Annotated in this window: 61 protein-coding genes (2 of these 61 only partly in view); 25 read left to right on the plus strand and 36 right to left on the minus strand. The window is 61.6% G+C overall.

Features of this window, described 5'->3' with window-relative positions; genetic code table 11:
* Both AC56QP_RS05045 and AC56QP_RS05050 read right to left on the minus strand, forming a co-directional pair.
* A protein-coding gene (locus tag AC56QP_RS05045) for a molybdopterin-containing oxidoreductase family protein (RefSeq protein ID WP_489860675.1) crosses the window boundary here: on the minus strand, positions 1 to 501 show its 5' end (the start). Its footprint begins 1,608 nt before the window's first position; the window shows 501 of its 2,109 coding nt (coding positions 1-501); the start codon lies at positions 499 to 501; the stop codon falls past the left edge of the window.
* 185 nt (positions 502 to 686) lie between these two features.
* On the minus strand, positions 687 to 1,589 hold the full coding sequence (locus AC56QP_RS05050) for a LysR family transcriptional regulator (RefSeq protein ID WP_489860674.1): 903 nt from the start codon (positions 1,587 to 1,589) through the stop codon (positions 687 to 689).
* Between the two features lie 178 nt (positions 1,590 to 1,767).
* On the opposite strand from AC56QP_RS05050, the gene AC56QP_RS05055 reads away from it, so the two are divergent.
* Genes AC56QP_RS05055 through AC56QP_RS05070 form a run of 4 tightly spaced genes read left to right on the plus strand, consistent with a single transcriptional unit; the run spans position 1,768 to position 4,814 of the window.
* Positions 1,768 to 2,832: a serine hydrolase domain-containing protein gene (locus AC56QP_RS05055; protein WP_497109023.1), complete on the plus strand. Its 1,065-nt coding sequence runs from the start codon at positions 1,768 to 1,770 to the stop codon at positions 2,830 to 2,832.
* Positions 2,729 to 3,049: a hypothetical protein gene (locus tag AC56QP_RS05060; RefSeq protein WP_497109024.1), complete on the plus strand. Its 321-nt coding sequence runs from the start codon at positions 2,729 to 2,731 to the stop codon at positions 3,047 to 3,049. The genes AC56QP_RS05055 and AC56QP_RS05060 overlap by 104 nt, the downstream gene beginning before the upstream one ends.
* A gap of 37 nt (positions 3,050 to 3,086) precedes the next feature.
* Positions 3,087 to 3,962: an NmrA family NAD(P)-binding protein gene (locus AC56QP_RS05065; RefSeq protein ID WP_489860672.1), complete on the plus strand. Its 876-nt coding sequence runs from the start codon at positions 3,087 to 3,089 to the stop codon at positions 3,960 to 3,962.
* A gap of 24 nt (positions 3,963 to 3,986) precedes the next feature.
* A complete protein-coding gene (locus AC56QP_RS05070; protein ID WP_489860671.1) occupies positions 3,987 to 4,814 on the plus strand; it encodes an aldo/keto reductase in 828 nt (275 codons plus the stop codon).
* Between the two features lie 63 nt (positions 4,815 to 4,877).
* On the opposite strand, the gene AC56QP_RS05075 is transcribed toward AC56QP_RS05070, so the two are convergent.
* The 5 genes from AC56QP_RS05075 to AC56QP_RS05095 all read right to left on the minus strand — a co-directional run bounded on the left by AC56QP_RS05075 (position 4,878) and on the right by AC56QP_RS05095 (position 9,527).
* Positions 4,878 to 6,755: an ABC-F family ATP-binding cassette domain-containing protein gene (locus AC56QP_RS05075; protein WP_489860670.1), complete on the minus strand. Its 1,878-nt coding sequence runs from the start codon at positions 6,753 to 6,755 to the stop codon at positions 4,878 to 4,880.
* Between the two features lie 141 nt (positions 6,756 to 6,896).
* The gene (locus AC56QP_RS05080; RefSeq protein WP_489863680.1) at positions 6,897 to 7,340 is read right to left on the minus strand and encodes a Ros/MucR family transcriptional regulator; all 444 of its coding nucleotides are present in this window, start codon (positions 7,338 to 7,340) and stop codon (positions 6,897 to 6,899) included.
* A gap of 161 nt (positions 7,341 to 7,501) precedes the next feature.
* On the minus strand, positions 7,502 to 7,705 hold the full coding sequence (locus AC56QP_RS05085) for a hypothetical protein (RefSeq protein ID WP_256749676.1): 204 nt from the start codon (positions 7,703 to 7,705) through the stop codon (positions 7,502 to 7,504).
* Complete coding sequence (locus AC56QP_RS05090; protein ID WP_489863679.1) at positions 7,698 to 8,648, minus strand: DMT family transporter; 951 nt, start codon at positions 8,646 to 8,648, stop codon at positions 7,698 to 7,700. The genes AC56QP_RS05085 and AC56QP_RS05090 overlap by 8 nt, the downstream gene beginning before the upstream one ends.
* Before the next feature lie 45 nt (positions 8,649 to 8,693).
* Positions 8,694 to 9,527, minus strand: coding sequence for a hypothetical protein (locus AC56QP_RS05095; protein ID WP_489860669.1), 834 nt, complete (start codon positions 9,525 to 9,527; stop codon positions 8,694 to 8,696).
* Positions 9,528 to 9,638: 111 nt separating this feature from the next.
* Here AC56QP_RS05095 and AC56QP_RS05100 point away from each other — a divergent pair, with 111 nt between their 5' ends.
* Positions 9,639 to 10,580 carry a LysR substrate-binding domain-containing protein gene (locus AC56QP_RS05100; RefSeq protein WP_489860668.1) on the plus strand — a complete coding sequence of 314 codons (942 nt, stop codon included), beginning with the start codon at positions 9,639 to 9,641 and terminating at the stop codon, positions 10,578 to 10,580.
* Positions 10,581 to 10,608: 28 nt separating this feature from the next.
* Here the strand turns inward: AC56QP_RS05100 and AC56QP_RS05105 are convergent, their stop codons facing one another.
* Positions 10,609 to 11,121: a DinB family protein gene (locus tag AC56QP_RS05105; RefSeq protein ID WP_489860667.1), complete on the minus strand. Its 513-nt coding sequence runs from the start codon at positions 11,119 to 11,121 to the stop codon at positions 10,609 to 10,611.
* A gap of 59 nt (positions 11,122 to 11,180) precedes the next feature.
* On the opposite strand from AC56QP_RS05105, the gene AC56QP_RS05110 reads away from it, so the two are divergent.
* Positions 11,181 to 11,873, plus strand: coding sequence for a glutathione S-transferase family protein (locus tag AC56QP_RS05110; RefSeq protein WP_489860666.1), 693 nt, complete (start codon positions 11,181 to 11,183; stop codon positions 11,871 to 11,873).
* Between the two features lie 84 nt (positions 11,874 to 11,957).
* Here the strand turns inward: AC56QP_RS05110 and AC56QP_RS05115 are convergent, their stop codons facing one another.
* Positions 11,958 to 12,218, minus strand: a complete 261-nt coding sequence (locus AC56QP_RS05115) for a DUF2934 domain-containing protein (protein WP_489860665.1) — start codon at positions 12,216 to 12,218, stop codon at positions 11,958 to 11,960.
* Between the two features lie 368 nt (positions 12,219 to 12,586).
* Here AC56QP_RS05115 and ndk point away from each other — a divergent pair, with 368 nt between their 5' ends.
* Both ndk and AC56QP_RS05125 read left to right on the plus strand, forming a co-directional pair.
* Positions 12,587 to 13,009, plus strand: coding sequence for a nucleoside-diphosphate kinase (gene ndk, locus AC56QP_RS05120; protein WP_489860664.1), 423 nt, complete (start codon positions 12,587 to 12,589; stop codon positions 13,007 to 13,009).
* Positions 13,010 to 13,245: 236 nt separating this feature from the next.
* Positions 13,246 to 13,851 (plus strand): class I SAM-dependent methyltransferase, encoded by a 606-nt coding sequence (locus tag AC56QP_RS05125; RefSeq protein WP_489860663.1) that lies wholly within the window; start codon positions 13,246 to 13,248, stop codon positions 13,849 to 13,851.
* Between the two features lie 73 nt (positions 13,852 to 13,924).
* Here AC56QP_RS05125 and AC56QP_RS05130 read toward each other — a convergent pair whose 3' ends face one another.
* The 6 genes from AC56QP_RS05130 to AC56QP_RS05155 all read right to left on the minus strand — a co-directional run bounded on the left by AC56QP_RS05130 (position 13,925) and on the right by AC56QP_RS05155 (position 18,230).
* The gene (locus AC56QP_RS05130) at positions 13,925 to 14,689 is read right to left on the minus strand and encodes a YbaY family lipoprotein (RefSeq protein ID WP_489860662.1); all 765 of its coding nucleotides are present in this window, start codon (positions 14,687 to 14,689) and stop codon (positions 13,925 to 13,927) included.
* Between the two features lie 111 nt (positions 14,690 to 14,800).
* The gene (locus AC56QP_RS05135) at positions 14,801 to 15,277 is read right to left on the minus strand and encodes a molybdenum cofactor biosynthesis protein MoaE (RefSeq protein ID WP_489860661.1); all 477 of its coding nucleotides are present in this window, start codon (positions 15,275 to 15,277) and stop codon (positions 14,801 to 14,803) included.
* 2 nt (positions 15,278 to 15,279) lie between these two features.
* Entirely contained in the window at positions 15,280 to 15,537 is a 258-nt protein-coding gene (moaD, locus tag AC56QP_RS05140; protein ID WP_489860660.1) for a molybdopterin converting factor subunit 1, read from the minus strand.
* A gap of 1 nt (position 15,538) precedes the next feature.
* Positions 15,539 to 16,135, minus strand: coding sequence for a CDP-diacylglycerol--glycerol-3-phosphate 3-phosphatidyltransferase (gene pgsA, locus AC56QP_RS05145; RefSeq protein WP_091577231.1), 597 nt, complete (start codon positions 16,133 to 16,135; stop codon positions 15,539 to 15,541).
* 309 nt (positions 16,136 to 16,444) lie between these two features.
* Positions 16,445 to 17,779: a DNA-packaging protein gene (locus tag AC56QP_RS05150; protein WP_489860659.1), complete on the minus strand. Its 1,335-nt coding sequence runs from the start codon at positions 17,777 to 17,779 to the stop codon at positions 16,445 to 16,447.
* Positions 17,721 to 18,230, minus strand: a complete 510-nt coding sequence (locus AC56QP_RS05155) for a terminase small subunit-like protein (protein WP_489860658.1) — start codon at positions 18,228 to 18,230, stop codon at positions 17,721 to 17,723. Before AC56QP_RS05155 ends, AC56QP_RS05150 begins: the two co-directional genes overlap by 59 nt.
* Positions 18,231 to 18,663: 433 nt before the next feature.
* Here AC56QP_RS05155 and AC56QP_RS05160 point away from each other — a divergent pair, with 433 nt between their 5' ends.
* The 6 genes from AC56QP_RS05160 to AC56QP_RS05185 all read left to right on the plus strand — a co-directional run bounded on the left by AC56QP_RS05160 (position 18,664) and on the right by AC56QP_RS05185 (position 23,470).
* A complete protein-coding gene (locus AC56QP_RS05160; protein WP_489860657.1) occupies positions 18,664 to 19,401 on the plus strand; it encodes an HK97 family phage prohead protease in 738 nt (245 codons plus the stop codon).
* A gap of 291 nt (positions 19,402 to 19,692) precedes the next feature.
* On the plus strand, positions 19,693 to 20,151 hold the full coding sequence (locus tag AC56QP_RS05165; RefSeq protein WP_489860656.1) for a hypothetical protein: 459 nt from the start codon (positions 19,693 to 19,695) through the stop codon (positions 20,149 to 20,151).
* Positions 20,148 to 20,420: a hypothetical protein gene (locus AC56QP_RS05170; protein ID WP_489860655.1), complete on the plus strand. Its 273-nt coding sequence runs from the start codon at positions 20,148 to 20,150 to the stop codon at positions 20,418 to 20,420. Before AC56QP_RS05165 ends, AC56QP_RS05170 begins: the two co-directional genes overlap by 4 nt.
* Positions 20,417 to 20,596: a hypothetical protein gene (locus AC56QP_RS05175; protein WP_489860654.1), complete on the plus strand. Its 180-nt coding sequence runs from the start codon at positions 20,417 to 20,419 to the stop codon at positions 20,594 to 20,596. Before AC56QP_RS05170 ends, AC56QP_RS05175 begins: the two co-directional genes overlap by 4 nt.
* Positions 20,593 to 20,772, plus strand: a complete 180-nt coding sequence (locus AC56QP_RS05180; protein WP_489860653.1) for a hypothetical protein — start codon at positions 20,593 to 20,595, stop codon at positions 20,770 to 20,772. Before AC56QP_RS05175 ends, AC56QP_RS05180 begins: the two co-directional genes overlap by 4 nt.
* A 166-nt stretch (positions 20,773 to 20,938) precedes the next feature.
* Positions 20,939 to 23,470 (plus strand): hypothetical protein, encoded by a 2,532-nt coding sequence (locus tag AC56QP_RS05185; RefSeq protein ID WP_489860652.1) that lies wholly within the window; start codon positions 20,939 to 20,941, stop codon positions 23,468 to 23,470.
* A gap of 523 nt (positions 23,471 to 23,993) precedes the next feature.
* On the opposite strand, the gene AC56QP_RS05190 is transcribed toward AC56QP_RS05185, so the two are convergent.
* The 4 genes from AC56QP_RS05190 to AC56QP_RS05205 all read right to left on the minus strand — a co-directional run bounded on the left by AC56QP_RS05190 (position 23,994) and on the right by AC56QP_RS05205 (position 27,079).
* The gene (locus tag AC56QP_RS05190) at positions 23,994 to 25,244 is read right to left on the minus strand and encodes a phage portal protein (protein WP_489860651.1); all 1,251 of its coding nucleotides are present in this window, start codon (positions 25,242 to 25,244) and stop codon (positions 23,994 to 23,996) included.
* On the minus strand, positions 25,241 to 25,426 hold the full coding sequence (locus AC56QP_RS05195) for a hypothetical protein (RefSeq protein ID WP_489860650.1): 186 nt from the start codon (positions 25,424 to 25,426) through the stop codon (positions 25,241 to 25,243). The genes AC56QP_RS05190 and AC56QP_RS05195 overlap by 4 nt, the downstream gene beginning before the upstream one ends.
* A gap of 62 nt (positions 25,427 to 25,488) precedes the next feature.
* On the minus strand, positions 25,489 to 26,559 hold the full coding sequence (locus AC56QP_RS05200; protein WP_489860649.1) for a hypothetical protein: 1,071 nt from the start codon (positions 26,557 to 26,559) through the stop codon (positions 25,489 to 25,491).
* 58 nt (positions 26,560 to 26,617) lie between these two features.
* Positions 26,618 to 27,079, minus strand: a complete 462-nt coding sequence (locus tag AC56QP_RS05205) for a hypothetical protein (protein WP_489860648.1) — start codon at positions 27,077 to 27,079, stop codon at positions 26,618 to 26,620.
* 135 nt (positions 27,080 to 27,214) lie between these two features.
* Here AC56QP_RS05205 and AC56QP_RS05210 point away from each other — a divergent pair, with 135 nt between their 5' ends.
* Both AC56QP_RS05210 and AC56QP_RS05215 read left to right on the plus strand, forming a co-directional pair.
* Positions 27,215 to 27,625, plus strand: a complete 411-nt coding sequence (locus AC56QP_RS05210) for a helix-turn-helix domain-containing protein (RefSeq protein WP_489860647.1) — start codon at positions 27,215 to 27,217, stop codon at positions 27,623 to 27,625.
* A 186-nt stretch (positions 27,626 to 27,811) separates the two neighbouring features.
* The gene (locus AC56QP_RS05215; protein WP_489860646.1) at positions 27,812 to 29,290 is read left to right on the plus strand and encodes a hypothetical protein; all 1,479 of its coding nucleotides are present in this window, start codon (positions 27,812 to 27,814) and stop codon (positions 29,288 to 29,290) included.
* A gap of 988 nt (positions 29,291 to 30,278) precedes the next feature.
* Here AC56QP_RS05215 and AC56QP_RS05220 read toward each other — a convergent pair.
* The 3 genes from AC56QP_RS05220 to AC56QP_RS05230 all read right to left on the minus strand — a co-directional run bounded on the left by AC56QP_RS05220 (position 30,279) and on the right by AC56QP_RS05230 (position 34,500).
* Positions 30,279 to 31,484: a tyrosine-type recombinase/integrase gene (locus tag AC56QP_RS05220; RefSeq protein ID WP_489860645.1), complete on the minus strand. Its 1,206-nt coding sequence runs from the start codon at positions 31,482 to 31,484 to the stop codon at positions 30,279 to 30,281.
* A gap of 188 nt (positions 31,485 to 31,672) precedes the next feature.
* Positions 31,673 to 33,739, minus strand: coding sequence for an excinuclease ABC subunit UvrC (gene uvrC / locus AC56QP_RS05225; protein WP_489860644.1), 2,067 nt, complete (start codon positions 33,737 to 33,739; stop codon positions 31,673 to 31,675).
* Positions 33,736 to 34,500, minus strand: a complete 765-nt coding sequence (locus AC56QP_RS05230; protein ID WP_489860643.1) for an SDR family oxidoreductase — start codon at positions 34,498 to 34,500, stop codon at positions 33,736 to 33,738. Before AC56QP_RS05230 ends, uvrC begins: the two co-directional genes overlap by 4 nt.
* A gap of 411 nt (positions 34,501 to 34,911) precedes the next feature.
* Between AC56QP_RS05230 and AC56QP_RS05235 the strand changes: the two genes are divergently transcribed.
* Positions 34,912 to 35,568: an outer membrane protein gene (locus AC56QP_RS05235; protein WP_489860642.1), complete on the plus strand. Its 657-nt coding sequence runs from the start codon at positions 34,912 to 34,914 to the stop codon at positions 35,566 to 35,568.
* 79 nt (positions 35,569 to 35,647) lie between these two features.
* On the opposite strand, the gene AC56QP_RS05240 is transcribed toward AC56QP_RS05235, so the two are convergent.
* Complete coding sequence (locus tag AC56QP_RS05240; protein ID WP_489860641.1) at positions 35,648 to 36,244, minus strand: glutathione S-transferase family protein; 597 nt, start codon at positions 36,242 to 36,244, stop codon at positions 35,648 to 35,650.
* Positions 36,245 to 36,690: 446 nt separating this feature from the next.
* On the minus strand, positions 36,691 to 37,077 hold the full coding sequence (locus AC56QP_RS05245) for a hypothetical protein (protein ID WP_256749660.1): 387 nt from the start codon (positions 37,075 to 37,077) through the stop codon (positions 36,691 to 36,693).
* Between the two features lie 640 nt (positions 37,078 to 37,717).
* Between AC56QP_RS05245 and AC56QP_RS05250 the strand changes: the two genes are divergently transcribed.
* Entirely contained in the window at positions 37,718 to 38,029 is a 312-nt protein-coding gene (locus AC56QP_RS05250; protein ID WP_489860640.1) for a transcriptional regulator, read from the plus strand.
* A gap of 21 nt (positions 38,030 to 38,050) precedes the next feature.
* On the opposite strand, the gene AC56QP_RS05255 is transcribed toward AC56QP_RS05250, so the two are convergent.
* The 9 genes from AC56QP_RS05255 to AC56QP_RS05295 form a co-directional block, all read right to left on the minus strand.
* Entirely contained in the window at positions 38,051 to 38,665 is a 615-nt protein-coding gene (locus tag AC56QP_RS05255; protein ID WP_489860639.1) for a LysE family translocator, read from the minus strand.
* Positions 38,666 to 38,706: 41 nt separating this feature from the next.
* Positions 38,707 to 38,895, minus strand: a complete 189-nt coding sequence (locus AC56QP_RS05260) for a hypothetical protein (protein ID WP_489860638.1) — start codon at positions 38,893 to 38,895, stop codon at positions 38,707 to 38,709.
* A 5-nt stretch (positions 38,896 to 38,900) separates the two neighbouring features.
* Positions 38,901 to 39,737, minus strand: coding sequence for an EamA family transporter (locus AC56QP_RS05265; protein WP_489860637.1), 837 nt, complete (start codon positions 39,735 to 39,737; stop codon positions 38,901 to 38,903).
* Entirely contained in the window at positions 39,734 to 40,315 is a 582-nt protein-coding gene (locus AC56QP_RS05270; RefSeq protein ID WP_489860636.1) for a TetR/AcrR family transcriptional regulator, read from the minus strand. Before AC56QP_RS05270 ends, AC56QP_RS05265 begins: the two co-directional genes overlap by 4 nt.
* Before the next feature lie 136 nt (positions 40,316 to 40,451).
* Positions 40,452 to 40,904 carry a hypothetical protein gene (locus AC56QP_RS05275; protein WP_489860635.1) on the minus strand — a complete coding sequence of 151 codons (453 nt, stop codon included), beginning with the start codon at positions 40,902 to 40,904 and terminating at the stop codon, positions 40,452 to 40,454.
* Positions 40,905 to 41,169: 265 nt separating this feature from the next.
* Positions 41,170 to 42,018 (minus strand): 23S rRNA (adenine(2030)-N(6))-methyltransferase RlmJ, encoded by an 849-nt coding sequence (locus AC56QP_RS05280; RefSeq protein ID WP_489860634.1) that lies wholly within the window; start codon positions 42,016 to 42,018, stop codon positions 41,170 to 41,172.
* Positions 42,015 to 42,632, minus strand: coding sequence for a hypothetical protein (locus AC56QP_RS05285; RefSeq protein ID WP_489860633.1), 618 nt, complete (start codon positions 42,630 to 42,632; stop codon positions 42,015 to 42,017). The genes AC56QP_RS05280 and AC56QP_RS05285 overlap by 4 nt, the downstream gene beginning before the upstream one ends.
* 165 nt (positions 42,633 to 42,797) lie before the next feature.
* Positions 42,798 to 43,247, minus strand: coding sequence for a DNA polymerase III subunit chi (locus tag AC56QP_RS05290; RefSeq protein ID WP_256749652.1), 450 nt, complete (start codon positions 43,245 to 43,247; stop codon positions 42,798 to 42,800).
* Positions 43,248 to 43,275: 28 nt separating this feature from the next.
* Positions 43,276 to 44,772: a leucyl aminopeptidase gene (locus AC56QP_RS05295; RefSeq protein ID WP_489863678.1), complete on the minus strand. Its 1,497-nt coding sequence runs from the start codon at positions 44,770 to 44,772 to the stop codon at positions 43,276 to 43,278.
* 69 nt (positions 44,773 to 44,841) lie between these two features.
* Here AC56QP_RS05295 and AC56QP_RS05300 point away from each other — a divergent pair, with 69 nt between their 5' ends.
* The 7 genes from AC56QP_RS05300 to rsmA all read left to right on the plus strand — a co-directional run bounded on the left by AC56QP_RS05300 (position 44,842) and on the right by rsmA (position 52,756).
* Positions 44,842 to 45,156, plus strand: coding sequence for a hypothetical protein (locus AC56QP_RS05300; protein ID WP_489860632.1), 315 nt, complete (start codon positions 44,842 to 44,844; stop codon positions 45,154 to 45,156).
* Positions 45,143 to 46,345, plus strand: a complete 1,203-nt coding sequence (gene lptF / locus AC56QP_RS05305) for an LPS export ABC transporter permease LptF (RefSeq protein WP_489860631.1) — start codon at positions 45,143 to 45,145, stop codon at positions 46,343 to 46,345. Before AC56QP_RS05300 ends, lptF begins: the two co-directional genes overlap by 14 nt.
* A complete protein-coding gene (lptG, locus tag AC56QP_RS05310) occupies positions 46,342 to 47,427 on the plus strand; it encodes an LPS export ABC transporter permease LptG (RefSeq protein ID WP_489863677.1) in 1,086 nt (361 codons plus the stop codon). The genes lptF and lptG overlap by 4 nt, the downstream gene beginning before the upstream one ends.
* The gene (locus tag AC56QP_RS05315; protein ID WP_489860630.1) at positions 47,427 to 49,847 is read left to right on the plus strand and encodes an LPS-assembly protein LptD; all 2,421 of its coding nucleotides are present in this window, start codon (positions 47,427 to 47,429) and stop codon (positions 49,845 to 49,847) included. The genes lptG and AC56QP_RS05315 overlap by 1 nt, the downstream gene beginning before the upstream one ends.
* 90 nt (positions 49,848 to 49,937) lie before the next feature.
* Entirely contained in the window at positions 49,938 to 50,876 is a 939-nt protein-coding gene (locus tag AC56QP_RS05320) for a peptidylprolyl isomerase (RefSeq protein ID WP_489860629.1), read from the plus strand.
* A gap of 1 nt (position 50,877) precedes the next feature.
* The gene (gene pdxA / locus AC56QP_RS05325) at positions 50,878 to 51,906 is read left to right on the plus strand and encodes a 4-hydroxythreonine-4-phosphate dehydrogenase PdxA (protein WP_489860628.1); all 1,029 of its coding nucleotides are present in this window, start codon (positions 50,878 to 50,880) and stop codon (positions 51,904 to 51,906) included.
* A gap of 10 nt (positions 51,907 to 51,916) precedes the next feature.
* A complete protein-coding gene (gene rsmA, locus AC56QP_RS05330) occupies positions 51,917 to 52,756 on the plus strand; it encodes a 16S rRNA (adenine(1518)-N(6)/adenine(1519)-N(6))-dimethyltransferase RsmA (protein ID WP_489860627.1) in 840 nt (279 codons plus the stop codon).
* Positions 52,757 to 52,790: 34 nt separating this feature from the next.
* Here rsmA and gmk read toward each other — a convergent pair whose 3' ends face one another.
* The 3 genes from gmk to mltG all read right to left on the minus strand — a co-directional run.
* On the minus strand, positions 52,791 to 53,447 hold the full coding sequence (gene gmk, locus AC56QP_RS05335; protein WP_091577205.1) for a guanylate kinase: 657 nt from the start codon (positions 53,445 to 53,447) through the stop codon (positions 52,791 to 52,793).
* A 3-nt stretch (positions 53,448 to 53,450) separates the two neighbouring features.
* Positions 53,451 to 54,341: a YicC/YloC family endoribonuclease gene (locus AC56QP_RS05340; RefSeq protein WP_489860626.1), complete on the minus strand. Its 891-nt coding sequence runs from the start codon at positions 54,339 to 54,341 to the stop codon at positions 53,451 to 53,453.
* 156 nt (positions 54,342 to 54,497) lie between these two features.
* A protein-coding gene (gene mltG, locus AC56QP_RS05345) for an endolytic transglycosylase MltG (protein WP_489860625.1) crosses the window boundary here: on the minus strand, positions 54,498 to 54,597 show its 3' end. 1,130 nt of this gene lie beyond the right edge of the window; the window shows 100 of its 1,230 coding nt (coding positions 1,131-1,230); its start codon lies beyond the right edge, outside the window; it ends in the stop codon at positions 54,498 to 54,500.

Raw genomic sequence — 54,597 nt, forward strand, 5'->3', positions numbered from 1 at the left:
CATCTCGCGCGGGTCCGGTCCACGCAAGGCGCCGGCCCCCATCATCCAGCCGGTCCAGGCCAAATTGGTGCAGATCGAGCCGAAGAAGCCGGAATATTTCTTGGCATGGCGCAGCCGGTCTATGCCGTCGCGCTGCACCAGCCCCATCGTGCCGGCATAGTAGTAGGGCCAGACCGTCTCCGAGCCGTATTTTTCCTCGGCCGCAATGAATTTTTCGGTGACGAGGTCGAGCGCGGCTTCCCAGCTCGCTTCTTTCCAGACGCCGTCGCCCTTGGCGCCCGCCCGCACCAACGGCTTCAGCAGGCGGTCGGGATGATGGACGCGGTCGGCGTAGCGGGCAACCTTGGCGCAGATGACACCGGCCGTGTAGCTGTTGGCCTTGGCGCCATGGACGCGGCCGATGCGGTTCCCATCGAGCAGCTCGACCTCGAGGGCGCAGGTCGACGGGCAATCATGCGGGCAGGCCGAATGGCCGATCCTGAGCTTGGCGTGCTGGTTCATGGGGCGAGGTTAACCGGTTCCGAACGTGGCGTGTAGGGCCAGATTTGCCCATAGACCGCCTTTCGGGGATGCCTTTTCTACCCGATGGGTGGCGGCGCATTGCAAGCACCGCATCCCGCACAGCGTATGTGGCGCTGCTTGCTTCGATCCATAGTTCCATCGACATCGATGGCCTCCGGTGTCGATTACAACCCAACGGCAATCTCCTGGATAAAATCCAGGAATGCCCTGACCTTGGCCGGGGGCAGATGGCGTGATGGGTGGTAGGCGTAGAGTGGGTAAAGCTCTTCCGACCACTCCGGCAGGATCGGCACGAGGTCTCCCCGTGCCAGAAACGGCGCCAGGCCGATGGCGAGGCTTTGGAAAATGCCTTGGCCCGCGACGCAGGCCGTTACCGCGACGGAAGGATCATCCAGCACCAGACGGCTTGGGATCTTGACCTCGACGATCTCCCCGCCTCGGTGAAACTCCCATGGAAAAGGGAGGCCGGTCTGAGGATCGCGGAAGAGAAGCGCCTCGTGGTGGACGAGGTCGTGCGGCGATCGCGGCTCGCCGTGCCGTTCGAGATAGGCCGGCGCCGCAACCGTCAGAATCTGGGCTTCCAGGAGCTTGCGCACGATAAGGGACGATGCGTCGGGCGGCCCGAAGCGTATCGCCACGTCCACGCCACTCATCATCTCCTCGCGATAGTTGCTGGTCAATAAATCCAGCACGAGCAACGGATAACGGGCGAGGAACCGCTGCAGCCCGCCTGCGAGCACCGTGCGTGCGAACCACGGGTCCACCGATACGCGCAGCCGGCCGCGCACCGCCACCGCCGCGCCCGCGGCCTCGGCCGCAGCCTCATCCAAGCCTGCGAGCAGCGGCATCACCTGCGCATGGAAGCGCCGGCCTTCCTCGGTCAGACGGATCTCGCGTGGATTGCGATCAAAGAGCCGCACGCCGACCCGGGCCTCCAGACGCGCGACGGCCCGACTCACCCCCGATGGCGTCAGGCCGAGCACCTCCGCGGCACGGGCGAAGTTCCCGGCCTCCGTGACCGCTGCCAGGACCCCGACGCCGGTGAGAAGCCGCGTGTCGAAAACCATTCGATCTCCCTTGCACTGCACCCCGATGACAAAGAGTGGTGATTTTTTATCATCATAACACTGATTTTAATGCGCGTGAATCACTGGATGGCGAGACGTACAAGCATGGCGTCACCGCAGTGCCGGCCGAGAGAGGCTGAGCAGGTCGGATTTCCTTCGATCCGGAAAGGAGTTAGCCATGAATCACCTCACACGCAGAACGATGCTTCAGCGCAGCGGAATGCTGGGGGCCATCCTGGCTCTCGACGCGGTCAGCCCCGCTCTGGCCAAGACAATACCAGCCGGTTCGTCGACGCGATTCAAAGCGATCGACGCCGCCCTGCGCGAAGGCGTTTCGAAGAACGACGTGGCCGGCGTGATCGCCGTCGCGGCGACGCCGAAAGGCATGGTCTATGAGGGTGCCTTCGGCAAGGCGAACACTGCAACGGGGGCGCCGATGACGCTCGATACGGTGTTCTGGCTGCTGTCGATGACCAAGGCTTTCACGGCTACGGCCTGCATGCAGCTGATCGAGCAGGGTCGCCTGAATCTGGACGACGACGCGGCGAAATACCTGCCTGAGCTGGCCTCGCCGCAGGTCCTCGTCGGCTTTGCCGAGGATGGAACGCCGCGACTGCGGCCGGCCAAGCGCGCGATCAAGGTGCGCCATCTGCTGACGCATACGTCCGGCTACACCTACTCGATCTGGAGCGAGGCCCTGACCCGCTACGAGAAGGTGACGGGCATGCCCGACATCGCGACCTGCAAGAACGCCGCCTTCACCGCCCCGCTCGAATTCGAACCCGGCGAACGGTGGGAATACGGCATCAGCATGGACTGGATCGGCAAGCTGGTCGAAGCGGTGTCCGATCAGTCGCTCGAAATCTACTTCCGCGAGAACATCTTCGCGCCGCTCGGCATGAAGGATTCAGGATTCCTGATCGGCACCAAGCAGAAACAGCGCGTCGCCACCTTCCACAACCGCCAGGCCGATGGCGGGCTGGAGCCGGCGCCCTTCGAGATGCCGCAACGGCCGGAGTTCTTCATGGGCGGCGGCGGTGCCTTCTCGACGCCGCGGGACTATGTGGCCTTCCTGCAGGCGCTGCTGAACGGCGGCGCGCTGCATGGCGTGCAGAATCCTGCGTCCGGAGACGGTTGCCATGATGATGCAGAATCAGATCGGCGAGTTGAGCGTCCAGGAGATGCGCTCGGCGCAGCCGTCCTATTCCCGCAGCTTCGACCAGTTCCCGCAACAGCCGCATAAATGGGGCCTGTCCTTCGACATCAACACGCAGCCGGGACCGAATGGGCGCTCCGCCGGCAGCATCTCCTGGGCAGGTCTGCTCAACTGCTACTTCTGGCTCGACCCGGTGAAGCACGTCACCGGCGCGCTCTTCACCCAGGTCCTGCCCTTCTACGACGAGCGGGTCGTCGCGCTCTACGGCGCGTTCGAGCGCGGTCTCTATGCCGGGCTCGCCTGAACCCTGGCGATCAACACCAACGTTTTGGAGAACCACCATGTATGCAATCACCGGAGTAACCGGCAAGGTCGGCGGCGCGCTCGCGCGCAGCCTTCTCGCCGAGGGATTGCCTGTCCGCGCTGTCCTGCGCGACGCGGCCAAGGCGGCGGAGTGGAGACGTCGCGGCTGTGACGTCGCCCTGGCCGAGATGGACGATGCGGCAAGCCTGGCCTCGGCCTTCAGGGAGGCCGCGGGCGTCTTCATCCTGCCGCCCTCCGAGTTCGATCCGGAACCCGGCTTTCCCGAGGCTGTGCGCGTCATCGCGGCCGTGACCGCTGCCTTGGCCGAGGCGCGTCCCGGCAAGGTGGTCTGCCTGTCGACCATCGGCGCTGACGCGCCGTACGAGAACCTGCTGACCCAGCGCACGTTGATGGAACAGGCGCTGGACGGGATCGGGCTTCCGGTCACCTTCCTGAGGCCCGGTTGGTTCTTGGAGAATGCGCTCTGGGACATTCCCTTGGCGCGCGACGAAGGCGTGCTGCGCAGCTTCCTGCAACCGGCCGACAGGCCGTTGCCGATGGTCGCGACGCAAGATGTCGGGCGCATGGCCGCCGTGCTGCTCCAGGAAAATTGGATCGGGACGCGGGTCATCGAACTGGAGGGGCCTGTCCGCGTCTCGCCCAACGATCTCGCCCGCGCCTTCGCCACGGTGCTGGAGCGCCCGGTCAAGGTCGAGACGGTGCCGCGCGAGAGCTGGGAGCAGATCTTCCGTTCCCAGGGTACGCAAAATCCGTTGCCGCGGATCCGGATGCTTGACGGCTTCAACGAGGGCTGGATCGAGTTCAGCGACCAAGGCCGGTCGGCGATTAAAGGGACAATGACGCTCGATAGCGTTATCGCCAACCTCGTCGCGGCGAGCCGGGCAGCCACCTGACACGATCACGATTGGGAGACCATGATGGAATCAATCATCACGCAGGGCGTTGCGATCCCGCGCCTTGGCTTCGGCACGTTCCGCATGCCGGGCGACGACGCCCAGCCGGTCGTAGAGAGCGCCATTGCGCTCGGCTACCGGCATATCGACAGCGCGGCGATGTACGAGAACGAGGCCGCCGTCGGCGCCGCCATAGCAGCGTCCGGCGTAAACCGGAACGAGCTCTTCGTTACGACGAAGGTATGGCACGACCAGCTTGCGCCGGATGCGTTGCGCCGGGCCTTTGACGCCAGCTTGGGCAAGCTTCGGCTCGACCATGTCGATCTTTACATGATCCACTGGCCATCCAAAGACTTGGACATCAAGGCGACGCTGGAGGCCTTGATGTCGCTGCGGGAGCAAGGCTTCACGCGTGCGATCGGCGTGTGCAACTTCAACCTGCCGATGATGCGTCGCGCCGTGGAGGAGATTGGCGCGCCGATCGCGAGCGTCCAGCTCGAATACCATCCATTCCTGTCGCAGGACCGCATGCTGTCCTACCTGCGGGGCAACGGCATCCCCTTGACAGCCTACGCGCCGCTGGCCCAGGGCCGGGCCGCGAGTGACGCAACGCTCGCTGGCCTCGGGCGCAAGCATGGCTACAGCGCCGCGCAGATGGCCATCGCCTGGCTTTTGGACCAGGAGGGCGTCATCGTGATCCCGAAAGCTGCCCGCCCCGAAAGCCAGAAGTCCAACCTCGATGCGCTCGGCATCCGGCTTGACGATGAGGATCGCGCGACGATCGCTGCTCTGCCGAAGGACCAGCGCTTCGTCCGGCCACCCTTCGCACCTGATTGGGATGCCGCCGCATGAAATTGCGGCATGGGCTGGCGCTGTGATCGGTCCCAGTCTCGGTTTCCGGCAGGGTCGGCCGCCCTACTCCGCCGTGCCTTCCTCATATTCGGCCGACATGGTCAGCCATTTTTCCTCGTGGCCGGCCAGTGTCTGGGCGAGCTGCGAGCGCTCCTTGGCCAGGCGCGTCGCGGTCGAGGGATCCTTTTCATAGATCGCCGGGTTGGCCAATTCGTCCTCGATGCCGTCGATGCGCTTGCGGATGCGGTCCATCAGCGCTTCGGTGGCGCGGATCTCCTTGGCAAGCGGCTCGAAGGCGGCACGGCGCTGGGCTGCATCGCGGCGGCGGTCGGCTTTTGATGCCTTGTCGGCCTCGCGCTTGCCGCGGCGGTCGCCGGACACGCCGGTGACCAGCGTCTTGTAGTCTTCCAGGTCGCCATCATAGGGATTGACCGCGCCGTCCTTGACCAGCCACAGGCGGTCGGCCGTCGCCTCGAGCAGATGGCGGTCGTGCGAGATCAGGATGACAGCCCCGGGGAACTCGTTCAGCGCATGAATCAGCGATTCGCGGCTGTCGATGTCGAGATGGTTGGTCGGCTCGTCGAGGATGAACAGGTTCGGACCCTCGAAGGCCGACAGGCCCATCAGCAGCCGCGCCTTCTCGCCGCCCGACAGATCCTTTGCGGCGGTGTTCATCTTCTCGGTGGTGAGACCAAACTGGGCAACGCGGCCGCGCACCTTCGATTCCGGTGCCTCCGGCATTAGCCGGCGGACATGCTCGTAGGCGTTTTCGTCAGGCCGGAGATCGTCGAGCTGGTGCTGGGCGAAGATCGCCACTTTCAGCCCCGGCGCCACTGTCATGGTGCCGCTCTCCGGCTTCAGCCGGCCGGACAGCAATTTGGCGAAGGTCGACTTGCCGTTGCCGTTGGCGCCCAGCAGCGCAATGCGGTCATCGGCGTCGATGCGGAGCGTCATCTTCTTGAGGATCGGCTGCCCCTCGGTATAGCCGACACTGACATTGTTCAGCGCGATGATCGGCGAGGCCACCGTCTTGACCGGCACGGGGAAGGAGAACGGCCGAACCGTGTCGTTGACGATGGCCGCGATCGGCTTCATCCTCTCCAGCGCCTTGATGCGCGACTGCGCCTGCCTAGCCTTTGAGGCCTTGGCACGGAAGCGCTCGACGAAGGATTCCATGTGCTTGCGAGCGGCTTCCTGCTTGACGCGGCCCTTCTCCTGCAGCTCTTTCTGCTCGGTGTACTGGCGCTCGAACTGATCGTAGCCGCCACGCCAAAAGGTCAGCTTCTTCTGGTCGAGATGAACGATCGAGTTGACGGCGCGGTTGAGCAGGTCGCGATCGTGCGAAATCAGCAGCACCGTGTGGGGATACTTCGACACATAGTTTTCCAGCCACAGCGTGCCTTCGAGATCGAGATAGTTGGTCGGCTCGTCGAGCAGCAGAAGGTCGGGCTCGGAAAACAGCACGGCGGCGAGCGCCACGCGCATGCGCCAGCCGCCGGAAAAGGACGAGGCCGGACGCCGCTGTGCCGCGTCGTCGAAGCCGAGGCCGGCCAGGATGGTTGCCGCGCGTGACTCGGCGGAATGCGCATCGATATCGGCCAGCCGCATATGGATGTCGGCGATGCGGTGCGGATCGGTGGCGGTTTTTTCCTCTTCGAGCAGCGCGGTGCGTTCGAGGTCGGCCTTGAGCACGATCTCGATCAGCGGATCCTCGGTGCCCGGCGCTTCCTGCGCCACCTGCCCGATGCGCGTACTCTTGGGCAGGCTGATCGACCCGGTCTCGGACGGGAAATCGCCGGTAATGGCCTTGAACAGCGTCGTCTTGCCGGTGCCATTGCGGCCGACAAGGCCGGCCTTGGTGCCGGCCGGCAAGGTCAGCGAGGCATGGTCGAGAAGCAGGCGTCCGGCCATGCGGAGCGAAAGGTCTGAGATAACAAGCATGGCGGCGCTTTTGCACCGGACATCAACGCTTCGCAAGGCCTTGCGGGCCAGTTGGCCGCACAAGGCCTGAAAACGAGGCCTGCAACGGCGCCGTCAGGGTAGCCGTTCAGTGACTTGCTACGGCCAAAGCCGCGCTCAGGCTCAGGCAGTAGTCTTGCGCTTTGCCTTGGTCGCGGCGGGCGGCGCGGCCGGCTTGCGGCCAAGTCCCGTCGATTTTGCCAGCGCCGACCGTGTTGCCGAGTAGCTTGGAGCAACCATCGGATAGTCCGGCGGCAGCCCCCATTTGGCCCGATAATCGTCCGGGCTCAGGCCATAGTCGGTCCTGAGGTGCCGCTTGAGCGACTTGAACTTCTTTCCATCCTCAAGGCAGACGATGTAGTCGGGAAACACCGACTTCTTCGGGTTCACGGCCGCAACCAGGCTTGGGCTTTCCGTGACGGCCGCACCGGCCAGCTTCCGAACCGAGGCGCTGACGCTGGCAATCAATTCAGGCAAGCCGGAAGCCGGAAGCGGATTGTTGCCTACATAGGCCGAGACAATATCGGCCGTCAGCTCGATAACGGTCTTATCATCGATATTTGACAAATCTTTCACCCTATCTGCGACAAAGTCATCCACCCCTGCGAAGACTTATGCCGACATATGTCTCTAACCGCGTCCCCCAACGGACCGCCAAGTCTCAACAAGGAATCAAGACTCGCAGAAGATGTTTTCATCGAAAATCGACGTCGCGCAAATTAGAAAATCTAATACTTCGCGGAAGCAGACTTGGCAGTTGGGCTGTCGGTCAATATCTCAAGAATACGCTTCCAGCGGGCGCAACGTCCGAAATCCTTTTGCTCTATCGCCTTTTCGGCCTTCATCGCGGCGTAGAGCGGCGCCTCGGCACCAAACTCCTTGATCAGCCAATGCGCTTCCTGCCTGGCGAGACGTTCATTTTCGTCAAACATGGTTTTCGGCCTCCGAACGTTCCATGCCGACCGCGACACAACTGCCGATGACGAGGACGGCTCCGACAATGGCGGTCATCGTCATCCGCTCGCCGGACAGGGTCAGCAGCAGCGTCGAAGCGATCGGGGTGAGATAGGCGACGACCGCGACCTTGCCGCTGCCTTCGAGCTTCAGGGCGCGCGACCAGAAATAGTAGCCCAACCCCATCGGACCGGCGCCCAGATAGAGCCCGAGAGCCAGATCCGTGCCAGAGGGCCAGGCGACGCCGTCGCGAGCGCTCCACAAAAACGTCAAGGCGACACCGAACAGCGACGACGGCAGCAGCAAGCGATCCGGCGAAGCGGCAACCCGTCCCACCATGACCGAATAGAAAGCCATGCACAGCGCAGACCCGAATGCCGCGAGATAGCCGACCAGATCGCCCTGGAGCCAGGACTGGTCGCGCCCTCCCGAAATCACCAATGCAACGCCGACGAACCCCAGGATCGCGGCAAGGCCCAACAATACCGGTCGCCGCGGATTTTCGAGCGCGATCACGGCCGCCGCGACCATCAACGGCCAGGTGTATGCCACCAGATTGGCCTCGATCACCGGCATCGAAGCGAAGGCCAGGTATTGCAGCACCATCGTGCCGACGAGGCCGATGATGCCGACGCCGATCGGCGCCAATCCCATCCAGGCGGCGGCGGGTGCGCCCGGTGCTGCGTTTCTTTGCGGCGCGTCTTCCCGGTTCATCAACCAGATGACAGCGAAGACAAGTGCCGCTCCCGAAAACTGCAGGAATTGCACCTGCGATACCGGGTGACTTGCCAGCAGGGATTTGCCGACCAACGCATTGGTCGACCACAAAGCCACCGCGCCGGCGGCGAAGGCCAGCGCGGATATCGATCCTGATCCATGCCGAAAGAATCGGCTTGGGGCTCTATCTTCCTGTTTGACCATGATCTTGTCCGAAAACCGGTTCCCACTTTTCGGGATCATGGGCCGTTACCATGATTCCCTGGCTCCGCCCGGAACCGACGCCTCGGGCGCCACCGGAACGGGACGTTCCGCCTCGAACTGGCGATAGGCTGGCAACTGGTTGGTCCACACATCCTCGGCCAGCTCGTTGACCCATTCGCGGTCGAGATCGTTGTCGGCGGCAAGATAGAACATCCGGTTGTCGTCGACATAGGGCTTGGCCACGGAGCGCTGGTTGAGCACCAGCGTGACGCGCTCGCCGAACCGGATCGGCGCCGTGCGATGCAGGACACCAAGGAACTGCCCGAGCGTGGCATAGTTCATCTTGTGGTCGATGCGCATGACACGGTTGCGGGGGATCTCGCGGCCGGATTCGAGGATGGCACGGCCGGTTTCCGAGTCGTCGCAGTAGATTTCGAGATGGCCGCCGACCAACGGATTGCTGATCGACAGCGGAATGAGCTCGGTGACGGGAACGCCGTCACAATGCCATTCGACCGCGCCGTCCTTCGGGTTCATGAAGGTGACGGTCGAACCGACGATCGACAGCGGATAGGGCTCCAACTTGGTGCCCATCATGTCGGACAGCCGCTCCAGGCGCAGCTTGTCGTGCAGCAATTCCTTGATTTCAGGGATGAAACGGTCGGCGCCGGTGATGAAGGTCAGATCGAGGTGCTTGTGCACCGCATGGCTGGCCTTGAGCTTCAAAGCGGCCTCCTCGATAGCGGCAAGCAGTGCCGGGTCATAGCCGTGAAGATACTGCGCGACGCCGAAGCTCGACACTTTCCAGGCGGTTTCGTGGCCGATGATGGCTTCGCGGCTCATCGCATAGCGCAGTTCGGGAATGGTATGGGCGTTCATTGTACTTCTCCAGGTGGGGGGCAAACACTTGGTAAACAGTTGATTAAATTAGCGGCCCCTGTAAAATTAGGAATGCTGGTGCTAGTGTAAGCCCAGCTTAAGGTCGAACCCGTGCGTCTGCTCAGTCAGGTCAACCTCAATTCGCTAAAGATCGTGGAGAGTGCTGCGAGGCACAGGAATTTCACGCGTGCCGGCGAAGAACAATTCATCACCGCTTCAGCGGTCAGCCAGCGCGTCAAAAGCCTGGAGGACCAGCTTCGATTCAAGATCTTCCAGCGCGGCGGCAATGCGGTGTCGCTGACGCCGGAGGGAGAGACCTATGTCTCGCGCGTGCGCGAAGCTCTGGAGCGGATCGTCGCCGCCAGCATGGAAGCGACTGGGCAGTCGCAGGAACATGTGTTGAAGATATCGGTGCTGCCGACTTTTGCCGCGCGCTGGCTGTTTCCGCGCCTGCCGCTCTTCCAGCGGCAATACCCCGACATCGAGATGCGCGTTTCCACCTCCTATGCGACGCACGAATTCGCGACATCCGAATTCGATATCGAGATCCGTTATGGCGACGGTCATTTTCCCGACCTGAAGGCCGACCTTCTGTTCAGGGAGGACCTGACGCCGGTCTGCAGCCGGAAGCTCTTCCACGAGATCCTGGGCGACAAGCCGCTATCGAAAGTGACCCCGGAAGACCTGCGCCACTTCACGCTGCTGCATTCCGATACCTGCACCCACAACTGGCAATCATGGCTCGGCTTCGCTGGCGCCGGCTCCGTGCTCAAGGAGGCCAGAAGCATCTATTTCGATTCGTGCATGATGTCCTACGAGGCTGCCAATGCCGGGATGGGATTTGCCGTGGCCAACCGGGCCTATATGGCCAGCGATATTCGCGCCGAAAGACTGATCGCCCCGTTCGCGGTCCACCATCCGAATGCCGCAGGGTGGTACTTCGTCTGCCCCGACAAGACGCCCTCCGCCCGCAAGACATCACTGTTCAAGCAGTGGATCATGGCGGAGGCCGCTTTGACGCAGAGCCAGGTGGACAGCGAGATCAGCGGCTGATCGTCCGCTGCTGAGATCCTCTGGCAGATCAGGCGAAGGCCCTGCCCTCCTCGGTGCGCTGGAAGAGCATCAAGTCCAACCCCAGGCTTGGCCGGCCGAGTATGGTCAGAATCGCATGCGCCTGGCCGCGGTGGTGGGTCTGGTGGTTGAAGAGATGGTCCAGCGCCGGCGCCAGCCTTTGCGAGACGGTGCGCATGTCCGAGACCGTCATGTAGGTGAAGCGGCCCGTCAACGCCTTGTCGCTCAGGCCGCCGACCCAATCGATGATCCTCTTGTCCTCGGCCTCACGCGCCATCCGCAGGCCGGGCAAGGCCCGGTACAGGATGGCATCCAGCGTCGTTGGCGCGTCGCCTTCGCCGGTCAAGCGCTTCATCCAGATGCGATCGGCTGTCAGCAGGTGATTGAGCGTGCCCATCATCGAGCCGAAAAAAGCCCCGACGTCGCGGTTGAATTCCTCTTCGTCGAGCTCGGCGGCGGCATCATAGATGCGGCTATTGGCCCATTGATTATAGGCCGCAAACATCATGAAATGCTGTCTCATGGCTTCCCCTCGGCGCGCGTCGATAGGGGCCTACCTACCTCGCAGGAACGCTGACGCCAATGACCATTCTGCTCTATGATCTCGTCGGACGCGACACCACGCGCCCCTTCAGCCCGCATTGCTGGAAGGTGACGATGGCGCTGGCCCACAAAGGGCTCGAAGTCAGCACCGTGCCAACGCGCTTCCTCGAAGTGCCTGGCGTCGAGGGCGGCGTCTCGAAACTCGTTCCGGTGATCCGCGACGGCGAGAAGGTCATCGCCGATTCCTTCGCCATCGCGCTCTATCTCGACGAAACCTATCCGGATCGGCCGACACTGTTTGGCGGCGAAGGCGGCAAGGCGATGGCGCGCTTCGTCGAGCGCTGGTCGCAACTGACCATCCATCCCTTTGTCACCACCGCCGCGATCATGGACCTCCATGCCATGCAGGACACGGAAAACGCCGCCTATTTCCGTCAGAACCGGGAGCAGCGGCTCGGCAAGCGACTGGAAGATGTGATGGCCGCCCGGGATGCCGGGCTCGCCAGCTTCAGAGCCTCACTGGAGCCCTTGCGGTCGATGCTCGGCTATCAGCCCTTCATCGGTGGCGCGTCGCCGCTGTTTGCCGATTACATCGTCTTCGGCGCACTGCAATGGGCACGCATAGCCTCGCCTTACCAGTTGCTCGACGCCGGCGAGGTGGTGGCGCAGTGGTTCGCCCGCTGCCTCGATCTGCATGACGGGCTGGGGCGGAAGGTTGCCGCAGCGGCGTGACGCCGTAGCGCCTGCTCCTACCGCAAGGCAGCACGAGAGCCGTCAGTCTGTTGCGAGAAAGGTCAGCGACGAGATTACCAGGCCTTACTTGGCAGCCGCCTTTTTTGGCTTGCTGGCCTTCGTGGCAGCCTTCGCCTCCTTGGGGGCGGCTTTTGCCTTGCCGGCACCAACTGCCTTCCTGGCGGGCTTCTTGGCCGCCGACGTTCCCGCGGCATCTTCCTGGTCGACATCGGCTATCGCCTGATGCCAATGGCGCTCATGCTGGCCAGCCGGTTGTCCCTCTTGCAGCCAGATCTGATGCGCGCGACTGCGAATGCGCTCCTGGCGATCGTTTGTCATGGTCATCCTGTCTCCGTTCGGGTCGGCCTCAGCATGGGCGCCCACGACCGACTATAACAAGCAAACCACTGCTTAACAGCCATCGGATCACACCTCCTGGTCCGCCTCATCGGCGCCGGCCTGGCACAGAAACGCGCACCTTACCGGCCCTTCGCTATCGCTCCCTCCCCTTCGGGCGTTCAAACCCCTTGAAAGGCCCACCGGACCTTTCAATCCGCTCGAAGGCGGACCGGGCTTTCACCGTTCGTCACTCGGAAAGCCAGGCAACTGGCTTTCCGTCCGCTTCGCGGACCGTTCCTCGCCCCTTGGCAATGGGCCGGGCGGCTTGTATAGAGCCCGCCACTCTCAATTCCATTCTCAGACAAGGACGACCCATGGCGCTCGAACGCACCTTTTCCATGATCAAGCCGGACGCAACCCGGCGCAACCTCACCGGCGCCATCACCAAGATGCTCGAAGACGCCGGCCTGCGCGTCATCGCCTCGCGTCGGGTGTGGATGAGCCGCCGCGAGGCGGAAGGCTTCTATGCCGTCCACAAGGACCGTCCGTTCTTCGGCGAGCTGGTTGAGTTCATGTCCTCGGCCCCGACCGTCGTGCAGGTGCTGGAAGGCGAGAACGCCATCGCCCGCAACCGCGAAGTGATGGGCGCCACCAACCCGGCCAATGCCGCCGAAGGCACCATCCGCAAGGTGCATGCGCTGTCGATCGGCGAGAACTCGGTGCATGGCTCCGATGCGCCGGAGACCGCGGCGGAAGAGATCAAGTACTGGTTCTCGGCCACCGAGATCGTCGGCTGAGCCGATATCATCAAGTCTGATCTGGAAAGGCCGGCGTTTGACCGGCCTTTTTCATTGGCTGAACGGTCAGGTCTCGCGCCCGAACCGCGGCATGTCGGCATGCAGCCGGTCCATATGCCTTGAGCAGCATCGGCGCCAGCAGTGCCAGCCTCGCAAAAGAGCATTACGATTTGAGCCGCGCTGCACTAGGGTCGAGACATGTCGCGGATGTATGCCGACAATGGAGCGACTCCAGCATGACCAGTGCCATTCCGGGCTTCTTCCAGGGCACTGAGATGCCGAACAGCGGCTGGTGGAAGACGCTGTGGCCCGACCCCGCCGCCGTGCTCTCGGCAACGGGGATCAAGCCTGGAATGGAAGTGATCGATCTCTGCTGCGGCGACGGCTGGTTCACGCTGCCGATGGCCAGCATGGCGCGTCATGTCCTAGCCATCGATATCGATGCCGATCTGATCGAAGCCGCACGGCACCGGCTGACCGAAAGTGGCGTGACGAATTGCGACTTTGTGGCGGGCGACGCCTACGAGCTTTCAAGGCTGGCGCCCCGACCCGCCGACTTCATCTTCATGGCCAACGCCTTTCACGGCGTTCCCGACCGGCTGCGTTTGGCGCGCGCGGTGCGGTCGACGCTCAGCCCTGGTGGTCGTCTCGCCATCCTCAACTGGCACCGGCGTCCACGCGAAACAACGATCGTCCTGGGCGAGCCTCGTGGACCGAGGACCGAATTGAGGCTGTCACCTGAACAGACCATAGCGGCCGCCGAGGCGGGGGGCCTCAGGTTTGCCGAACTGGTCGAGGTGCCGCCCTATCACTACGCGGCCGTTTTCGAACAGGCTGAGTGAGAGCGTCCGTTTCGGTCTGACATCAGAGTGTCGATGTCCATGGCCAGGCCCCGCGCCCGACCATCAAGACATCTCAGCTTGCGGCGCTGAAGCGCAGGATCTCGCGGCCATCCTTGTCGGCAATGGCGAGCTTGCCGGCATCGACACTGTATGACGCAGCCTTGGCCAAGGCATCGAACAGCGCCTTTTCCTCAGCCATCACCTCCGGCGCGCAAGCCTTGTAGGTCGAGCCGATCTCGCTGATTGTGATCGCCTGGCCATCGACCTTGGCCGTGGCGAAGTACGTGTTGCAAGGGCCGCTGCCGCCTGCCTTGCCGGCCTCGCTGACCCTGAACGTCGCTTGCGGCGCGGCGATGGCGCCAATGCCGTCGACATAGTCGACCAGCCAGAGCTGACCAAAAACGGAAGCCGTCGGCTCGGTGCTCGGCGTGACCATCTTGAGCATGATGGTCTGCGGCACATCGGTCAGCGGATCGACCTGATGGCGCACATCGGAGATGAACAGCAGCCTGTCGTCGACGGTGATCCGGGCCTGAAGCGCATAGGTCATCTGCGACTGGATGACGGAGGGGTCGAATTTGATCTCGAAGCTGATCGGCACCTGACCGGCAGGCTTGATATTCTGTTCACCGATGATTTTGACCGGAGCATCCGCCAGCGAGACATCGGCAAGCTGCACGGAGAGCACGGCACTGGGCGGCAACGCGATGCGCTCGCGATAAATCACCTCGCCTTTCACGGCCTTTTCGGCGGCAGCAGACAGTTCCGGCACGGCCAACACGCCGACCACCAGCGGCACAACACCGAAGACGAAGAATTCCGCGATCCTGTCCAGCATGACCATCTCCCTTTGCCCGGTCTGCCAATGCCCCGGCTGCCAGTGCCCAGGCTGACCAACCGCGGTCAATTGGCCAAAGGATTGCGGTCAATGCATGGCTGCGGCTGGACTTTATTCGAGTGGTTTCCAGCGCTGTGCGGCCTTGGCGTCGGCCTCCTTGGCATCGACCCAGCCGCCCTCGGAGCCGTCAGTGCGATGCTCCTTCTTCCAAAAAGGTGCGCGCGATTTCAAATAGTCCATGAGAAAATTCGCTGCCTCGAATGCCGCATGGCGATGCGCCGAGGCGGCCACCACCAGCACGATGTTCTCCCCCGGCGCGATCTTCCCGTGGCGATGGATGGCAGTGAGCCCCTGCAGCGGCCAACGCTCGATCGCCTCGGCGGCGATGCGGGTGATCTCGGCCTCCGCCATGCCGGGATAATGCTCGAGCTCAAGTGCCGAGAGGCTGCCTGCCTCGTCGCGGCAAAGGCCGGAGAAGGTGACCACAGCGCCAATATCGGCGCGGCCTTGCGTCAGTCTGGCAATCTCGGCGGCGACGTCGAAATCCTGCGCCTGGATGCGCACGACAGGTACGACCGCGCCGGTCATTTTCAGCCCCCGGTCATCGGCGGGAACAGCGCGATCTCGCGCGCTCCCGATATCTTCTCGCGGTGGTCGACATGTTCCTGGTTGATGGCGACGCGGATCACATCGGGATATTGCAGCGCTTGCTCATAGCCCTCGCCGCGCGATTTCAACCAGCGCAAGAGGTCGGCGACCGTCTCGATGCCATCAGGCAATTCAACGTCTTCCTCAGATGTGCCGATCCGTTCGCGCACCCAGGCGAAATAGATGAGCCGGGTCGCCATCTCATTCATCCATGATGTGCTTGAGGCCGGCGCGGAAATAGTCGTAGCCGGTGTAGAGCGTAACGAGCGCCGCGATCCACAGCAGCACCAGCCCGGTCTGCGTGGTCAGTGGGAAAATCTTATCACCTGCCGGACCGGCCAGCAGGAAGGCGATGGCGACCATCTGGATCGCGGTCTTCCACTTGGCAAGCTGCGTCACCGGCACCGAGACCTTGAGCGCCGCCAGATATTCGCGCAGGCCGGAGACGAGGATTTCGCGGCACAGGATGATGATGGCGGCCCACAGCGACCAGCCGGCGATGCCTGCATGGCGATCGGTGTCGGCCGCCAGAAGCAAGAGGCAGGTGGCGACCAGCAATTTGTCGGCGATCGGATCAAGCATCTTGCCGATGTTGGAGGTCTGCTGCCAGGCGCGCGCCAGATAGCCATCCAGGTAATCGGTAATCGAAGCGAGCAAGAAGATGATCAGCGCCGACCAGCGGGCGAAGTCGCTCGATTTCAGATGCCCCTCCAGAAAAAAACACAGCACGACCAAGGGCACCGCGATGATGCGGGCGTAGGTGAGCATGTTGGGCAGGTTGAACGCGCGCTTGGCCATGTCTTGGGGACTCTTTCTGCCTGCGTACTCAAATCAGATGCGAATGTGGGGGGTCAACAGGCCAAAATCGATTGGCCAGCCGAAAATAGCGATAAACCTCTTTAAAGTGTGATGCATGCCGCTGTCCCAAAACCGCTGCGCACTTTTGGGCGACATGCATCAGCTCTCGTGGAATTAATTTTTCGCGACAAATCGCGCAACTAAATCAACTCGGTACACCAAACCCACAAAATGCCCGCCCCTCAGCCCGTCCCTCAAGCAAGGTGGCACGCATGACCCCCGCCTGTACGTATTCGACGCAAGCGCCTATTAGCGGTGGCCGATCACGGCACTCCGGAAGCCATACGTTGGCGCTTTGGCTTCTTCAAGCATAAGTTCGGTGAGTGCCCAGACTTTGGCGTCAACTCGATCCGGTGATCCGTCGCCGGTGAAGCCGTTGGTGGACATGAGGCAGGCCTGATCCTCCAAGGCGTCCATCTCGCCGACGTGCGAGACGCGACCTTGTTCGTACAGGGCTGCAATCGGTTCGGCGCGGACGACCTTGCCCCTGCTCGCGTGGACCGGCTTATAGGGCACCTTTGGATCGGCAGCACGGATGGTGCTTTCGACCATGTCGCCGCCGAAGTTTTTCTCGGCAACGATGCAATCGCCTTCAAAGCGCTGATAGGCATCGATGGTGCGCCGACCCCATCCTGCGGGCGACAATGAGCAGGTGTAGTCGGCGAGGACGTAAGCGCGCCCATCGATCCCCTTGCCGGCCACAATGATCCCGATATCGTCACCGCCTCCCGAAGGATCGACGGCCACAACCACGCGCTGCATCTGAGGCGCAACCTTGACACGATGCAGATCGAACCATTCGCGTTTCCACAAAGCACCAACCACGTCTTCGAGGATTTCTCCGTCAATTTCCTGCCTACCCATGCGAGTGCCGACGCGAGGAGCGATGACTTCATTGAAATACCGTTCTTGGATATTTTCACGGTTGTCCCATGTTGAACCGCGGGTGACGTGGGTCGAAAGATTGGCGACAAGCTTTTTCAGAATGCCAAGCGGCTTCGGTGTCGTCGTGACGATGCCTCGCGGATTGCCTTCGCGCATTCCGTACATGAGGTTCTCCCAACCCGTCTCGGCGCGCTTCGATTTCGCAAGCTCATCCCACCAAAAGAAATCGCCCGATGCACCGCGAAGCGATTCCGGGTCTTCGGACGAGTACAGGACCGCCTTAGCGCCATTGCGCCAAGTGAGCGTCGATTTCGACGGCTCGTAGATCGGGCGGTACTCGACAGGGCCGACATTCAGAAAGCCGGATGGGCCTTCAATCGAGAACTCCCGCATGTCTTTCGGGTTGTCGGCGATGATGGATAGGAAACGCGGTGCGCCTTTCGGCAGGACGTGCGGCGATGGTCCGCGCAGCATGTCACTGATCACCTCGACCGCAGTACGGGTCTTGCCCCAGCCACGGCCCGACAGGATCAACCACACGAACCAGTCACCGGGCGGCATCTGCTGATCGGGCCTGCCCCAGAATGACCAATCATGCACCAGATCGGCAAGCTCGCCGTCGGTCAGCGACGCGAAGAATTCAGCTTGCTGTTGCTCGGTCAGGGTCGCTAGTTGCGACGCCCTGCTTTGCCTCGTCATTGGCAGGCTCGAGCGACCTGATGCGCGCAAGCTTTTCGGCAACGGCTTTTCTGTTTGCATCGCGGTTCTCGTTGATATTGGTGTTGGTTGACGTGACCTCGGTCTTGTCCTTGTATTCGTCCGGATCAATGTTCTTGAGCATCCACGACGCATGGGCCGTCGATTTGCCGGCATCGCCGAGAGCGATGATCTTGTCTTCCCAGTAGGCGGCGCGGGCTGTCACGGCGCGCTCGATGGCTGCTGCAAACTCGGGGTATTCCTTCGCCCATTTGGTGACGATCTTTTTCGACGTGCCGACAGAACGCGCGAAGGACAGAACGCCAACGCCTGTCATCAAATGACCGACGACCGCCAAACAATAATCTGGGTGATACACGCCGGGGATATACTTCGAAGCAGGGACTTCTGGTTCGGGCGGCGGGTCTGCATCGAAGATCAAAGGAAATGGCATGACTATTGCCCCTGTACGTAAGTATACCTGATGATTACATGCGCGCGCCATGAATAAATGTCAAGTATACTGTTGACATCGCCCCCAAATCACCGCGTAATACATGCGCAACCCTGCCTTCGGGACCGTCACGCGCTCATGCAGCAACCCTGATCCGGTAGTGACGGTCCCATGGTAGGGGCAGAAAAGGGTCGCAAATGAAATCCTCCAAAACCACACTCGCATCAGGTCATTGGCCTGATACGCCAGACACCTGGCCGAAGCCTGTCAACAATGCTGTGACGCCATCGGACCTTGAGCGTCGGCTCAACCCGCCCGACATTGGCAGGCCGACAGCCGAGATGCTGTTGACGCTCCCCAAATTCATCACCGGCGAAATCCTTTTCGGCGAGCCGATCCCGTTCTCAATCCCATCAACAAAGCAGGCCGCGAAATGACCCTAGACGCATCATTCCAACAGGGCTTCCTGCGGACTCAAACGCAAATAGCGCTTACCCGGGCAATTTGCGGCAAGCTGATTGCCATGCACCGCGATGACCAGGAGACGGTGACCAAGGCCGAGCATTACATAGCTGGCTTTCGCAATATCCTGGTCGAGATGGACGCCGTTGGTTCGCAGCGCAAATTCGCACGTGGCCAAGTCGTCACGCTCAAGGCGCCGACAGGGAATGACGGCATCATCGCGGGCTATGCGTCAACGTCCGATCTCGACGCCTATTCCCACCGCGTGGCCGGCGGCGCATTCTCGGAGGCCATCCGCAAGCGTGGGCTGACAGGCCCGGGCGCCATCAAGCTCCTACTCGACCACGATCATACCAAGCCTGCGGGCCTCATAAGGGTCTTGGAGTACCGTGGGGACAAGCTCTTCATTGAAGCTCAGATGAACTTGGATATCGAATACGTTCGCGACCGTTACAGCGCGGCGAAAATGCTGAACGGTTTCAACTTCTCAGTGGGTTTCATAATGCAGGATTATGAAATCAAGACCGACACGGTCACGAAGGACCAATTCATTCAGGTCAACAAAGGCGATCTGTTCGAGGTGAGCGTGGTTGCGTTCCCTGCAAACGAGGCAGCGGTGCTGGATGAAATCAAGGCTGCGCCCGGCGGCGAGGTTACGCCTGAAATGATCCTCGACAAGTTCGCCGAAATGAAGCGGGTGCTTCGATGAGTTCACAACAGCCAATCCCGCCCTGTCCACCGGGATACATCCGCGAGAAGAGTTCGCCGGAAGCGCCATGCGTGAAGCTATCCGCTGCCGGTAAGCCGTATGAACCGCAACAACAGTCGCAAGTGGGCGGGCGATGAAGCTGACCCCAACCGACCCGCCGCGTGATCCGGCTCGCCCTGCCGATGAGCACGTTGGTGTTGGCATGAAGCCGTGGCCGCGTGGTGCCGATTTCCAGACGGAACCCACGCAACAACCCCACGTGCCTTCCGACATAAACACCGAGGAAAAGAAATGACCCCGAATACTACACCCGATCTCACGCCAGCCGCCACCAAGCTTGGCGTTGGAACTGACCGCATTCGTGCTGCACTGCGCGTCGAGAATTTCCCAATGCAGACCCTGATCCAGGCGACCCAACTCGGCCCGCACATTATCGACAAGCTCACTGCCGGTGGCGATATCGCGGATGAGCATCTCGACAAGATCGCCGGCTTCCTCAAAGGCGAATACAGCCTGTCCGGGATCGAAGAAAAATGGGTTCGCCGCGCCCCAGTACGTGTGAGTGAGACACAGCCATTGCCGCTTGCCTGTCCTACGCTGGTCGTCGGGCCTGAGCATGCCCATCCTCTCGGCGAGGCTGCACCCGAACCTACGCCCGATACCGGCGAAAGCGGCATGACGGCGCTCAACGATGCAATGCCGACCATCCCGCCTGTCGAGGCGAAGCCCATCTTCGGGAAGCGGTCATGATTTGGCGCGGCGCAACCATGCTGCACCTCGCCATCGCCGATGCGAATTGGCCGGTCGAGGTGCTGGCGAAGGCTTGGGACGCGCCCGTCGCTGATGTGGCCGAATACCTTGCCACAGGGCGCGACCTTCCTCGCGAATGCCTAGAGCGGCGCAATGCGTGGCTGACCGCTCGCGTCGGCCAAGGTAGCGACGGCCTATTGTGGGTCGATCAATACCGCGCACCTCTCAGTATGGCAGGCATTGTTGATCACCCAGTGGTGCGAAAATGAATATCAACGACCACGACAAGAAGGTCGAAGCCGCAGCCGTCGCGCTCGTGACCGCCCTGCTAGACCGCGCCCGATTCCTCACGCCGGATTATGTGCCGACAAAGGATGAGCGCGAGGCGCTTGCGGCTGTGCTGTTGCACAATTGCTTGTCGCCGGTTCGGGGGATGGTCCAATGAAATGGGCTGATCTTGAACGGATCGAGCACGAGCTTGAAGAGCGCGAGATGCGGGCGAAGCTTGGCCCGGCATCCCGCGACAAGCCCCCGGTACGTATTCATACAGGGGCGGTGATCGCCGAAAGCAATTCACAGGGCGCAAGATTCTTCCGAACCTTTGAAAGGTTGAAGAAATGACGCTTCAGTGCGCACCCCCGAAGTGCTCAAACCCACCTATATCCCTGCCCCCGCCAGGACCAGCAACGCACCGTGATCCAGACGGCGTTATTAGGGAAGGCCCGTGCGGCCCCTGTGACACCCCGTGAGCAGTTACCGCCAACTTTTAGGACTGAGGAGATAAGTCATGGCTGCCTTCGTTGAGCGCGCGGTATTGATGGCGGTTGATCAGGCGTCGGCGCCGATCAAGAAAATTAATCGCGAGCTAAATCAACTATTCGCAACGGCAAACAAGCTACGGTCGATGAAGCTGAACCTTGCGGTCAATGCCAAGGGCCTGACCGCTGCGCAATCGCAGATCAAACGTCTGCAAGCCGACATGGCGAAACTGGCGCAGGGCAAAAGCGCCGCCGCATCGCTCGGCAACGTTCAAACGTCGGGTATCTCGCGCTACCTCGCCATTGTGAAGCAGATCGAGACGTCGGCAAAGGCCACACAGCAGGCGCTCAACAACGCTCGCGCACCGCGTCAATCTAGCGGCGGGGGCGGAGGTGGTGGTGGCGGGCAGGCGACAGGGCGCGGTGTTGCCGCTGGCCTTGCGGCGGCATTCAATCCGTATCGTGCCGGTCGCTCAATGGGCTTCGGCTTTCTCGCATCGATCGGCGGGCGGGCACTTGGATCGGCACTCAATATCGGACAGACGGCAGGCGCCGGCATTGTTACTCGGGATGACGCCGTCGCCAATGCGGTAGCACAAGGAATCAATGTTGCTGCCCTTGAGGGTGCAGCATCTCGCTCCGCCGAGAATTTCAAGGGTACGAACGTCGGCGACATCATGGCCGGTGCAACGGAACAAGTCGCTAATCTGCAATCGCAATTGGCAACTAACAAGATAACACAGGAACAATACAACACGGCACTGCAAGCTACGACTGACCGGCTTGCCCGCAACTCGCAGATCTTTACCGCAATGGGACAAGATCAAGCGCGAGCCGCCGAGAACGCACGTCAACAGGAAAAGACGCTCGCAAATAACCTCCCCGTTGGTACGTCACAGAAATCGAAGAACGCTTTCAACGAAGCACTTCTGCAAGCGCAGATAGGTGTTGGCGGTGACGTTCAAGCGGAGGAAGTTAAGCGTGCCGGACAACAACTTGGTTCAGGTATCCTTGCGAAGCTGTCGCCCGAAGGCTTAAAGAATGTTGTCCTCGCCCGAGACGAAGGTGGCGCGCGGTCGACGGCCGAGATTCGGCAGTTCATGAACGGTCTTACCCGCATCAACAAGACACGAACTGCCCTTGCCGCGCAACGTGAAGCAGGCTTCCGCAAAGCCGACGACACGACCGCATTCTCGAATTCGCAGTTGTCCGACCCTGTGGCAACCATTCTTGACCGACTTGTGCCGCCGTTGGAAAAACTCGGCGTTAACCTGGATGATGCCACCGCCGTTAACGCCGCGCTCCAAAAGAAGTTTGGATTAACGCAGACCGAAGCAAATTTCCCGACTGCTCAGATCGTCAATCGTGACCAGTTGAGGCTTGAACGAGAACGCATTGCTCGCGTATCGCCCGAGACACTTCGCCGGCAGCAGACGTTGCGTGTAGAGATGGCGGACGTTAAGGCGAAGTTTCAGGACGCCGCAGCATCGGCAACAAAGGGCGCGTTGCCTGTCGTCAAAAACACGCTTGACGGGATATCCGATGTCCTCCAGCGCGCATCAGAGGGCAAATCGACAGTAAGCGATGCTGCCAAAACTGGCGCCGCTGTGCTTGGTCTCGGTGCCGCTGCCGCGCTGCCCGCCAGTCTCAAAGGCTTTGAAGCCTTGTCGTCGTCCGATATGACCACAAGCGTACTTGGCGCAATTGCAGTCAATACAGCCAATACTGCCACAGGGGTTGCTGCGTTGAACGCAACAGGCGCGCTTGGTGGCGGGCTTGGCGGCAAATTGCTGAAAGGTTTTGGCCTCGCGGCACTTGTTACAGGCTCTTTTGCCCTGCTCAGGAAATCATTCGAAAACGATCTTTCACGTGAAGGGCCTACGCCGGCCAAGCTGGTACGAGATATCATCGTGCAGGGTAACGCCAACGTAGTCGCACGTAACAACCTCGCCAATCAACGTATCAATGAAGATCGTACTACGCGCGCCAATACGCCTGAGGCACGGGCAGAGCTTGCCACCATCGTAGCCCGTGCTGTTGCCAATCAGCGTCTTGGTACTGAAGATCGACTTACCCGCGCTCGCAACACGCCCGAGACGCAGCGGCAAATCACATCCATTACCGCTGACAATATCCTTGTCAAGAACCTAGCGGGGATCGAGCGGAGCGACCGCGAGCTTGCAGCGGCCCGGAGCTTGAACGCGACACCAGCTCTTGAGGATCGCGCGACACGCGAGCGCGGTGCGAACGAATTCGACAAAATGCTCGCTGGCATGGACACCGCAGCTTCGACCATTCAAGCCGCCTTCGGTACAGGCGGGCAACAGGCCGGTGATGCCATCGCACAAGGCGGCGCACAAGCCGGCACGTCGGTTCATGACGGCGTGACCATGGGCGGCACGTCAGCAGCTGCAGCAATGGCCGCCGCAATCACAGGCGCGGGAGCTTCGGCGGGGGCGAGCATTGCCGCCGCCATGGCGAGTGCGGTCGCAAACGTGTCGGTCAACGTTCGACAGCCAGCAACCGCCAACGTTGGATCGAGTCATCCCGGAAAAGATTGATGCGAAACCGGGGCCGCGCCGATGACGGCCTATTTCACCTGACATGCCGGCATTGCCACGTGCCTTTCACCCGCAAGGCGAAGGTGCGCGCGTACTGCTCTCGAGCCTGCAAAGTGCGCTCACGAATGGAAAGGGCGCAGGCTCGACGCGATGCGATGATCCGCGCCTCCGGCCATGTCGCGTGGCGTTTGCCAGAACCCATGTGGTAGCAGGGACCCGTCAGCAAACGTTTGTGATCGCGTGGTGTTGTGTAGGGTGAAGGGGCGGCGACCGCGCACACGCCCCCAGTACGTACGGGCGCGCACCTATTTGCGCGTGAACAGTCGCCAAAACGAAAATCGCGGTTTTGGCTTGCTCGTGTCTGGCACCCATACACTACCAAGTTCTGGGTTGTTTGGATCGCGCCATTGCCATTCACCATGGCCTCGCGGCTCGGGTGCTGACATGCCGATATAGTTGACGCGTCCCCGTCCGCGCAATTCAGCACGGACTGAGCGTTCATATTCAGTTGGGTCGTTGACCTTCACGCGCTTGCCCTCGCCAACGGTGCGACGGCTCCCGGCGTCATCAGGCGCTTGCCTGCATCGCCACCGAGCGGCGGATACCCGACAAGCTCGCGAGCCTCGTCCACGGTGAGCAGCGTCTGTTCGGAAAGCTTCTTGAGGCGATCCATGCGCACGTCGGACAGCGTGGGAATCCTGTCGTAGTCGAACATGATCCGCGCGCCATATGGGCAGATGCCCGCTGTGAGGCCTGACGCTAGGGGTTCGGCATACCCCGGGATGATCGTTTCTTCCCAAAACGCGCGACGGGAATCAGCGTAGTTCGATGCGAACTTTGCGCCGTCAGCAGCACCTAGGCCGAGCAGCGCAATCGGGATGCCGAACGCGCCCGCGATCTGCCGCGCCATGTCATCGAGTGGCATCTTCGAATGCAGGTCGGACAGGTCACGCTTGAATTCCTGCACGTCAAGCTTGGTGCGCGTCAACAGCGCGCCGCCTGCATTCTCGCCGCCGACGCCGAAGACGTTTGCCATGTCCGAAACTAGCTTGTCGAACTGCGGGTCCGTGGTCGTTTCGGGTGCGGTGATGATGCGCGAAATGACTTCTTCGCCAGACGCTATATCAAGGGCGCGCTGCATAAGGATACTCGTAAGCTGGAGCGGCTCGGCCAGCGCGTTCAACGCGGTCAGATTGCCTTGCGATACGCAAGTGCCGTCGAGGTTCGGACGTGTGATCTCGTATGCCCATGCCTGTCCGGGACGCGCCTTTGCCTTTGTCGGGATCGCCGGCTGGTCGGAATAGCCGTATTCGACGGGTCTTCCCCTGTCATCGACCTTTAGTTGCACGTGACGCGTGGTCAGCGGGTAGATGGCATTCGGGATATTCTCGATGCCGACACCGACCTTGAATGGGACGCGACCGTACACAGTGAAGTTGAGCGCGAGCCACTGGCGAAGCACGTACGCCGATTGCCCATCATTCGGTGACTGCAAGACCGAGTTGATCTTTGCGATGACCGCGGCGCTCGCAACGTCGCCTTTGGCATCCGGATCTGCTTCGCAATACCACGGGATCGATGCAACGGATTCGATGATCTTGCCGATGCAGCGGAAAGTGATCGGATGTTTGAGCGCGGCGTCAGCCGTCACAACCTCGCTAAATGTCACCGCCGACCGTTTTGATCCGGCAATGTAGGAGTATGGCGACTTCGGTGTGTCAGCTGCCGAACGAACCGGTGCGGCCTTGGTGAATAGATTTGAGATAAAACTCATTGGGGCGTGTCCTTGTTGACTACTCGATGGTGAAAGTTGCGCCCTGTAAGTTTAAGTTCAACGGCTTTCCGGCATTCATCGGTTTCAGTAACAGGAATTCCAAGATTTGCCATCGCCTCTTCGACGGTTAATCCCATCTCAACCCAAGTTGCTACCTGTGAATACTTGTCGTTGTTAGTCATTTGTTCACCTTATCATGAAATGTTCATCAAATCAACGAAGTATACATGCGCGGCGCGCACTATCATCGCGGTTTGATCTTGGTAGCATTGAACGTTGCCCCTGTACGTGCTTGCCAGACACCGTCGATGCAGACGGCATCGACACGCGCCCGGTCGTTGGTGTCGCGGGCTTTCGCAAGCATAGAGCCGATAAGCAGGTCGATCTTTTCGCGCCGATCCTGACCGCGACCATCCTTGCCGGGATTCTTGAGCCGGGGCGATGTCATGATGATGCGCCGAATCTGCTCGGGATCACCTGTGATGCGGTCTAGGTCGAGAACCACGCGATTGGTCGCGACCGACCAGCGAACACCCGGTATGGTATCGCCATTCAGCACGCCTCGCATCTTGGCGTTGAGCCGCTCAATGCATTGCTCGTCGGTGAGGTCGAGACTGCGCCCGCGTTCGTTTGTGCTAAGCGGCATGTCGGTGCTCGTCGCCGGGATCACGGGTCGAGCGAGGTCCTTCGCCAACAGAAACGAGACCAACTCGTTGAGCGCGCTTTGGGCTTGGGGGATCGTCCTCGCCGATTGCGAATGAAGGTCGCCGGTCATGTGGATATTGCCTGCGCTGTACATGTGACCGAACGGGCCGAGCGCATATTTCGACGCAACAGTGCCGAAGACGAAAATGTGAATGCCCTTGCCAGATGACGAGCGCTCGATCCACGCACCCGCGTCAACAGCCCATTGCAGGATGCGCTTGATCCATTCAGTCGCCGCATCGATCATGAATGCGCGCCGCTCGTCGGTCAGGCCTGAGAATTCGGCACGACCGTAAACCTTGGCGGGATTGTCGAGATCGATCACCGTCAAATTCGTACGGGGGGCGAGAACGAATGTCGGACCAATCGCGCCGTCAGGAATCAGTGCGGCCTGAAGCTGTTCGAAGGTGGCCCAGGTCGCTGGATTGACGTTGGAGAACGGGCGAATGGCCGTCGCTGACAAGGGCACCTTTGCCGCACCGTAAAACCCCCAGTGCGCGAACGTACGAAGCTGGTGGGGCATGCTGTCGATGCGCGCGCGCACAATGTCATCGGCGCGCCGTTGCGCGGCCACAGCGTCGAGCGCGAGGCGGTAAGGATCGTCGGTCATGCCAAGGCCCATGATAATGCGACAAGCGCCCAAATCAGCAGGAGGAGATTCAGGTCGATCATACCGGGCTCATGCTCGCATCGAAGGGAATGCCTATCAACTGCCACGGGTTCGTTGCGCCGCGCAGGCCGACCATTTCCTCGATCTCGTGCAGGCGGCGCGAAGCAATTATGTTTGAAGGGCAGCCGTCAACGCAGTGGCGCGTCACTTCTTCAACCCATGTTTTGCCGCCGATGCATGAGGGACCGAGTGCCTCAAAGACGAAGCGCCAGCCTTCCTGCCAGCCACCCCACTCATCGCGCGGCGCAACGGGGATAACCTCGACAATCCTAGCGCGGAAATTGATCACTGAGTCTACATAAGGGAACTCGGCGAGGTCGGCGCAAACGATGCGCTCGGCTTCGTGCCCGAAGGCCCAAGGGGAGTTAGGGTTGCCACGTCGCAAGGATATGTCGTCGTCCCAAAACAGGCCGATGTCAGCCCAGCGGCTGAGGTTTGGAGGTGAGGTATCAAGCATCATGCATATCCTTTCAACTATACAGCAACGGCGCGACAAATAACGCGGTTCTACTGAACAATTTAACAATAATTATTTGACAGATGTCAATAGGGCACCGTATGATCGCGTAAATAAATCGTCGGCAACGTAAAGGACATGCTAATGCTGCCATGTATAGATGAAACCCACAAGCAACGTATTGCTCGGGCGCGTGACTATGAGGTCGTAGAATTCATTCGGGATGCTGTCACCGATGTTGATGGCGACTGTTTCAAAGACCTAGCAAAGGAACTTGGGTTGTCATACGGCACCTTGTATGCGTTCAAATCTGGACGCACTGCTGCCCCAGCTTATGCAACGCTTCAAAAGCTGCTTTCGTATTTCGCGCCGGGTTACGAGATTGCCATAGCACCCATCGAGCAGGTGCCAGTCGTATGCGCGATCAGGCGGCCGCCCGCAAGCGCATGGGAATTGATGCCGGATCACCCCGGGTTCGAATGGGAGAAGCTCAACGGGAAGCCTACAGGGCAGGTTCGCCCAGTTGCCCTCGCGACAGCAGCCGAGTAGAGTGCGGCCCGTACCAGCGCCATCAGCGCGCCCGGTGAGTCGTCACCGAAAACATCCCGACAGCCCAAGCATAAAAAGAATGACCCCGCGCCGAGTTGCATTCGGTCACGGGGTCGGGGTCAGGATGTCATTACGAGGGACGATCATGTACATATATAATAAATGCGGCGCCGTCAAGGTGGCGTCATGACTAATGATGAAGCATTAGTCGCTGCACAACTTGCGGCAGGGCAACCTAATACATCAGATATACCGCCACCGCCCCCAATTGTCGGCGGGGATCATCTTGCTGAGGTCATCGAGCACCTACATTGTGGTGTTCCATTTACACCGCCGGACGGCATGCTTGAGTACCTTATCGATCTCAACACGCGAGGCATGAAGACCCCGTTTCGTAAGTTCGCCGAAATCTCGACACTCACAACCTTCGGCGGCCTGCTAGGGCGCAAGTACAAGACGGCGGACGGACTGTCATCGGCGCTCATGTCACTGCTCGCAGCCCCCACTTCATCCGGCAAAGGTGAGGCCTTTCGATTCTGGCCAAAGCAATTCGCACGCCTTACAACGAAAACCGATAGGCCGCCCAATTTCTACACCGGCACCGCCGCATCAGCGCAGGGCCTTCACGGCAAAATACAAGAGACCGGAACCACGGTTTGGGTGCGTGAAGATGCAAGCGGCGACATCGCTAATCTCGCATCACCATTCGGTCAGACACAAATCGAACTTCGGGACTACATATATGAGCTCTTTGACGCGAGCACATACGGTGCGTCGCCAATGATGCCGGTCGCGTCAGTCGAAAGTAAAAGGCGGGGCGACACACCTATTCACAACGCGACCGTCGCCCCGCTTTGGTCTATGACGCCAGAGGCGTTTAGTGGCGTGTATAACCACGAGGTCCTTGCCACAGGGTTGGGTTCGCGCATGCTCGTTACGGTGCACGATGCGCCAGCCGGCGATGCCGTACCGGACGACAAAGTGCTGCACGACCTGCACGGGGCGACTTACGAGATGATGTCGAGCATGATTAGTGAGGTTGCCGAAATAGATGCTGGGTATGAGCCGAAATCAGCGCCTCGCGCAGCCGAAATGCTTCAGCGCCTCGTGCGCGTGCCGTATCACCCCGACGCTGCTGCCCTTCTGTGGTGTATCGAGCAGGCCGTTAACAACATACGGCGCGGCGTGAACAACAAGAAATTGCCGCCCCATTATGCGGTTTTTGGGCGAACGGCGATGCAGACGAAAAAGATAGCTCTTGTAAGCGCCCTTGTTCGCAACCGGTTTAAATGCCGCATCGAGCGCCATGACGTCGCCTATGCGCTTCGATACGCGGTTAACGCGCTCGGGTCGCTGGCTGCAATGTTCGATAACGGCCAGGTCGGCGCCGCAGATGATCGTGCGAGACAGGCGGCCATCGTTGAATGGTTTCGGAACAACCTCGGCGAAAGCAATCACCCGAGAATTACGCCTGAAATGAAGACGACAATGACCGCCCCGCTTTGGTGGTTAACTTCGCGGGCGCAACGGAACAACGCATTTAAGCAACATCGGAACGGTGCGAATGCCGCACTTATTGCAACACTTGATATGATGATCAATTCAGGCGCATTAGAGCGTCAAGACAAAGGGTTTAGAGTCGTCGATTTAGGAATATTGAATTAATCGGCGGGCGAGTTGTTACACATGTTACACACGTTATCATACCCTATACATTCCCCCCTTAAGATAATGTGGATCCCCCCTGTATAATTGTGTAACATGACAGGTAACCCCCTAAAAACTAACGAGAAAATCGTTACACATCGCAGTGTGCAATTCTTGTGTAATGTGTAACAATTCGACGCCTAAATTAGCGGCGTCAAATGCGCCTCGAATAAGCAACTGCGCCAATGAACTTGTGCAGTACACGCATGGCCTGATGAATACGTACAGGGCGAATGTGCTCATGGCTGGCCGACTTCGAACGCCAGTGGCGAGACGGTTTCACGTCAAGGATCGGCTGTGTATAAGATTAGGGGGTTGTGAGGGTTGTTTGTCGACGTATTTTTGTTTTGTGAGTAGATTAAGGGTTGTCTATTGTGTCCTATGAGTGTTGGACAGGGTAAAATGAGGGGTCATGAGGGTTAGGGGTTATCCCCCACTTCATACACGAACATGATTTTCGACAAAGTCGCGTATTATAAAAAAAACAACCCTCACAACCCTCATATTTGACCGCAACGTCATACGTGCCAACGTTTCGCCGCATGAGGGTTAGTGAAAAATAACCCCCAACAACCCCCAACAACCCTCATTCGGCGCAAACGGGCGGTGCGGTGCTTCCATCACACTCGCATTCGACGCCCGCCCGTACGTATTCGATCCCTGTCAGCAACTATTTACGGGGCAATCTGGTCGCGCCCCTCAAACCGTCGACCGCGAACCCAGCCTAATCCGGGGATACAATCATTTCGACGTGAATTGATGCTCCCAATTGCAGGGCCCGACAGCGTGCCCGATTGGTACCTCGACCCCGAGTATCATCCTGATTTCCCGGGCAACCCTTATCATTGGCCAGACCCCGACGAAATTTGACCCCTCGCATTCGCGTTAGACGCACCCCCTGCTCGACGTACTGACCCCGTGGGCGCGTTCGGGCAGGGTCACTGCGTCATTGTGAAGGGTTGCCCGTCGTCGCGTTTGCTGACCCCGTCAAATGGTCCGCCCAGTCCTGCATCACCTTGCGCCGAAGCTCCAGAGCCGTCGTCCGTCGGTAGGCCTTGGCAACGTCGTCGCGCATGGCATGTGCCAAAGCATGCTCGGCTAGCGTGTGGTCGACACCATGATCCTCACACCAGCCCCGGAAAGTCGCCCTCATGCCATGCGGCGTCGCGCCCGATGAAGGTCCCATGAGCGGCACGAAGGCCGTCGAGGCGATGGACTGACCCTTGATGCGCGGCGATGGGAAGACGAAGCTGTCGGGCCGCCTATTGCTCTGGATCGCCTTCAACAGTTCGACGGCTTGCGTTGACAGCGGAACGACATGCTCCCGAGCTGCCTTCATTCGTACGGCTTCAACCGTGATCGTGGCGGCGTCAAGATCGACTTCACGCCAGCGCAGGCCGGTGACCTCGTTGCGCCTCAGCGCAGTCAGCATCAATAGTCGCAGCGCGATCTCCGGCTGACTGTGGCCTAACACCTGATAGAACGTCGGTGCGGCTTGCCAGCCGAGCGCCGCGAAGTGTTTCGTCTTGTGGCGAACGACTAGGATCTTCGACAGCACGTCCTCAGATGCTGGGTTGACACCAAGGGGACGCAGTTCGAGCGCGAATGCCGTATCGAGTACGCGACGAATGACCGAGGCAACGGATGCAACCATGGTCGGCCGTTTGATCACCCAAGGTTCGAGGACGCGCTTAACGTCAGAAACTCCAACGTCCGCCACGGGCATCGAACATAACGCCTTGCAGTAGGTGGCCAAGATTCGCCGGAAAGCCTTTTCCTGCCTATCGGCTTTCCATGTCCGAAGGCCAACGTCCTTAATGTAGGTCTCGGCTACGTCGGAGAACGTGGTTGCGACCGCAGCCTGCACCTTGGCCTGTTGACGCTTAACGGCAATGACGTCCCTGCCTTCTTTGCGGAGCTTGTCGATGCCAACAGACGCCCAGCGAGCTTCGCGCAATCGCATTTCAGCGACGCCTGGCACTCCTTGCGGGACATAGGCCCCAAGACCGTGCTCGCGACGCCGGCCATCCTTCATCCAAATTGCGGCCCAACTGAAGCCTCTAGCGTTGCGGCACAGGTACAACCCGTACTCGCAATGCAACCTGCGCCCCTTGCCCGATGCCATCCACTTCTCAACTTCAGCTTGTGTCATATGCATTCGCTCCTATCACTAGGCGCAACGCATATCATGCTCGACTCCGCCCCTCAAGACGCGTCCCCGCAATCGTCCCTCAATACCCCCGTCCCTATCCAAAGGCGTGTCAACAGCAAATAAACGAACAAAATCAACCACATGCGCAAGCAACAAAAGGCGCCACCAATGCGACGCCTACTGCAATTTCATTTCTCGTGGAAGTGATTGTAGACCAGTTTGGCAACCTGTTCGGAAATGCCGTCAACTTTCCTCAGATCCTCGATGGCGGCACGGCTGACCGCTTTGGCGGTGCCGAAATGCAAAAGCAGGGCGCGCTTGCGGCCGGGGCCGATGCCGCTGATCTCGTCGAGCGGGCTTTTGACCATTTCTTTCTTTCGGCGGGCCCGGTGCGAACCGATGGCGAAGCGGTGGACTTCGTCGCGCAGGCGCTGGACGAAATACAGCACCGGATCGCGAACCGGCAGTGAAAACGAGTCCCTGCCCCTGACGAAGAAGCGCTCGCGGCCAGCATCGCGGTCCTGGCCCTTGGCGATCCCGATCGCCACGACACGGTCCTCGATGCCGAGATCCGAGAGGATCTTGCGCACCGCCGTCATCTGGCCCTGGCCGCCGTCGATCAGGATGACATCGGGCCAGGCCGGGAAGCTGCCGGAGATGTCCTCCTCGATATCATCGGTTGCACCGGCTGCCCCCGCATCGTCGGGCGCGACATCGCCATGTTCCTTGAGCAGTCGCGAAAAACGCCGCTCCATCACCTCGCGCATCATGCCGAAATCGTCACCCGGCGTGATCTCGGTCGAGCGAATGTTGAACTTGCGGTACTGGTTCTTGACGAAGCCTTCGGGCCCGGCGACGACCATGGCGCCGACGGCGTTGGTGCCCATGATGTGCGAGTTGTCATAGACCTCGATGCGCACCGGCGGCTTGGGCAGGCCGAAGGTCTCGGCGAAGCCGGCAAGCAGCCGCCCTTGCGTGGAGGTTTCGGCCAGCCGGCGGCCGAGCGCCTCGCGTGCATTCTGCAAGGCGTTGTCGGTCAAATCCTTCTTCTCGCCGCGCTGCGGCACCAGGATCGCGACCTTGCGGCCGGCCCGGGTCGACAGCGCCTCGGCCAGCAATTCCTGGTCCTCGACGCCATGCGACAGGAGGATCGCCCGTGGCGTCGGCTTGTCGTCATAGAACTGCGCCAGGAACGAGCCCAGCACCTCGGCCGCTTCCAGCGCCGGATCGGCCTTGGGGAAATAGGCACGGTTGCCCCAGTTCTGGCCGGTGCGGAAGAAAAACACCTGGATACAGACCTGGCCGCCTTCCTGATGGATGGCGAAAACATCGGCCTCGTCGACGGTCGCCGGATTGATGCCCTGATGGCTCTGCACATGCGACAGGGCCGCGAGCCGGTCGCGATAGATGGCGGCGCGCTCGAAATCGAGGTCCTCGGAGGCCTGCTGCATGGCGGCGGAAATTTCCGTCTTCACCTTCTGGCTGCGGCCGGAGAGGAAATCCTTCGCCTCAGCGACCAGCTCGGCATAGTCCCCATGCGAGATCTCGCCGGTGCAGGGGCCAGCGCAGCGCTTGATCTGGTAGAGCAAACACGGCCGCGTGCGGTTCTCGTAGAACGAGTTGGTGCAACTCCTGAGCAGAAAGGCGCGCTGCAACGAATTGATGGTGCGGCCGACGGCGCCGGCCGAAGCGAAGGGGCCGAAATAATCGCCTTTGCGCGACCGCGCGCCGCGATGCTTGTAGATGCCCGGCGAGACATGATCGCCGGTCAGAAGGATATAGGGAAACGACTTGTCGTCGCGCATCAGAACATTGAATCGCGGCCGCAAGCGCTTGATAAGATTGGCTTCGAGCAGCAGCGCTTCGATCTCGGTGCGGGTGACGACGAACTCCATCGTCGACGTCTCGCGCACCATGCGGCCGATGCGATTGGTGTGGAATCGACCTTGCGCATAGTTGGTCACGCGCTTCTTCAGGCTGCGCGCCTTGCCGACATAGAGCACGTCACCAGCGGCGTTCATCATGCGGTAGACACCGGGCGCGTTGGGCAGCCGCTTGACCAGCGTCTGGATCACCTCGGCACCGACCATGCCTTCGGCGTCGCCGGCATGCGGCGTCCAGTCGATCGCCGTGAACGCTACGTCCGGACCTGCGGGTTCGACGATCTCCTCCACCGCCTCGTCCTCCAGATCGATATCGGGGGGCAGATCGTCGGCGCCGCCGCGCGGCTTGTTCTTGTGGTCTACAGGACTCATTCCACCATGCCTGTCACATCGGGCGTCCGCCATGCAAGGTGTTGACCGCCATCGAGCGCGATCATCTGGCCGGTGACGGAGCGGGCTTCCCAGAGATAGCGGATGGTGGCACCGAATTCCGACAATTGCGGGCCGCGCTTGAGGATCAAACCCTCGACCTGCGCGTCGAAATCGCTGTCGTCCTGGCGAGCGTTCTTCAGGGTCGGCCCGGGACCGATGCCGTTGACGCGGATGCGCGGACCGAGCGCCTGCGCCATCATCTGCGTGGCCATCCACAGCGTCGACTTCGACAGCGCATAGGAGAAATAGCGTGGCGTCGGGCGCCAGACCCGCTGGTCGATGATGTTGACGATCAACCCCTCCTGTCCCTCCGGCAACGCCCGTGCGAAGTTTTGCGCCAGCAGCGCCGGCGCCTTCACATGCACGGCAAAATGCCGGTCCCAGGCCCGCCAGTCGAAATCCAGAACCGAATCGTCCTCGAACAGCGACGCATTGTTGACCAGCAGCGAGATCGGTCCGAGCGCGGCTTCCGCCTGGCCGACGAGACCGCCGACGGCGTCCATATCGGTCAGATCGGCGCCGACAACCGCAGCACGACCGCCGGCCTGGTTGATCTGGGCGGCCAATGCATCTCCCTCGGCGCGCGAGCGATTGCAGTGGATGGCGACGGCAAAACCGTGAGCGGCGAGATCCTCGACGAGCGCCCTGCCGATCCGTTTTGCCCCGCCCGTCACAAGCGCCGTGGCAGTGGCTTTACTCATATGCTGTCAATCCTCAATTTGGGCCGGAAAAACAGCGCCGGCGAAATATGGCCCGGCATGCGTTAAATGGCGTTCGCACCTTGGGCAGCATTGTGGCGAAACCGCCGGTTCGGCGTCCCGACTCGTCTTGGACTCGGAGCCGCCGACCGCAATATAGGACGCTGGACTCCTTGCACCAAGCGGTGTGCAGCGCAGCATGAAGTGGCTCCTGCCATTTCGCTGTTGCGAAGATGCAACGTCACGGTTCCGCCTCATTCGCGCCGGGGAATGACCCAAGTTCAGGTTCGCTTCAGCCGCATTTTGACACGACATTTGGAACCGACGAACGCCAGATCCGTTTCACCCCCCGGACGGGTCGATGGCGATCGTGAGAAACAAGCCTGTGTCCTGTGGCTTAAGGAGTAAAGAACAATGCAAGCCAATCTTAAATTCGCACGGCCGTTGGCCGTAGCGCTGGGCCTCTTCGCCCTCAGTGGAACCGCTTACGCCGCGGACGTCGTTTCCGAAGAGCCGCCGGCACCCGCGCCGGTTGCCGAACTCCCTGTGGCGTCCTGGGCTGGTCCCTATGCCGGTCTGAATGTTGGCTACGGCTTCAGCGGCCGTACCAAGGAAAAGGACTTCGACGTTCAAACCGATACCAAGGGTTTCGTCGGCAGTGTCTTCGGCGGTTATCAGTGGCAGCAGGAGAACTTCGTCTACGGCGGTGAAGTCGAACTCGGCTACAACGGCGTCAAGGGTGACGATAATGGCATCCACTCCAAAGGCGGCTTCGAAGGCTCGCTGCGTGCCCGTCTTGGCTACGCCGTGACCCCGGAAATCCTGCTCTACGGCACCGGCGGTCTCGCCGGCAGAAGCCTGAAGGTGGAGGACTCCGTCATTCCCGCCAGCGACACCGCTACGATGCTCGGCTGGACCGCCGGCGTTGGCACCGACATCAAGCTGACCGACAATGTCTTCGGCCGGGTCGAGTATCGCTACACCGACTTCGGCAGCAAGAGCTTCGACGGTATCGGCAAGGTCAAGGCCACCGACAACCGCGTCACCTTCGGCGTCGGTATGAAGTTTTAAGTCGTTCAAGCCACGACACGAAAAAGCCGGGCCTCGCGCCCGGCTTTTTTTATGCCCGACCACTCACGCGGGCGATCGGTCACCCGGGAATGCAGGGCTTAAGCTCGGGGAACTTCTCGTCGAAGCGCGCTGCCCACCGCGTCAGTCGGGCGCGACCCTTTTCCCATTTCCCGGCGAAGCGCAATGAGAGATAGCCAAGGCAGGCGCGCAACGCCATCTGGCCGACGGTGATCTTCTTCGGCAGCTTCGGCGGGTTGGCGTTGACCAGGTCGAGTGCCTGCGTGATCTTCGCCCATTGGCGGTCGAGCCATGGCTGATAGACCATCTCCTCAGGCCGCGTCCGCCGTTCATAGACCATCGACAGCGCACAGTCACAGATGCCGTCGGCCAGTGCCTCCAGCACTTCCGCCTCTAGCCGCTTGTCGGGGTTGCGCGGAAACAGCGCGTTCTTCGACAAACGGTTGAGATGCTGGGTAATGGCACGGCTGTCATGGATCGAACGGCCGTCGTCCAGCACCAGCACCGGGATCTTGCCGAGCGGGTTGGCCTCGATAAGCACCGCCGGTTTGTCGTCGGTCTTGACCGGCACCGCCTCGATTGCAATGCCCGCATAGACCGCGGCCATGCGTACCTTGGAGCTGTAGGGTGAGGAAGAGGCGTAGAGAAGTCTGGGCATGATTGGATTCCTGTTTGCCGACCGGCACTGTCAACCGGGAACGGTTGCCCCGGCAATGGCCAGGCGACAGAAAACCAGCTGCCAGAAAACCGGTGGCGGTTACCTGCCATGACCATTGCGACCTGGCTAGAGACGGATGCGCGATCCACGTGGAGCGAGAAGAACCGGAGCAGAGCGGAGCATCCGACCTGCTTCTCAATCTCTCGCAGCCCCGGCCTCGCAACGGGGCATTCGTTTCACGACCAGGCGCAAAGAAACCCAAGCCGTGCGAGCAAGCGAGGCGACCTGTCCGGCGCCTCGCTTTGCTGCCCTGACTCCCTTCCCCCACGTCCCGCGCATGGCTCGAAAACCGGTCCCGGTTTCCGGAATGATCATGCGCCGCTCGCAAGTGCCGGAGCGTTCTCCGCGCGTCCAGCAGGACACGCACCGCTCCAACAAGGCCTGGTCTACTTTTTGGCCGGCGCCTTCGCCTTTGCCGGTGCTGCCTTGGCCTTGGGTGCCGCGGCTTTCTTCACGGCGGGCTTGGTTGCCGCCGCTGCCGCCTTCTTGGCCGGCGCTGCCTTGGCCGCAGGCTTTGCCGCCGCCTTCGCGGGCGCTGCCTTCTTGGCCGCGGGCTTCGCCGCTGCCTTGGCCGCAGGCTTCTTGGCCGGTGCTGCCTTGGCCGCCGGCTTCGCCGCTGCCTTCGCGGGTGCCGCCTTCTTCACCGCCGGTTTTGCCGCGGCCTTGGCTGCAGGCTTCTTAGCCGGTGCGGCCTTCGCCGCCGGCTTCGCCGCAGCCTTCGCAGGCGCTGCTTTCTTCACTGCTACGGCGACCTTCGCCGTCGCTGCTTTCACGGGTGCTTTCTTTGCCGGTGTCTTGGATGCCGGCGCCTTAGACGACTGCTTCGCCATATCATGCCCCTTGCGTTACGCCGACGGCCGTGAATGACCTCGGCGGGGAATGCATATCTGACTCGCGGCTCTCTAGCCAGCGAAGCAATACACTGATTTTTGCAGATTAAGTTTTGGTTACGAAGGGCGCACGATCATGCTGACCGTCGCAAAGATGCGTTGCTGATCTTTGATTATTGCGGGCAGTCCGTCACCGACATTCTGCGCGCCCTGTCAGACCGATCTCTCCGCGAAGCTCCGAAGATCAGCGAGCGGTCTTGCGTCTTGATCTTCGATGGTGAGGATCATGACCTGCTGTTTATCGCCATGATCGTCTTGTGCAAGCGGACGATTTACACAGATCACGAGAGCAATGCGATGGCCGATCGCGCCACCACCTTGTCAAGCGCGATCCCATCATCCGCTCGCGTGCGGATTGACAGAATACTCTACATTGCAGAGTATTCTGCACAAAATACAGGAGTGCTTCGATGTCGATCGCGCAAAAGCAAGCGCTGTCGCTGCCCGAGATCGCCGAGGCGGGGCCCCATGGATGCGGCCGCATCGGCGACGATCTCCGGCCCCGCCGCGCCGGAGCCAAATGATGGGCGCCGACGAAATCATCCACCAGAGCACGCGACTCAGGATCATGGCCGCCCTGAACACACTGGAAAGACGCGAGGCGCTGGAGTTCACCCGGCTGAAGGCTATGGTGAACGTCACCGACGGCAATCTCGGCGCACATATCGATACGCTCGCAAGGGTTGGCTATGTCGACGTCGAAAAGCTGTTCGTCGGGCGCCGGCCGCAGACGCGCGTCAAGGCGACGACGGCTGGACGGCGCGCGTTCCGCGGTCACGTTGCCTTTCTGCGCAAGCTTCTCGATCAGGCCGAGACCGCGCCGCGCGGAAAATAGAGCGGCGACCAGCGATACCTCTCAGCGCGTGACGACCACGGCAACGCCGGCGCCGATCATCACACCGCCCGCCGCACGGTTGACCCGGCGCACAATCCTGGGCGTCCGGAGTAGACTGCGGGCGCGACCGGCGAGGATGACATGGCCACCGATTACCACGACCTCGACGGCCAGGATCACCATCGTCAATACGCCAAGATGATCAACGTCAAGCGACCCACCGACCACGTTCGGCAGCAGCGCCACATAGAACAGCGGCATTTTCGGATTGCCGAGATTGAGGGCTATGCCGGTGGCGAAGATCGTCAACAAGCCGCGCCGGTCGGAGATGGGCTGCAGGTCCGGCACGACGGGTACGGCCGTCCACAGCCTGATGCCCATCCAGATCAGGTAGGCCGCTCCACCATAGCGCAGTGCTGTCATGACGATCGCCATCTTGGCGGCGATGATCGACAGGCCGAAGGCGGCGAGAATGAGAAAGACGAGGATGCCAACCACGGTGCCCGCGCCATAGGCGACGCCGGACGCAGCGCCGCCGGAGATCGTGCGAGCGACGATCGTCATGTTGTCCGGACCCGGGCTGGCGGCGAACACGAAGAAGGCGGCCGCGAAGGCAAGGATGGTTGCAAGGTCCATGAAGACTCCCGAAAGTGATGTGTTGCTCTCGGGTGTTCAGATTAGCCGGTTTGGCTGCCGGCGATAGCCGGAAAGATCATCGTTTTCGCGACAGCACTAGCGTGATCGCGGCGGATGCCGCGCCGAACACGCAGGTTGGCGACGGTCAGGCCCGCGGCGAGCGCGAGTATCGCAAGCAGGCCATTGTCGATCCTGGCGGAGCTGCTGCCCGTACCGACGGGCGCGTGCATTTTTGTCACGGCTGATAGCCGAGACAGATAGCGCCGAGCGCGACGATGGCGCAGGCGCCGACCCGCCGGGGCGTCAGCATCTCGCCGAGAAACAGGCGCCCGATGAAGGCAGCGAACACGACACTGGTCTCGCGGATCGCGGTGATGGGGCCGGCTGGCCCCAGAGCGAAGGCGGCGACCACGACACCATAGGCCAGAAGCGCGAACAGGCCGCCACCCAGCGCCTTCCAGGTTTCCGGCGCCCGCAAGTCAACAGTGAGCCTGCCACGACAGGCAACGAAGGTCGCCGGCAGCAAGGCGCCGTAGATCAGCAGGACCCAGGAGGTATAGGCCCCGGCATTGCCCGCCGCGCGAACGCCGATCGCATCGACCGTGGCATAGGCGGCGATGATCGCTCCCGTTGCCAGTGCATAGAGTATTGATGTGGTAGCGGCTCTGCCTCTTCCGAGCGAAAGACCCATGATGCCGCCGGCGACCAGAGCGACACCGACGGTCTGCGGCACGGTGAGCTGCTGGTTGGCCAGGAAAAAACCGCCGAGTGTTACAAGCAGCGGCACGCTGCCGCGAACTATCGGGTAGACCTGCCCCAGCTCGCCATATCTGTAGGCGGCCACCAGAAACACGCTGTAGCCGACCTGGAGGCAGGCCGAGAGCACGACATAGGGCCAGGCCGGCGCAGCCGGAAGGGCATGAAAGATGGCGAAGGGAATGGCGAGCGCCGTGCTGGAAAAGCTCATGACGGTGACGGTCCACAACCTGTCGGCCCCCGTTCGCAGGAAGGCGTTCCAGCTTGCGTGCAAGATTGCGGCGAAGAGCGCCAACCCGATGACCAGCGGGCTCATTGCGGCCTGCGCGAGGCGGCGATGATGCCCAGGGCGGCCTTGCGGGCGTCGCGAATGGCAGTGTCCGCCTGCCCCATCTGCGCCATCAGGGTCGCCCCTTCGATGAGCATCAACAGTGCCGCCGCCGCGCTCTCCGCCCGTCCGCGCGGCATCACATCCGCAAGGATCGACTGCATGCGTCGTCTGAGGCCGTCCTTCTGTCTGGCGGCTGCCTTGAACACCGGATGCTGGGGATCGCCGAACTCGGCCAGCGCATGCGCAAACAGGCAGCCGTGGAAATCCGGGCCGCGGAACCAGCGCTCGTGCCAGTCGAGGATTTTTGCGATCTTCTGCTCTGGTGTGGTGCCCTCCTCAGCAAGCCGGTCGAGCTGGCGATCAAAACGCCTGGCGCGATAATCGAGCACCTCGACGATCAATTCGTCCTTGCTGGGGAAGTGGCGATACATCGTCATCTTGGCCACATCGGCCTCGGCAATGATCCGGTCGATGCCTGTGGCATGGAAGCCGGCGCGCTTGAACAGCGCGTAGGCTGTTTCGACGACGTGCTGGCGTTTGCCGGAAGCATGCGACGATGTCATGGCGCTCACTGGTGATGAGACAGGTCTGTCTCATCACCATGCGACAGATCGCGTCCTCTGTCAACACGGCACAAAAAGCGCCTGCGGCCTATCGGGCCACGGGCGCGCTACAAGGGATCGGGAAGGGAAAACGCGCTCAGCGCAGGACGCGGCAGCGCCCGTTGTAGACCATCCAGCGGTCGAAGCCCGAGACGCAGAATTCGACATTGTCGCCGATCGAGGCAAAGCCCTGCCCTTCCTCGATCAGGTACCAGATGGCGCGGTCGCGGCCGTCGGAGAGGCTGACGGTGGCGCCGCAATAGCGGCGGCCGATCGGCCAGGTCTCATTGGCCGGCAGATAGCGGTGTTGATGGATGCGGTGAAAATCGGTGATCTGCACGTCAGGCAGATGCGGCACGTGATGCACCTGGTAAGAGAAGCGGCTGGTGATCTTGTTGAGCACCCAGTTCTGACCGCAGATGCCGCCATCGTCCTCGGAATAGACGGCAAGGTCGGCCGCCTGCACGGACTGGGTGACGCCGAGAGGCGCGGCAAGCGGGGTGCAGAGCGAAATCAGGGCAGCAAGGGCGGATTTGGCGAAGCGAGTCATGGCAGCCTCTCAAGGTCGGTTGCGCGCACTGTGCGGATTCGCTTGGCGGCGGTCAAGCGGTTGCATCGACGATGGTTTCCCAGCCGGAAACGGCTTTTGGCCAAGCCGGGCTTGCGTGGAACCGAAAGGGCTCCCGCACGTTGTTGGCTGGACCCACGAGAGCGCAAGCCCTGGGCCGTAAAAAAGCCCGCCTTCCCGCCCCCTCCGGAACGCGGGCTTTTTCGCGTCCGCCGGCGTTTCATTGCCTCGCATGGCCGCCGCGACCCTACTCGCCGGCCAGCCAGTCGAGAGACCAATGCGCCGGCTTTTCCACGACAAGCAATTTGTGCAGCGCCGGCAGCACAGTTCGCAGCTCGCCTTCCAGCGTGAATGGCGGGTTGACCACCACCATGCCGCTGCCGTCGAGGCTTGGTTCGGTCGAAGACGGCCTGATCTCGAATTCTATGTCGAGCAGCTTGGGGATGCCCGACTGCTTCAGCGCCTTTCTGAAGGCGATGATCGCCCGGCGGTCCTTGATCGGATACCACAGCGCATACATGCCGCCGGGCCACCGCTTGTGCGCCCTTTCGAGCCCATCGACGAGACGGTCGAATTCGCCCGCTTCCTCGAAGGGCGGATCGATCAGCACCAGGCCGCGCTTTTCCTTCGGCGGCAGATGCGCCCCGAGCGCCAGCCAGCCGTCGAGTTCCATCACCCTCGTCTGGAAATCGCCGCCGAATTCCGTCCTCAGCCTCGCGGCATCCTTGGGATGCAGCTCGATCGCCGACAGCCGGTCCTGCTTGCGCATGAGATGCCGCGCGATCAACGGCGAGCCCGGATATCTCTTCACCCCGCCATCAGGGTTGAGCGACCGAACTGCCTCGATATATGGCGCGAGCAGCGCCGCCGCCGCCGCGTCGAACGAAGCATCGATCAGCCGGCCGATGCCGCCTCGCCACTCTCCGGTCTTCTGCGCTTCGACCGACGACAGATCGTAGCGGCCGATGCCGGCATGGGTGTCGATGACGCGAAATGCCTTGTCCTTCTGCTTCAGATATTCCAGCAACCGCGTCAGCACGACATGCTTGACGACATCAGCAAAATTTCCGGCGTGGTAGGCGTGGCGATAATTCAAGCGGAACCCCTGCCCCAGCGTGGCGGTGGCGGCTGCGAGTTCGGATTTTCCGGCCGGCCGCCGCGGCCACCAAAGCGCATGGCCAGCACCAGCCCAATCAGACCGACGGCCATCAGCGAAAAGCCGACCGGCCGCGCGCGGCCGTCGATCTCGCCGACACCGGAGCGCAGGATGAGGTCGACCGCCCGCATCGGGATGTCCTCGGCGTCGCCTGGGCCGACGGTGAAAGTGTAGGGGCCGGGACTGACGGCCGGTATCAGGCCGGCCTCATCGCGAAAAATCTTGTCGGGCAGCTGCGGGCTGGCCTGGCGCGGATTGTCGGAGTGGTTGAACTGCAGCGTCGAGGCGAGCACCGTTCGGCCATTGGTGGCGGCGGTCAGCGTCAGCACCGTGCGCTGCTGCGAAACGATACGCTCGGCCCTGGCGGTCAGGTCGACCAGCACCCGCACCGGCGCGTCGCGGCCAGACAGCGGCACCGTCAGCGGCTTGAACCGACCTTGCTCGTAGACCCGCCATGTGCCGATCTCATGACCGGAGAAATTGGTCATCGCCCAGGGATAGATGACACCGATGCCAGTGCCGGCGAGCAGGATCAGGACAAACAGAAAGCGCATTCAGAACGTCACCTTGTAATCGCACCTTGCCGGACAACCAGCTTGTATTGGTCCGTTGCGCAGTTCCATTTCGTCCAGCAACGCGCCGATTCCATCTTGTCCAGCAGTATGTCGAGACCGCCCGAATGTCTTGTCGAATCCCGTGACGTCAAGAAGTGCCGCTGCCTACGCCTTGCGCTCCCAGCGGCGATCAGGCGTCTGCTGCCAGTAAGTCACCGCGTGGCCGGCGTCCTTCATCGTCTTCCAGTGTCCACGGGCCGCCTCGACCTGGGCGGCGTCGTGGCCGTCGAACAGGAACACGGCGCGCTCATAGCCGCCAAGCTCGGGCGGCATGGCGCCGTCGACAAGGAACCTTATCTTTGCTTCGTTCGGGTTGCCGTCGCCGGTGGTCAACAGGATCGGCTGTTCGCCGGGATAAGCCTCTCGATCGGTCGCGTGGGCGAGGAACGAGTCGTCACGAAAGGTCCACAGATGCTGGTCGAGCGCGTCGCGGCGCTCTTCCGTGCCGGTCTGCACCACGACACGCCAACCACGGTCGATGCTGCGCTCGAGCAGACCGGGCAGCGCATCTTCCAGTGTTGATTCGGTCAGATGGTAGAAGAGGACGTCGGCCATCGCTTCAGTCTATACCGGTTGACCCCGCTCACTGTTCATAATTGTCACGCACCAGCCGGTCGAGCAGCCTGACGCCGAAACCCGAACCCCAGGACTGGTTGATCTCGTTCGACGGCGACCCCATCGCCGTGCCGGCAATGTCGAGATGCGCCCATGGCGTATCCTTGACGAAGCGCTGCAGGAATTGCGCCGCGATGATGGCCCCGCCATAGCGACCGCCAATGTTCTTCATGTCGGCGTTCTTGGAATCGATCAGCTTGTCGTATTCGGTGCCGAGCGGCATGCGCCACAACCGCTCCTGCGTTGCCTGCCCGGCCGCCGTCAGCTTTTCCGCCAGATCGTCATTGTTGGAAAACAGGCCGGCATAGTGCTGGCCTAGCGCCACCATGATGGCGCCGGTCAACGTCGCCAGGTTGACCATGAATTTAGGCTGGAAACGGTCGTTGCAGTACCACAGCGCATCGGCCAGAACCAGGCGGCCTTCCGCGTCGGTGTTGAGCACCTCGATGGTCTGGCCCGACATCGACGTGACGATATCGCCGGGGCGCTGGGCATGGCCGTCGACCGCGTTTTCGACCAGGCCGATGATACCGACGACATTGGCTTTCGCCTTGCGAGCAGCCAACGCGTGCATCAGGCCGGTGACGGCTGCCGCGCCGCCCATGTCGCCCTTCATGTCTTCCATGCCCGAGGCCGGCTTCATCGAATTGCCGCCGGTGTCGAATGTGACGCCCTTGCCAATGAACGCGACCGGGCTGTCCTTAGGTTTGCCGCCATTCCACTGCATGATCGCCATGCGGGCGCCGCGCGGCGAGCCTTGCGCGACGCCAAGCAGCGAGCCCATGCCGAGCTTCTTCATCTCCTTCTCGGCGAGGATTTCGACCTTGACGCCGAGCGCCTCGAGTTCCTTGGCGCGGGCGGCGAACTCAACAGGCCCCAGCACGTTTGCCGGTTCGTTGACGAGGTCGCGCGCCAGAAGCACGCCGTCGATCACGGCCTCCGCATCGGTGAAGGCCTTTTTCGCAGCGGTCGGATCGGCGGTTTGGATGGTTATCTTGACCGGCTTCTTCGGCTCCGCCTTGCCGTCGTCCTTGTCCTTCCTGGTCTTGTACTTGTCGAAGGCATAGCTGCGCAGAAGAATGCCGGCGGCAAGGCTTGCCGCGTCCTTGCCGCTCGGCGAGGCGCCAACCAGATCGAGCACCACGGCCACATCGGTCGACTTGCGCAGCGATGCGGCGATGGTGCCGCCGAGCTTCAGCCAGGCATAGTCGTCGAGCCCCGACACCTTGCCGGCGCCGATGGCGACAAGCCTGTCGAGCGAGGTTGCTTCGGGTGCCAGCACTTCCACGACGCCGGCGAACTTGCCCGTGAACTCCGCCACCGGAAAGGCCCGCTCCAGCGTCCTGCCGGGATCGCAAGCCTTGGCGGCGTCGCTCAGGCCGCCCTCATCCGCCGACAGCACGAAGACGCTGCCCTTCCTGGGTGCGGAAAATCTGGCGAAGGCGATCGTCGGTCTTTGATTCATCATGTCCTGCTTTCGGGGAATGCGTAGCTTGCCGGGAAGGCTTGGCTCGAGGGGAAGCGGTGTGAAGCGATGCGCGACATTTGGTCGTTTTCCGGCATTTGGCAAGACTTTGCCAAATTCGCACCCCATATCACCAACGGAATCGATGGCGATTCGTCGCGGCACGGCCCCGCATCTTGCCGCAACTTGTTGTTAACCATCGATGTTCTCCCTTTCTTATCCATTCCCGCCGACACTCCGGCCCACCGGGGGCGTGATCTGGGACAGGAACCGGTTCGACCATCTCATGGAGCCAGTTGTGCAGGCGTCGCCGGACAGCTACCCTTGTGCGGTGGCATGATGCCGTTCGAAAAAATCGAGAAAAGCCTTCATGAAGGTCATTGAACGCTACATCATGCGCCGCGCTTTCGTGGTCTTCATGGCAGCGCTTGTGTGGACGCTGGCCATCGTGTGGACGACGCAGGTGCTGGCAAAGATCGACCTGGTCACCGACAGCGGCCAGTCGGCGCTGACCTTCTTCGAGGTCGCCGCCCTCATCCTTCCCTCGATCATCCCGATCGTCGTGCCTTTCGCGCTGGTGGTGGCGGTCGCACAGACACTCAGCGCCATGAATTCGGATTCGGAGCTCGCCGTCGTCAACGCTTCAGGCGCCTCGCGCTGGACGATCGTGCGGCCGATCATGCTGCTGGCGCTCGCGGCCAGCGTCTTTTCCTTTGCCGTCGACAACGGCATCGACCCCTACGCGCGTCAGAAAAACCGGGCCCTGGTTGCGTCATCGCGCGCGGATCTGTTGTCGCTGATCATCCAGGAAGGCACATTCCGCAAGATCGAGGACGGACTGTTCCTGCAGATCGGCGAACGGCTTCCCGACAATCGTCTGGGCGGCATCTTCGTCGCGGATTCGCGTGAGGAGGGGGTCAACCTCGTCTACTATGCCAAGACCGGCAGCATCGTCGAGCGCGGCGGCGAAAAGGTGTTGATGATGAATGACGGCGTCATCCACCGCAAAACGCTGACCGGAGACCTTTCGGTCATCCGGTTCACCTCCTATGCCTTCGACATGTCGGCCTTCATGGCGGCGGCTTCGGCGGTGACGCTGCTGCCGAAGGACCAAACGACCCAGTACCTGCTCAACCCGAGCGCCAACGACAAGAATTTTCAGCAACGCCCGAACGAATACCGGGCCGAGATCGACCAGCGGTTTTCGGAATGGACCTATTCCATGGTCTTCGCGCTCATCGCGCTCGCCGTCGCCGGAGACGCCCGCTCGCATCGCGAGGCGCGCGTCAATCCGCTGATCACGGCCATCACGATAGCGCTGTTCGTGCGCTGGCTGGGCTTCTTTGCCGCCAGCAAGGCCGATGAAATCCCGCAATACGCCTATATGGTCTATGGCGTGCCCATCGTGGCGTCCGCGGTGGCGATCTGGTTCATCGTCTCCAACCGGACCATGGAACTGCCGGTAGCCTGGGCGGACTGGATGACAAACTTCGCCACCCGCTTCGGTGATGGCTGGAATGCCATCAAACTACGCTTGTTCACGCGTGGCACTTCAGGGCAAGGGGTCAGCTGATGGGCTGGACACTGGGCCGCTATTTCTTCTTCCGCTATGTGACGATCACCATCTGGTTCTTCATCGGCCTGCTGGCGCTGGTGTTCCTGATCGATTTCACCGAGCTCTCCGGCCGCACGACTGGCCTGCCCGGCTTCACCTATGGGACCGCGGTGGCCATTTCGGCGCTCCGGATGCCGATGATCATGCTGCAGACGGTGCCGTTCGTCGGTCTCTTCTCGGCGATGGCGACGCTGGTGTCGCTCAACCGACGGTATGAGCTGGTCATCGCGCGCTCCGCCGGCGTTTCCGCCTGGCAGTTCCTGTTGCCATGCTGCATCGGAGCGTTGCTGTTCGGCGTGCTGTCGGTCGGCATCATCAATCCGCTCGCCGCGCACGCCTTTTCGTGGTCCGAGCAGATCGAGACCCAACTGCGTTCCGGCAAATCGAACACGGTTTCGGCCGATGCCGCACCGTGGATCCGGCAGAAAACCAGTTCCGGAGACACCATCATCGGGGCGCGGGCCATCCTCAACCAGGGACTGGAGATGGCCGATGCCGTCTTTTTCATTCTCGACCCGCAAGGCGACATCGTCGAGCGCAAGGACGCGGCGCGCGCCTTCCTGCGCGACGGCTATTGGGATCTGCAGGACGTCAAGACCTTCAAAAACGGCACCATCCAGCCATCGGCAAGCGATCGCGTGCCGACCAACCTGAAGCCTGAATTCGTGCAGGAACGGCTGGCGCGCCCAGAAACCATCCCGTTCTATGACCTGCCCGGAAAGATCGAGGTTGCCCGCTCCTTCGGCCTCAAGGCAAATGCCTTTGCCATGCAGTTTGATTCGCTGGTGGCGTTGCCGTTCCTTCTCGTCGCCATGACGCTGATTGCGGCAACAGTTTCAATGCGATTTGCTAGGATGGGGCAGTCAGCGACGATGATTCTGGGTGGCATCATCGCCGGGTTTCTGCTTTATGTCGTTTCGGTGCTGGTGAAGGCATTCGGCGTTGCGGGGTTTGTGCCGACTGTCGTAGCCGCCTGGGTGCCAGTCGTCGTGGCTATGTTCTTCGGGGTGACTTTCCTGCTATACAAGGAAGACGGCTAGTGAGGGAGGCGTTTTTGCCCAGTAGCAGGCGGGACGGTTTGGCGCGCCTTTATGCGGCGAGCGCCTTGGCGTGCCTGCTTGCCTGCGGTGTCCCGCTGCCGGCGCTTGCGCAGGACGTTGGCGACTTGGCGACCAAGGTTCCGTCCGGCTCGCAGATGCTGCTGGCGGCCGATACGCTGGTCTACAACAACGACAACCAGACCGTGACCGCCGTTGGTGGCGTGCAGATCGACTATGGCGGCAATCGCCTTGTCGCCCAGAGGGTCGAATACAACCGCAACACCAAACGGATGGTCGCGAGCGGCAATGTCGAAGTCGTCAACAGCGACGGCACAAAGATCAATTCCGAGCATATCGACATCACCGATGATTTTGCCGACGGCTTCGTCAACGCGTTGCGTGTCGAAACCATCGACAAGGCCTATTTCGCCGCCGAAAGCGCCGAGCGCATGGGCGGCGTGCTGACGACGTTCCACAATGGCGTCTACACCGCCTGCGAACCGTGCGAGGACAAGCCCGACAAAGCGCCGACCTGGCGTGTCAAGGCCAGGAAGATCATCTGGAACGGCGAGAAGAAGACGGTTCGCTTCGAGAACGCGAATTTCGAATTCTTCGGCTTCCCGCTCGCCTACCTGCCTGCGTTCGAGATTGCCGACCCTACGGTGAAGCGCAAGAGCGGCTTCCTGATCCCCAGCATCGTCTACAAAAGCGACCTCGGCGTCGGCGTTAAGATCCCCTACTATCTCGCACTTGCGCCGACATACGACCTGACCGTGACGGGCAGTGGCTACACCAAGCAGGGCTTCCTCGGCGAGGCCGAATGGCGCCAACGTTTCAACAATGGCGAGTACAGTCTGAAGATCGCCGGGATTCAGCAGCAGGATCCCGATGCCTTCATCGACAGCGCCGGTCACAACGTCGATTCGGGCGCGGCGGGCGACCCAAACAAATTCCGAGGCATGATGGGCACCCAGGGCCAGTTCGCGATCAATTCGCGCTGGAATTTCGGCTGGGACGTGCTGCTGCAGACCGACAAGAACTTCTCGAACACCTACAACATCGACAAGTACAATGCCGCCGTCCACCAATCGTCGGTCTACCTGACGGGTCTCAATGGGCGCAATTATTTCGACGTGCGCGCAATGCACTTCGAGGTGCAAGAGGATACGCTCAACAACAAAGCCGCCGCGCGAAACGGCCAGCAGCCCTGGGTGCTGCCATCGCTCGACTATGCCTATATCCCCGACGTCTCGGTGGCGGGTGGCCAGCTGTCGCTCAATGTCAATTCGCGGGTCATCCACCGCGATGAACTCGATCAAACCTATTTCACCCCTTACGTGCCCGCTTCAGGCACGCAGCGCGTGCGCGGCATTGAAGGCGAATCCGGACGTCTGACCGCTGAGGCCGAATGGAAGCGGACATTCGTCACCGATGATGGGCTGGTGGTGACGCCGTTGCTGGCACTGCAGGGCGACGTCGACTACCTCAACGCCTCCTCGGCTTCGCTCGCCGCCATCAACCAGATGGCGACGAATCTGGGCGAGCAGGACGATATGCGCTCGTCGTTTGCCCGTTACATGGCAACAGCCGGCCTTGAGATGCGTTGGCCACTGCTGTTCTCCATGGCCAGCGGGTCCAGCCATGTTATCGAGCCGATGGCGCAGGTCTTTGTGCGCCCGAACGAGCAATATGTCGGCGGTCTTGCCGTGCCGAACGAAGACGCCCAGAGCATGGTCTTCGACGCGACCACCCTGTTCGAACGCGACAAGTTCTCCGGGTACGACCGTGTCGAAGGCGGGTCGCGCGCCAATGTCGGCCTGCGCTATTCGGGCTCCTACATCAATGGCTGGGGCACCAACGCCATTTTCGGCCAGTCCTATCAGCTTGGCGGCGAGAACTCCTTCGCGGCGCCGGATCTGGTCAATGTCGGCGCCTATTCGGGCCTCGAAACCACCAAGTCCGACTATGTCGGCCTGATTGGCGTCAACAGTCCCAACGGGTTCGCGGCCTCGGTCAGCGGCCGTTTCGACGAACAGACCTTCGAGATTCGCCGCGCCGAGGTGAAGGCCGCCTATTCCGGCCTGCCGGTGTCGCTGAGCGCCAAATACGCCTTCATCCAGGCCCAGCCACTCTACGGTTTCACAACCGACCGTCACGAAGTCACGCTCGGCGCATCCACGCACCTTGCCGAGAACTGGCGCGTCTTCGGGACCGGAACCTATGATCTACAGGAAAGCCTGCTGGTCAAGGACGGCGTCGGCTTCGCCTACAACGATTCCTGCTTCACCTATCTGATGACGTATTCGCAGTCGCGCGACCTGAATACCAGGGAGGTGACGCAGAGCATCGGCTTCAACCTGTCGTTCCGCACCCTTGGCGACTTCGGCTCGTCGACCAGTGCCATCGATACGATCCAGTAATCGGCGACATCGTTTCGCCGCATAGGGCTGGCACGGAATTCGCGCACCCGGAAAAAGATAAAATTGGGCGGAACCGGGACAAAATTTGGGATGCCAACGATGAGGAAATACCTCTTTTCAGCAGGGTTCGCGCTGCTTGTGGCGGCGACATCCGTGTCGATCACCGTGATGACGCCGCCGGCTTTCGCCAGCGAGATCAAGTACGTCGTCAACGACATTCCGGTCACCACCGGCGACATCGCACACCGCGCCGCCTTCTTGAAGCTGCAGCGCAAGAAGGGCGACGCCGCCCAGGAAATGATCGACCAGACGCTGCGTATGGCCGAGGCCAGGCGGCTTGGCATCCGGATCAGCGACGCGCAGGTCGAGGCTGCCTACCAGCGCTTTGCCTCGACCAACAAGATGCAGCTCCGCCAGCTGGACAATGTCATGGACAAATCCGGCGTCAGCAAGGAGCACTTCAAGGAATTCATTCGCGCCCAGATGGCCTGGAACCAGGCTTTGAGCGCGCGTTACCGGTCCGGCGATGGCACCGGTGCTGTCAGCGAACAGGACCTTGTCAAGAAGATGCTCGAAAAAGGCGGCTCCAAGCCGAGCGCTACCGAGTACATGCTGCAGCAAGTCATCTTCGTCGTGCCGGCCGCTGAACGCAGCGCGACGCTGGCCAAGCGCAAGCGCGAGGCCGACGCCATGCGTGCCCGCTTCAACGGCTGCAACACGACGCGCGAATTCGCCAAGGGCCTGATCGACGTCACCGTTCGCGATCTGGGCCGGGTGCTGGCGCCGCAATTGCCGCCGGATTGGGCTGAGCAAATCAAGGCAACCAAGGTCGGCGGCGCCACCGTCACGCGCGAGACCGAGCGCGGCGTCGAGTTCATCGGCATCTGCTCGTCGCGCGAAGTATCCGACGACAAGGTCGCCCAGATGGTGTTCCAGAACGAGGGCTCCAGCGGCGACAAGAACGCCGACGAGCTCAGCAAGAAATATGTCGACGAGCTGAAGGCGAAAGCCCGCATCGTCAAGCGCTGACGTGGGCGACGCGGTGATTGCGCTCGCGTTGAGCGTCGGCGATCCGTCCGGTATCGGGCCAGAGATCGCGATCGCCGCCTTTCTGGCGCGCGGCGCCGCCGGCTTGCCTCCCTTCTATCTGCTCGCCGATCCGGCGCTGATCGCCTCCCGGGCGCGTCACCTCGGCGTTTCACTGCCAGTGGTTGAAACAACGCCGGCGCAAGCGGCACAAGTCTTTGCCCAGGCGTTGCCGATCGTTCCGCTGGCCGCCCGCAGCATAGACAGCCCTGGCCGGCCGGACCCGGCCAATGCGGCGGCAACCATCGAGGCCATCGACCGCGCAGTCGCCGACTGCCTTGCCGGCGATGCGGCGGCCGTCGTCACATGCCCCATCGCCAAGAAGCCGCTCTACGATGCCGGCTTCCGCTTTCCCGGCCACACCGAATATCTGGCGCATCTGGCCGCCCGACACAGCGGCGTCGAAGCAATGCCGGTGATGATGCTGGCAGGCCCCGATCTGCGCACCGTTCCCGTCACCATCCACATCGCGCTGGCCGAGGTGCCGAAGACGCTGACCACCGAATTGATCGTCGCGACCGCGCGCATCACCGCCGTCGACCTTGCCAGCCGCTTCGGCATCGCCAGACCACGGCTTGCCATTGCCGGCCTCAATCCGCATGCCGGCGAAGGCGGTGCCATGGGCCTCGAGGACGAGCGCATTGTCCGCCCGGCGGTCGACATCCTGCGGGCCGAAGGCATCGACGCTTTCGGCCCCTTGCCAGCCGACACATTGTTCCACGCCCGGGCACGAGCGGGATACGACGTGGCGCTGTGCATGTATCACGACCAGGCGCTGATCCCGGCCAAGGCACTGGCCTTCGACGAGGCGGTCAACGTCACGCTCGGCCTGCCCTTCATACGCACTTCGCCCGACCACGGCACCGCCTTCGACATAGCCGGCAAGGGCGTTGCGCGCCCCGACAGCCTGATGGCGGCACTGCGCCTTGCCCGCCAACTGGCCGACACCGACACGAAGGCGGTTGCCGCTTGAGACCGCGGGCATGAGCATGGACGGGCTGCCGCCGCTGCGCGAGGTGATCGAGCGCCATGGGCTGCAGGCAAGGAAGGCGCTCGGCCAGAATTTCCTGTTCGACCTCAACCTCACCGGCAAGATCGCACGCACAGCGGGCGACTTGTCCGATGCGACCGTGATCGAGGTCGGTCCCGGCCCCGGCGGGCTGACCCGCGCATTGCTCTCCAACGGCGCGCGCCGCGTCATCGCCATCGAGCGTGACGAACGCTGCCTGGCTGCCCTTGCCGAAGTGTCGGATCATTATCCCGGCCGGCTGGAGGTGGTTTCTGGCGATGCGTTGAAGACGGATTTCGCGGCCCTTGCCAGAGGAGCGGCTGGAGACGGCGGCCCGGTAAAGATCATCGCCAACCTGCCCTACAATATCGGCACGGAGCTGCTGGTACGGTGGCTGACGGTCGCGGACTGGCCGCCGTTCTACGCCTCGATGACATTGATGTTCCAGCGCGAAGTGGCCCAACGCATCGTCGCCACTCCCGGCAGCGATGCCTATGGCAGGCTTGGCGTGCTGGCCGGCTGGCGCACGCAGGCCAGGATCGCCTTCGACGTGCCGCCGCAGGCATTCACGCCACCGCCCAAGGTCACCTCCTCGGTGGTGCATCTGGAGCCGCGCGCGCACCCCTTGCCTACCGATGTGAAAAAACTCGGCCGCGTCACGGAGGCCGCCTTCGGGCAGCGCCGCAAGATGCTGCGGCAGAGTGTGAAAAGCCTCGGCGGCGAAGCCCTGCTCGAACGCGCGGGTATCGATCCGACACGCCGCGCCGAGACGCTCAGCGTCGAGGAGTTCGTGCGGCTGACCAATACGGTATAGCTCTGTTCTTCCGGCAACAGGGAGAAGGAGCCGATCAGTCCGTCTTCTCGTCCAACAGCCCCGAGACAAAATCAAACAGACCCGGTCGCCGGTCGCGCCTTAGCCGCTCGGCGACAACGATGCCGCGCACTTCGGCGAAGGCGCGGTCGAGATCGTCATTGACGATGACGAAATCATATTCCTTCCAGTGCTCGATCTCGTTGCGGGCATTCTTCAGCCGCGTCTCGATCACCGCTTCCTGGTCCTCGGCGCGGCGCTTCAGTCGCGCCTTCAATTCCTTCATCGACGGCGGCAGGATGAAGATCGAGACGATGTCGGCGCGCATCTTCTCCTTGAGCTGCTGTGCGCCCTGCCAGTCGATATCGAACAGCATGTCGCGCCCTTGAGCCAGCGCCAGTTCGGCCGGCTCGCGCGGTGTCGCGTAGCAATTGCCATGCACCTCCGCCCATTCGAGCAGGGCGTCGGAATCGCGCAACCGCTCGAAGTCGCGCATCGTGCGGAAATGGTAGTGAACACCCTCGATCTCGCTGCCGCGGCGCGGTCTGGTGGTGACCGAGACCGACAGCTCCAGGCTGGAATCACTTTCCAAGAGGTTGCGCGCAATCGTCGACTTGCCGGCGCCTGATGGCGACGACAGAACGAGCATGAGGCCCCGGCGGCGAATGCGGGACCCCAAATCCTTGGCAACCATCGGCTACTCCAGATTCTGGACTTGTTCACGAAACTGGTCGACCACGGCCTTCAACTCCAACCCGATCGCGGTGACGGCTGCGGCGTTCGACTTCGAGCACAGCGTATTCGATTCGCGGTTAAATTCCTGTGCCAGAAAATCGAGCTTGCGGCCGACGGCGCCGCCGCCCCCAAGCAGTGCCCGGCCAGACATGACATGTGTTTTCAGCCGGTCGATCTCCTCGCGAATATCGGCCTTGGTGGCCAGGAACGCCGCCTCCATATGCAGCCGGCTTGCGTCCAGATTGGCGGAGGCGTCCATCAGAAGCCTGACCTGCTCGGCGATGCGTTCACGGATCGCCGCCGTCTCGCGTGACGGATCCGCCTCGGCGCGCAGCGTCAGCGCCTCGATCGTGTCGATATGGACCGACAGAAGCGACACCAGCGCAGCACCCTCGCCCTGTCGCGCCTGCTCAAGCCCTTTGAGTGCCACCTCGAGCGCGGCCATGATCGCGACATCGAGCGCGGCTCGCACCTCTTCGGTTTCGACAGTTTCGGGAATGTCGAGGACGCCGCGCAGCGAAAGCAACCCGTCAGCTGTCGCCGGGGCTACGCCGAACTGCTCCTGAAGGCGCTTGGCGAGCCCTGCCAGGTCCTTCAGAAAGGCTTCGTTGACGACTGGCTGCGCCTGCGCGCCGGCGGCGCGGCCGATGGTCAGCGTCGCCTGGAAATTGCCGCGCGCAAAACGCTTCTGAAGTATCTGCCTGACGGCTGGTTCCAGCCGCTCGAAACCTTGCGGCAGCCGCAGCCGAACCTCGACGCTCTTGCCGTTGACGGACTTGACCTCCCAGGCGATCGAGGTGCCGTCATGCTCGGCGACGGCCCGTGCGAAACCGGTCATGCTCTGCAAAGTCATTTCGTCCACAAATCCCTGGCGCATCACCCCCGAAACCGGCTTTCCGGAGAGGAGCAAGTGCGGTTTGAAAATCACCGCGCCGCTGGCGCGTCGAAATCAGACGCGCGGCGCTCTTCCAAATGTCAGGACGTCGCCTTCCCGGCAACGCCTTTCTTCTTACTGGGCAGCGCCCGCATCGCCGCCGCTGTCGTCGCCGCCGTCAGCCGGCTTGACGGCGTTGCCGTCGCTGGCGCCGGCGGCTGCCTTGGCGGCGTCA

The organism is Mesorhizobium sp. RCAM 05104 (assembly GCF_059683645.1).

Bases quoted from the DNA above. Each gene is read 5' to 3' on its own strand.
- AC56QP_RS05050 (WP_489860674.1), bottom strand. From the start codon at position 1,589: ATGGTTTTCGACACGCGGCTTCTCACCGGCGTCGGGGTCCTGGCAGCG.
- AC56QP_RS05055 (WP_497109023.1), top strand. From the start codon at position 1,768: ATGAATCACCTCACACGCAGAACGATGCTTCAGCGCAGCGGAATGCTG.
- AC56QP_RS05060 (WP_497109024.1), top strand. From the start codon at position 2,729: ATGATGATGCAGAATCAGATCGGCGAGTTGAGCGTCCAGGAGATGCGC.
- AC56QP_RS05065 (WP_489860672.1), top strand. From the start codon at position 3,087: ATGTATGCAATCACCGGAGTAACCGGCAAGGTCGGCGGCGCGCTCGCG.
- AC56QP_RS05070 (WP_489860671.1), top strand. From the start codon at position 3,987: ATGGAATCAATCATCACGCAGGGCGTTGCGATCCCGCGCCTTGGCTTC.
- AC56QP_RS05075 (WP_489860670.1), bottom strand. From the start codon at position 6,755: ATGCTTGTTATCTCAGACCTTTCGCTCCGCATGGCCGGACGCCTGCTT.
- AC56QP_RS05085 (WP_256749676.1), bottom strand. From the start codon at position 7,705: ATGTTTGACGAAAATGAACGTCTCGCCAGGCAGGAAGCGCATTGGCTG.
- AC56QP_RS05090 (WP_489863679.1), bottom strand. From the start codon at position 8,648: ATGGTCAAACAGGAAGATAGAGCCCCAAGCCGATTCTTTCGGCATGGA.
- AC56QP_RS05095 (WP_489860669.1), bottom strand. From the start codon at position 9,527: ATGAACGCCCATACCATTCCCGAACTGCGCTATGCGATGAGCCGCGAA.
- AC56QP_RS05105 (WP_489860667.1), bottom strand. From the start codon at position 11,121: ATGAGACAGCATTTCATGATGTTTGCGGCCTATAATCAATGGGCCAAT.
- AC56QP_RS05110 (WP_489860666.1), top strand. From the start codon at position 11,181: ATGACCATTCTGCTCTATGATCTCGTCGGACGCGACACCACGCGCCCC.
- AC56QP_RS05115 (WP_489860665.1), bottom strand. From the start codon at position 12,218: ATGACCATGACAAACGATCGCCAGGAGCGCATTCGCAGTCGCGCGCAT.
- ndk (WP_489860664.1), top strand. From the start codon at position 12,587: ATGGCGCTCGAACGCACCTTTTCCATGATCAAGCCGGACGCAACCCGG.
- AC56QP_RS05125 (WP_489860663.1), top strand. From the start codon at position 13,246: ATGACCAGTGCCATTCCGGGCTTCTTCCAGGGCACTGAGATGCCGAAC.
- AC56QP_RS05130 (WP_489860662.1), bottom strand. From the start codon at position 14,689: ATGCTGGACAGGATCGCGGAATTCTTCGTCTTCGGTGTTGTGCCGCTG.
- AC56QP_RS05135 (WP_489860661.1), bottom strand. From the start codon at position 15,277: ATGACCGGCGCGGTCGTACCTGTCGTGCGCATCCAGGCGCAGGATTTC.
- moaD (WP_489860660.1), bottom strand. From the start codon at position 15,537: ATGGCGACCCGGCTCATCTATTTCGCCTGGGTGCGCGAACGGATCGGC.
- pgsA (WP_091577231.1), bottom strand. From the start codon at position 16,135: ATGGCCAAGCGCGCGTTCAACCTGCCCAACATGCTCACCTACGCCCGC.
- AC56QP_RS05150 (WP_489860659.1), bottom strand. From the start codon at position 17,779: ATGACGAGGCAAAGCAGGGCGTCGCAACTAGCGACCCTGACCGAGCAA.
- AC56QP_RS05155 (WP_489860658.1), bottom strand. From the start codon at position 18,230: ATGCCATTTCCTTTGATCTTCGATGCAGACCCGCCGCCCGAACCAGAA.
- AC56QP_RS05160 (WP_489860657.1), top strand. From the start codon at position 18,664: ATGACCCTAGACGCATCATTCCAACAGGGCTTCCTGCGGACTCAAACG.
- AC56QP_RS05165 (WP_489860656.1), top strand. From the start codon at position 19,693: ATGACCCCGAATACTACACCCGATCTCACGCCAGCCGCCACCAAGCTT.
- AC56QP_RS05170 (WP_489860655.1), top strand. From the start codon at position 20,148: ATGATTTGGCGCGGCGCAACCATGCTGCACCTCGCCATCGCCGATGCG.
- AC56QP_RS05175 (WP_489860654.1), top strand. From the start codon at position 20,417: ATGAATATCAACGACCACGACAAGAAGGTCGAAGCCGCAGCCGTCGCG.
- AC56QP_RS05180 (WP_489860653.1), top strand. From the start codon at position 20,593: ATGAAATGGGCTGATCTTGAACGGATCGAGCACGAGCTTGAAGAGCGC.
- AC56QP_RS05185 (WP_489860652.1), top strand. From the start codon at position 20,939: ATGGCTGCCTTCGTTGAGCGCGCGGTATTGATGGCGGTTGATCAGGCG.
- AC56QP_RS05190 (WP_489860651.1), bottom strand. From the start codon at position 25,244: ATGAGTTTTATCTCAAATCTATTCACCAAGGCCGCACCGGTTCGTTCG.
- AC56QP_RS05195 (WP_489860650.1), bottom strand. From the start codon at position 25,426: ATGACTAACAACGACAAGTATTCACAGGTAGCAACTTGGGTTGAGATG.
- AC56QP_RS05200 (WP_489860649.1), bottom strand. From the start codon at position 26,559: ATGACCGACGATCCTTACCGCCTCGCGCTCGACGCTGTGGCCGCGCAA.
- AC56QP_RS05205 (WP_489860648.1), bottom strand. From the start codon at position 27,079: ATGATGCTTGATACCTCACCTCCAAACCTCAGCCGCTGGGCTGACATC.
- AC56QP_RS05210 (WP_489860647.1), top strand. From the start codon at position 27,215: ATGCTAATGCTGCCATGTATAGATGAAACCCACAAGCAACGTATTGCT.
- AC56QP_RS05215 (WP_489860646.1), top strand. From the start codon at position 27,812: ATGACTAATGATGAAGCATTAGTCGCTGCACAACTTGCGGCAGGGCAA.
- AC56QP_RS05220 (WP_489860645.1), bottom strand. From the start codon at position 31,484: ATGACACAAGCTGAAGTTGAGAAGTGGATGGCATCGGGCAAGGGGCGC.
- uvrC (WP_489860644.1), bottom strand. From the start codon at position 33,739: ATGAGTCCTGTAGACCACAAGAACAAGCCGCGCGGCGGCGCCGACGAT.
- AC56QP_RS05230 (WP_489860643.1), bottom strand. From the start codon at position 34,500: ATGAGTAAAGCCACTGCCACGGCGCTTGTGACGGGCGGGGCAAAACGG.
- AC56QP_RS05235 (WP_489860642.1), top strand. From the start codon at position 34,912: ATGCAAGCCAATCTTAAATTCGCACGGCCGTTGGCCGTAGCGCTGGGC.
- AC56QP_RS05240 (WP_489860641.1), bottom strand. From the start codon at position 36,244: ATGCCCAGACTTCTCTACGCCTCTTCCTCACCCTACAGCTCCAAGGTA.
- AC56QP_RS05250 (WP_489860640.1), top strand. From the start codon at position 37,718: ATGGGCGCCGACGAAATCATCCACCAGAGCACGCGACTCAGGATCATG.
- AC56QP_RS05255 (WP_489860639.1), bottom strand. From the start codon at position 38,665: ATGGACCTTGCAACCATCCTTGCCTTCGCGGCCGCCTTCTTCGTGTTC.
- AC56QP_RS05260 (WP_489860638.1), bottom strand. From the start codon at position 38,895: ATGCACGCGCCCGTCGGTACGGGCAGCAGCTCCGCCAGGATCGACAAT.
- AC56QP_RS05265 (WP_489860637.1), bottom strand. From the start codon at position 39,737: ATGAGCCCGCTGGTCATCGGGTTGGCGCTCTTCGCCGCAATCTTGCAC.
- AC56QP_RS05270 (WP_489860636.1), bottom strand. From the start codon at position 40,315: ATGACATCGTCGCATGCTTCCGGCAAACGCCAGCACGTCGTCGAAACA.
- AC56QP_RS05275 (WP_489860635.1), bottom strand. From the start codon at position 40,904: ATGACTCGCTTCGCCAAATCCGCCCTTGCTGCCCTGATTTCGCTCTGC.
- AC56QP_RS05285 (WP_489860633.1), bottom strand. From the start codon at position 42,632: ATGCGCTTTCTGTTTGTCCTGATCCTGCTCGCCGGCACTGGCATCGGT.
- AC56QP_RS05290 (WP_256749652.1), bottom strand. From the start codon at position 43,247: ATGGCCGACGTCCTCTTCTACCATCTGACCGAATCAACACTGGAAGAT.
- AC56QP_RS05295 (WP_489863678.1), bottom strand. From the start codon at position 44,772: ATGAATCAAAGACCGACGATCGCCTTCGCCAGATTTTCCGCACCCAGG.
- AC56QP_RS05300 (WP_489860632.1), top strand. From the start codon at position 44,842: ATGCGCGACATTTGGTCGTTTTCCGGCATTTGGCAAGACTTTGCCAAA.
- lptF (WP_489860631.1), top strand. From the start codon at position 45,143: ATGAAGGTCATTGAACGCTACATCATGCGCCGCGCTTTCGTGGTCTTC.
- AC56QP_RS05320 (WP_489860629.1), top strand. From the start codon at position 49,938: ATGCCAACGATGAGGAAATACCTCTTTTCAGCAGGGTTCGCGCTGCTT.
- rsmA (WP_489860627.1), top strand. From the start codon at position 51,917: ATGAGCATGGACGGGCTGCCGCCGCTGCGCGAGGTGATCGAGCGCCAT.
- gmk (WP_091577205.1), bottom strand. From the start codon at position 53,447: ATGGTTGCCAAGGATTTGGGGTCCCGCATTCGCCGCCGGGGCCTCATG.
- AC56QP_RS05340 (WP_489860626.1), bottom strand. From the start codon at position 54,341: ATGACTTTGCAGAGCATGACCGGTTTCGCACGGGCCGTCGCCGAGCAT.